Origin of the sequence: Cyclobacterium roseum, assembly GCF_010119225.1 — a bacterium.
Classification (GTDB): Bacteria; Bacteroidota; Bacteroidia; order Cytophagales; family Cyclobacteriaceae; genus Cyclobacterium; species Cyclobacterium roseum.
In genome coordinates, this window is record NZ_WNKF01000020.1 from 1 (window position 1) to 57,671 (window position 57,671).

Sequence of the window (57,671 nt, forward strand, 5' to 3'; positions counted from 1 at the left end):
CAGGCTTTTAAGCGGAATGGACAGCCTGTCCCGTATTTACGGGAGGACTCGAACCCGCGACCTTCCCGACGCGTCGGGACAATCTACCCAGCTGAGATTGGGTTAGGAAAGGGGTAAAACCAAAAAAGCCCGGGAAACCCCAGGCTTTTAAGCGGAATGGACGGGACTCGAACCCGCGACCTCCTGCGTGACAGGCAGGCATTCTAACCAGCTGAACTACCACTCCAATATTTTTTCTATAATTCGAACCGGCGACCTTCCCGACGAGTCGGGACATTCTAACCAGCTGAACTATTTCAATCTTTTACGAAATCGTCTGAGCAGGCTTTAGTCCCGATGCTAATCGGGATCGGCTATCATTTATAGATGATTTCAATGAACAAGCACTATATTTTTTCTTGTCTTGTTTTTTTCTTCTCTTTTGAAGTGATGCAAAGGTAGGAGAATGTTTTTTTTCACACAAGGGCAGGAAGAAAAAAAAATCCAGGTTAGTTTTATTGGTTTCATTCTCAATGAGATTGATTTAAGTCATGGTCTAAAACCGACTCCTTAAATTTGAATGGATTGAAAAAAAATGCCTATTGAATGCCGGTACCAAGCCGTTTAAACTTAATTATGAACCCTCAATACCCAGTTTTCGTTTTCGAAATCTTCATAAATTAAAGTTTATGGTTACCTTTCTAATTGTTACTTGCTGTTTTGGTAAATCATCCGATGAAAATGAAAGAATCAGAATTACACCAGGAAATACCTTTTTTTAAAAACCTTCAGGAATATTTGCGAGAGTTTGTCTATGGTGGAATAGACGGTGCCGTCACTACCTTTGCTGTGGTAGCCGGTGCCGTTGGGGCCAACCTGGACCCCATGGTTATCATTATACTTGGTTTCGCCAACTTGTTTGCGGATGGACTTTCCATGTCCATTGGAGCCTATCTTTCTTCTAAGTCTGAAAAGGAAAACTATGATAAACACAAAAACATAGAATACTGGGAGGTGGATAATTTACCCAAAAAGGAGCGGGAGGAAATCGAAGAAATCTACCAGGAAAAAGGTTTTGAGGGTGAATTGCTTCAGCAGGTGGTGGATGTCATCGTCTCTGATAGGGATCGATGGGTTAATGAAATGATGAAAGACGAACTCAACATGATGGAAGAAACCAAAAGTCCTTTTAAAATTGGATTGGCAACGTTGATTTCGTTTATTTTGATCGGATTTATTCCCCTTACCGTATACGTGTGGGATTATTTTTTTACCACCGCCTTCGACGTGTTTTTCTGGACTTGCCTACTCACCGGAATGGCCTTTTTATTTGTAGGAGCCCTGAAAAGTTGGGTAAACCAAACGGGGCTTTTTAGAAGTGTTGTTGAGACACTTGCATTGGGTTTTGTGGCGGCTTTGGTAGCCTTCTATGTGGGGGATTTACTGGAAGCATTTCTGGTAAAATAAAAAAAGGAGCCGATGGTTCGCAAAGACTCCTGGTATGGGTTTATAGTAACTGACTACAGCTATATTGTTTGGCAAATTGCCTTACTGAGTAAGTATTAAAATACTAATAATTCTTTAAACTTAACAAATTCAAACCGAAGGACAAGGGGCAAGCGTACTTATCTGTAATAAAAAAGTGAAATAGATATTTTATTTTGATAATCGACTTAAGGCAGAATAAAAATTTACATTTAAGGCGGTAAAACTTCTATTTAAGTGTATTTTAAACAATTAAAAAAGCTGTTTTGGCTTATCACTAATTGCTTATTGATCTCTTTTAGATCGGTAGATGCCTTATTCGGCTTATGAAATAGCGGTTGCTAATATTTCGTTCGTCTTATTCTAAGGAAATTATTGCACGCTTTGCAGGTACTATGTGCCAACTGCATTTATTCAGCTAATACTTTGGTATTTCCCTGTAAAATGATTAAAATTAATTTGAAATTTCTCTGAACTGCTTCAAATTGTTGGCTTTCTTCAAGTCTTTCTAAAGAAAGCGACCATTGGTGGACCTTTTAGTGAAGTTGATTAACAAATACCGTTAAACCTAAAATAGAAACCTATGAAAAACCTAGTCAAATTTGAGTGGAAGAGGGTGCCGTTTTGGTCTCTTTCAGCAAAAGTAGGGGCGATTGTGATGTTGTGTTTTATCAGCAGCACCCTTTTTGCCCAGCAACGTACGGTCACTGGGACCGTCACCTCCGCTGATACGGGAGAAACCCTTCCAGGAGTGAACATTCTTATTAAAGGAAGCTCGGTAGGAACGGCCACCGATATTGATGGAAATTACAGCATTCAGGTGCCCTCGGCCGATGCGGTATTATCGTTTTCTTTTATCGGGTTTGAAGTGAAAGAGGTTCGCGTTGGTAATAACAGCACTATAGATGCAGCAATGGAGCCCGAAATGTCAGCGCTGACTGAAGTCGTGGTGGTGGGTTATGGTACTCAGGAGAGGGCCAAAGTTACCGGCGCGATTTCTTCTGTGAGTAGTGAACAGATTCGCGCACTTCCGGTTCCGAACCTGGCTTCAGCCATTCAGGGCAGGGCTGCTGGTGTAAGTGTAACCAACGCTGGTGCCCCGGGAACCAGCCCCATTGTTCGAGTAAGAGGAATAGGTACCGTGGGCAACAACGATCCTCTCTATGTCATCGATGGCGTGCCAGCAGGAGGTTTGAACCAGATAAATCCGGCCGATATCGAATCGATCGAAGTGCTTAAAGACGCTTCCGCTGCAGCCATTTATGGATCCCGAGCTGCCAATGGAGTCGTTCTGGTGACGACAAAGAAAGGGGCACAGGGAGCACCAAAAGTGTCCGTAGATTCCTATTTCGGAACACAAACTGCCTGGAAGCAACTGGATTTGCTCAACAGAGAGCAGTATCTTGATTTTGGAAGTGATTTGCTGCTCAATGGAGGGGAGCCCATCCCGCAGCGTTTCGGCAATCTTGGTGAATTTGCCAATGTGGACACCGATTGGCAATCCGAAATGTTCCGATCGGCTCCCATTCAGGATCATAACGTGGCCATCAGAGGAGGAACCGAAAGCGTGCTGTACAATGTCTCTGTCGGCTACTTTAAGCAGGAAGGAATCATGCGGGGAACGGGCTTTGAAAGGGTATCTTTCAGGAGCAATACCGACTTTAAAATCAATGACCGGATCAGTATCGGTCAGACGCTTACCCTCGCATACTCCGATCGGGACAATGAACCCTTTTCTGGCGGGAGGAGTCAAATAGAACATATCGTTAAACAAGTACCGTACATACCTGTTCGTGATGCCAGCCGGTTGGGTGGGTTTCGCTCCCCGGACCGGGTAGATGGATCAGATCCTGAAAATCCCGTTCTAAATGCCGAATTGAGAACCAACAGACAACAGGATTTTAAAATTTTAGGAACGGGATATATCGATGTGGATATTTACGATGGACTATCCTACAAATTTTTGGTGGGGCTGGATATCGGTCTGGGAACCCAGGATCAATATACCCCCAGATTTGATGCAGGGGATTTTAATTTTCAGCCTTTTGCATCCATTCAGCAAAACCGGTCCACTTTCGTTTCGCCGCTGATAAGTAACCAGCTTTCTTACAATAAGACGTTTGGAGATCATACCATAGATGCGCTAGCCGTATTGGAGCAGCAAACCTTTAAGCAGACCGGGCTTCAGGGATTAGGACAAAACGAGTTGACCAATGATGTTCGGGTCTTGCAGGGGGTGCAAAATCAAACCACCAGCAGTAACGAGACGGAATATGCATTGATCAGCTATGTAGGACGGATAAATTATGATTATGCCCAAAAATACCTGATCAGTGCTTCGGTGCGAAGAGATGGTGGATCCAGATTTGGTCCGGCAAATAAATGGGGAACGTTTCCGTCCCTTTCATTGGGCTGGAGAATAAGTGAAGAGACGTTTATGCAGGCCGTTCCAGCGATCAGCGATCTGAAATTGAGAGCGAGTTATGGAGAAACTGGTAATGACCGTATCGGTGATTACGTATATCAGGGAACCATCAATAGTGATTTCTTTTATAATTTTAATGGTGCCCTTCAGGGAGGAAGTACTATCTCCTCATTGGCCAATGCCGATTTGAGATGGGAGACTACCATTATGCGAAATATTGGTTTGGATCTGGGGCTGTTTAATGATCGGTTCAGCCTCTCCGCTGAATGGTTTGACAACACGACAGAAGGAATGATCCTGGGCGTACCCATTCCTCCATCCCTTGGCTACGACGGCGCACCGGTGGCAAATGTGGGGAATGTATCCAACAAAGGCCTTGAATTTACGGCTGGTTACCGGAAGTATTCCGGAGCATTTCAATTTTCTCTGGATGGGAATATTGGGTTTGTCAATAATGAATTAACCTCTCTGGGAACAGGTAACACTATCTTTGGACCCGGATTTCAGGGAGATCAAATGACGTTCACTGAGGAAGGAGAGCCGATCGCCTATTTTTATGGCTGGCAGACGGATGGCATTTTTCAGGAAGGAGACGATACCAGTATGCAGTCCAATGCTTCTCCCGGCGATATCCGATTCGTAGATGTCAATGGAGACGGAACCATCTCCGATGCGGATAGAACCTTTCTGGGCCATTACTTACCTGACTTTACCTATGGACTAAACGCTTCCGCAAACTATAAAAATTTCGATCTGAACATCTTCATGCAGGGAGTTCAGGGAAATGAAATATTCAATCTGCTGCGTTTCCATACAGAAGGAATGACCCGGTTATTTAATGCAGGAACGCAGGTATTGGACCGGTGGACTCCGGAAATGCCAAATACAGATATTCCCCGGGCGGTTTCGGGAGATCCCAACCGAAATGCACGCGCCAGCTCCAGATGGATAGAGGATGGGTCTTATTTCAGAATCAAAAACCTGTCGTTGGGTTACACCATTCCCGCCGGAGCATTGGAGTCCTTTAGCAGAGGCTCGATATCATCCATCAGGGTGTACCTATCAAGCCAGAATTTGCTTACGCTAACCAATTACTCGGGGTATGACCCCGAAATAGCCGTTCGGACCGGGGTCGATTCCACCTTGGGAACCGGTATTGATTACGGTCAGTTCCCAGCTGCGCGGACCCTTATGGCAGGATTACAACTTACCTTTTAAATTACCGGGATAAAAGATACAAACCTATGAAAACGAAATATATAAGTATGATTATGATGCTCTTTGTAGGAATCGTTTCCTGCGACGAGGATAAATTGGATCCGGTAAACCCCAATCAATTGGGTATTGAAACGTTTTACCGAACAGGTCCTCAGTTAGAGGCTGCGGTTAATTCAGTATACGCCGGTCTTCAGGCTAATAATTTATACAATCGGGAATATTTTTTCCTTCAGGACCTGCTGTCTGATGATTGCGATACGGGCGGTCCCCAACTGGAAGCACCACGGGCACAGGTACTCAACCACGTTTTTGATGCATCCAACCCGGTAATTACGGCTAACTGGAGAGGATGGTTTCGAGTAGTACACCGGGCCAATCTGGTGTTGGAAAATGCCGAGAACACGGTAGAAGAAATAACGGATGACCTGAGGAGCAGAATCCTCGGAGAAGCGTATTTTCTCCGCGCCTTGGCTAATTTTGAACTGGTCAGTTTATGGGGCCCTGTCCCCTTGATGACTGCCTCTGCTTCTTCACCAGATGGACTGCCAAGGGCTTCTGAAGAAGAAGTATATCAGGTTATCTTCACGGATTTGCAGGAGGCCGTTAACCGACTTCCGCTGAAAAGCCAGTATTCAGGAGAGAATTTGGGGAGGGCTACCAAAGGTGCTGCGCAAGCATTGGCTGCCAAAGCCCATCTTTTTCGAGGTGATTTCCCAGCGGCGAGGCCATTTTTGGAAGCGGTCATCAACTCAGGAGAATATGAATTGGTGGATCGCTATTTAGATAATTTCGAAGCGGAGACCGAAAATAATTCCGAATCTGTTTGGGAAGTGCAATTTTCCGAAGAATTCGGAAATGCTGGTGGTTGGAATGCTGATGGAAGTAATATTGCCGAAGTGACGTTCCGTGGGCAGGAGTACGGTCCCACCGCCTGGAGAAATGTTATCCCTTCTATCAGCCTGGTAGAAGCTTATGAGACGGTAGAAAACGGGGCAGAGAAAGACGATCCCAGAGGGGAATATACCTTTTATAGAATTGGAGATACCTACAATAATGGTCAGAGCGTATTGACGGAAGACAAAGTTCAGGGTTCCACAGACCGACCCAGCTGGAAGAAATACCAGGCCATCTACAAAAGGGAAAATGAAGATACCAACTCGGGGATTAACTTTCGGGTAATCCGCTATGCAGATGTGCTTTTGATGATGGCAGAGGTGGAAAACGAAACCTCCGGACCTGCGGCAGCCTTGCCCTACATCAATCAGGTGAGAGCCAGAGCAGACGTGGGCATGCCTCCTTATCCCACCGCTCAGTTTCCAACTGGATCCCAGGAAGAAATGCGGTTGGCCATCATGCATGAAAGAAGGGTAGAGCTAGCGGGCGAGCAGGTTAGAAATCGGGATATCCGAAGATGGAGAAGGCAAGGCGTGTTGCCCTCCGAACCAATCCCAGAGTTTCAATCCAGAAATGACGTTCTGCCAATTCCATTGGTAGAAATTGATAACAACTCTGCCCTGTCTAACTCTGATCAGAACTCCGGTTATTGATTGGGCTTTATGCCAACTAAATGGTAAAGCCGCTGCAGATTTGTAGCGGCTTTTTTATGGGGTATTTTTTCCCTTTAGTTTAATCACATTATAGTAAGGTCACCTATCAATTCCCAAGGAACAAGCTCTTATTCGAATCCGAATCCTTTAGGTTTTCAATAATAATAACCCGGCGAAACCCGGGGATTATTTGGAAACTTCATCACAAATTTGATATCTGGCTTGATTGCCTGTACATTTTTTCCGGAAAAGCCCCGAATCAGGTACAAAGCCGTTCAAACGAACCAAATTGTACTAAATTAAAACCGAACTCAGTTAACGAATTTACCCGTTTTCAGAAATACAGATAGCATTAGTTTGCCTTAGGCATAAGACCTGTTTTTTGTAGAAATGCCTCGGTTTCTTCAAGGGTTTGAAGGTAGATTTCTTTGTTGCGCACATTAAAAAACCCATGCCCTTCACCCTCATAAAGGATCAATTCGCAATAGCTCCCCACTTTTTTCATGACCATGGTATAATATTGAGCGGTGACTACAGGGATCAAATGATCGTTGGTTCCGAGAAAAAAGAGGGTGGGCGGGGCTCCTTCAGCAAGGTTATGAAGGGGGGAAAAATCTTGGTATTGCGCGCCTATTCTTTCGTACCCGTATCCACCAGGTCCGTTATCAATAACCGGGTTGAAAAGCACCAGTGCTGCCGGTTGGGTACTGATTTCGGAATTTTCTTTTCCGTTAAATCTGGAAATCAGCGCCGTTGCTGCCGCCAAATGACCTCCCGCAGATCCTCCGGATGCAATTATTTTACTGCTGTCGATAGCTAGTCGTTCTGCATGTAGTTTGAGGTACCGGATCGCTGATTTGGCATCTTCCAGGGCATCAAAGGGGCTGGTTTGTTGCCTGCCGCGAACCCGGTAGTCCACCAGCACGGTGATCAGCCCTTTCTGAACGAAATGTTCGGCATGGGGCCGGAATTGTTCGATGCTACCCTGATTCCAACCTCCTCCGAAAAAGAAAACCATAGCAGGTTTGGGCGAATCGTTGCCGTCCGGAGAATAGATTTCGAGTGCTAGACTATCCTTGCCAGCGACCTTATACACTTCCCGTAGGGAAGTTTGGGCATACGCAAAATACACCATTGCCGGACCGATCAACAAGGGGAATAAAAGGAAGAAGGTTTTTTTGTTCATGTGAGGATAGTGTTATACGTTGTTCCCTGGGTTTTTATTATAGAAATTGGGGAATTATTGGTTAAAATCCAACTTTGTATTTCAGAATTATTGCATCTTCTTTGTCCGTTAACGTTTCAATACTTTTAAGGAGTTTTTCTTCGTATTTCCCGAAATAGCTGATATCCAACGCTCTTTTCCAATCATCCTGCTGCATTACCTGGTAAAAATAGCCATCTTTGGAATAACTTTTATTCCGAATTCCCAATAGTGCTTTTGTGATTTTTTTCTTACGAGTATCCGCTTGTATGAATACATCGTAGAAAGGAAATGTGGAAAGATTCTCGCGATTGAAATGGGGACTTTTTTCAATACCATATGCCAATAATTTTAGGACTTCCTCGCTGATGTCAATGTGCCCCGTATTAAAAGCGTAGTTTTGAGAAAGCAGGATTTTTTCCATAAATGCCTCTCCATTGAGCTCAAAATCATCTGGATTAATGGGGGCCTGCTTTTAAAATTTCCGGACTTACCTGTGATTCAAATTGTTTGAAATTTTTCACAAATAGGTTTACCAGCTTCAATTTCGTCTTATCAAATTTACTTTTATCCTCCCAGGTGTTTTCAGGCACCAGTATTTCAGCAGGGACTCCGGGGCAGGACAGGGGTATTTCCAGTCCAAACTCTTTTTCTTTATGAACGGCTACCTCATTAAAATCACCATGGTGAATGGCATCCAGGATGGCGCGGGTGTATTTGAGTTTGATTCGCGCCCCCAGCCCGTAATCACCCCCACTCCAGCCTGTATTTACCAACCAGGCATTCACCTTGTGCGTTTTCATTTTCTGGGCCAGGAGTTCGGCGTAGGTATTAGGGTGCCACATCATAAATGCGGCCCCAAAGCAGGCACTAAAGGTAGCTTGTGGCTCTTTTACTCCCATCTCTGTACCCGCCACCTTTGCCGTATAACCGGAGATAAAGTGGTAACTGGCCTGTTCGGGGCTGAGTTTGCTCACTGGCGGCAGCACCCCGAAGGCATCGCAGGTAAGGAATATAATGTTTTTAGGATGCCCGGCCATGCATGGAATCTGGGTATTGGCAATAAAATCAATGGGATAGGATGCCCGGGTATTTTGGGTAATGGAGGTGTCGCTGTAATCTACTTCGCGGGTGAGGGGGTCGAAAACCACGTTTTCCAAAACAGTGCCATAGCGAATAGCGGCAAAAATATCCGGTTCGTTTTCTGCGCTCAAATCAATTGCCTTCGCATAGCAGCCACCTTCGATATTAAAAACCCCTTCCTGATGCCAGCAGTGTTCATCATCCCCGATAAGTTTTCTTTTTGGATCTGCACTTAGGGTGGTTTTGCCGGTGCCGGATAATCCAAACAGCAGCGACACATCGCCCTGATCCCCCACATTAGCCGAGCAGTGCATGGGTAACACGTCCTGCATGGGCATCAGGTAGTTCATAATGGAGAAAATTCCTTTTTTCATTTCCCCGGCATACTCTGTTCCCAGAATGACGACTTCCTTTCTTTCCAGACTAATTCCGATGCTGGTTTTGGAGGTCATGTTGGTAGTAAAGTGGTTGGCAGGGAAACTACCGGCGTTAAAGATGGTATAATCCGGTTCCCCGAAGGTTTTTAATTCTTCTTCGGTGGGCATGATGAGCATGTTCTGCATAAACAAGGCATGGTAGGCCCGGGTGCAGATGATTCGGATTTTTAACCGGTATTTCGGATCCCATCCGGCAAAGGCATCGACTACATAAAGATGATCCCGGGTATTGAAGTAATCAATGGCCCTTTCTCTATTTACCAGAAAAGTATGCTCGTCCATTTCAAAATTCACAGGACCCCAATCAATGTTTTTTTCGGAGGCAGGCTGCCGTACAATGCGTTTATCTTTTGGACTTCGGCCTGTTTTCTTGCCTGAGTAAACCATCAAAGCACCCTTATTAGAGATGGCGGACCCTTTTTCCAGACGCAATGCCGATTCGTACAGAATCGCACGTTCGCTATTTCTAAAAGTCTCGGTTAATTCTATACCGTAGGTCCTTAAATCAAAATCCATAAATTGTTTTGGTTTCTTTTTATTTAAATTCGAAAATACAAATTGATCCATGAATTTTCAAAATTTGCTTCAAATAAAAAACCTGATGATCATCAGGTTTTATTAAAAACGGAACCGTTTTAGTTACATTTTTCCTCGCAGCATCTGATTCCAATAGAGATAAGGCAGCCCGTATTTTTTGAGCAGCCACATCGGATAGAGCTCTTTGCTAGTATCAAATATCTTGCTTAAAAGCGGGTCGCTGTCACGGACATTGTCGTATTTAAATTCGGCCAACACCATTTTTCCATAGCCCGTAACCAGCGGACAACTGGAATAACCCTCGTAGAGCTTCTCACCGATCTTATTGTGTTTGATCAATTGAATCAGGTTATTGGCGACGACCGGAGCCTGCTTTCGGATAGCCGCTCCGGTTTTGGCCGTAGGTAGTGCAGCCACATCTCCCAGAGCAAAAATTTCCGGATAGTCCAGGTGTTGCAAGGTATTGATATCTACTTTTACCCAGCCCTTTGAGGGGCCTTCCTGATGGGCAATTGGGGATTCCTGGATAAATTTGGGCGCTTCTTGTGGAGGCGCCAGGTGCAACATATCGTAGGGCATGACGATTTCTGTTTCCCCCACAATCTCCTCATTGATGCTGCTATCTTCTGTTCCAATACAGCTATTAATACCGGACTGGGAATACTTAAAATGGACTTTTTTGTTTTTGGAATCGATTTTTACAGGCGTATAAAACGGTTTGAAAAAGATATCTCGCTCCTGTATGATTTTGTTTAGGGTGTCGGCAAAATCCTTCACCCCAAAAATCACCGACCCGGGTGTGGCAAAGATGACGTTGGACTTTTTACGAAGTCCCTGCTTCCTTAGGTAATCCTCGGCCAGGTACATGATTTTTTGAGGTGCTCCTCCACATTTTATGGGAGTGGCAGGCTGGGTAAATACGGCATTGCCTCCCTTGAAGTTTTGCAAAACCTCCCAGGTATATTCCGGATCTACGTAATTTGAACAGACGCCGTCTTTTCCCAGGCTTTCTCTTAATCCTTCTATTCCATCCAGATTCATGACCAGTCCCGGAGCGACCACCAGGTAATCGTAGGTAAACTGTCCGGAGGATTTGGTACCGACCGTTTTTGTCTCGGGATCTATCGATGTGGCGGCATCCTTTATCCAATCCACTCCTTCAGGAATGTACTCCGCTTCTTCCCGGATGGTCTTCTGCATATCAAAAGTGCCAGCACCTACCAAGGTCCAGGCAGGTTGGTAATAATGCTTGTCGGAGGGTTCGATGATTGCGATCTGTAGGTCCTTCTCTGCTCTTTTTAGCCTGGCAGCCACCATGATTCCTGCCGTGCCTCCGCCTACAATTAAAATTTTATATTTCTTCATTAGTTTTTTTGGTTAATTGTTGCCCCAAAGAAGGAAGAAATAAGGAATTATAATGTAATAAAGATCACAAAGGAAAAAAGTAGTTGTAGCTTTCCTCCCTGGAAAAATTTACCACCAAGCAATTAATTATTAGAGTATGTAGATCCATTTAAAACAGATATCAGGGGATCCATTTGATATGCTTGAAGTTGGGTTTTCTTTTTTCGAGGAAAGCGTCGCGCCCTTCTTTGGCTTCCTCTGTCATATAGGCCAGACGAGTAGCCTCGCCCGCAAAGACCTGTTGGCCCACCATGCCGTCGTCGGTGAGGTTAAATGCGAATTTCAACATTTTGATAGAGGTAGGGGATTTTGCCAGAATCTCCTGGGCCCATTCATAGGCCGTATCCTCCAATGCCTCATGAGGAATGACCGCATTGACCATACCCATCTCATAGGCTTCCTGAGCGGTGTAGCTTCTACCCAAAAAGAAGATTTCCCGAGCTCTTTTCTGTCCCACCATTTTGGCCAGGTAGGCAGAGCCATATCCGCCGTCAAAACTGGTCACGTCTGCATCGGTTTGCTTAAAAAGGGCATGTTCTTTACTGGCCAGGGTAAGGTCACATATCACGTGCAAACTGTGGCCTCCTCCTACAGCCCAGCCAGGTACCACTGCTATTACGACCTTTGGCATAAACCGGATCAGGCGCTGTACTTCCAGAATATTTAGTCGGTGCATTCCGTCTTCGCCAACATATCCCTGTTTTCCCCGGGCCTTTTGATCTCCGCCACTACAGAAGGAATACACGCCGTCTTTGGGGGAAGGGCCTTCTGCAGATAGTAAAACCACGCCAATGCTGGTGTCTTCCCGGGCATCAAGAAAGGCATCGTAAAGATCACTGGTCGTTTGAGGGCGAAACGCATTTCGTACCTCCGGTCGGTTAAATGCTATCCGGGCTACTCCTTCACATTTTCTATACGTAATGTCCTTGTATTCTTTTACAGTGGTCCAATGAATCATTATACAGATGTTTTTTGTCTGCAAGATAACAGCCAAATGTCACATTTCAGAAATTATTCCAGGTAGATTCTCGACCATGGGTGGATTTTTTAGTTATTTTACAAAAAAGCACTGATGATCATTTTTGGAAACAAAACCTATACTCCCGAGGAGATCAATGCCGGCAAAAAAGGTAACTTGGAACCTGAGTTTGTGACTGCTTTTGAATTTTGCCGGCAATGGCTGAATGGAACGTCCTGCTTTGATCTGCAAACTTCGGGATCCACAGGTGACCCAAAGACGGTACGGGTACATCGCAAGCAAATGCTGGCAAGCGCTCAAGCTACCAGACGTTTTTTTGGCCTAAAAAAAGGGAGCCGAATGCTTTGCTGCCTGGATACAGGCAAAATTGCCGGAAAAATGATGTTGATTCGGGCATTGGAGTGGGAAGGCATACTAGTGGTTGTTCACCCAAAACAAAACCCTCTTGAAAATTTGCTGGATTACCATTTTGATTTTGCTGCGATGGTCCCCTTGCAGGTGGAAGCCTGCTACGGTCATGCGGATAGCCGAAAAGCCCTAAATCAGATCGAAGTGTTGATCGTTGGGGGAGCTCCGGTAAGTCCCGTACTTAGAGAAAAAATGAGGCAAATAAAGGGTAGGGTGTACCAAACTTACGGAATGACGGAGACGGTTTCGCATTTTGCCCTGGCGGATATGAAAGCCGATGGACCATTGGAATACCGGGCGCTTCCACAGGTAACGTTGAAGGTGGATAAGGCACAGAAGCTTTGTATTCAATCTCCCATGAGTGGCGAAGGCTGGGTCGTTACCAATGACCTGGTGGAAATGACATCTAGTCGCACCTTTATATGGAAGGGGAGGGCTGATTTTGTAATCAACTCCGGAGGAATAAAATTGTATCCGGAGTCGATTTTAGAGAAAATTAGCCCCCTACTTCAGGAGGTTTTTCCTAACAGAAATTCATTTCTTACCGGAATAGAGGACCCAAAACTCGGACAAGCACTTACCCTGGTCATTGAAGGTGATGAGGATACAGAAAGCGCAAGTCACCTGTTGAAAGCAGCAAAACGGCTGTTACCCCGCTATCAAGACCCAAAATCCGTCCTTTTTATACCCCACTTTTTGTTTACATCTACTGGAAAAATAGATCAATTACGTACCTTAGCATCATGGGAAAGGGATTGATTTGTTTGATTTTTGCATTCGGCATTCTAATGAATAGTGACGGAAAAAAAATGGCGCTTCAAATTACAGTCCTTATCCCAGGGGAAACAGACGGATTGGTTCAGTTATTGGTTTTTGACTCCCCTTCCGGTTTTCCGGATCGTCCCGCCAAGGCCATTCGATCCACGTCAGAACGGATAAAATCTGGGAAGGCGGCATTTCGTTTTGAGGGGTTAAAGGAGGGTTTTTATGCCTTATCTGCCTTTCATGATGCCGACGAAGACGGCAAGATGCGAAAGTCACTTTTCGGCATTCCCAAGGATGCGTATGGCTTTTCCAATGATGCGCGCGAACCCTTTTCCGCCCCGACATTCAAAGACGCTTCTTTTTACCTTCCGGAGACAGGAACTACGGTTGAATTTTCCCTTAAATGATTATGAATAAGTCCCTTCAAATTTCAGTTGCTTCTATTGGTCTGTTGGCAGCCCTCCTGTACATGCTTCATTTTTTCGGTGTGATTTATCACCCCTATATCCCCGCTATTAGTGGAGGCACCGTCATCGCTTCGTATTTGTTCGGGGTGTATGCCAGAAAGAAGCAGGAAAAGGAATAGAAAAGGGACGACAGGTCAGGAGCTAAAAATTGCTGCTGGAATCCTCTTTTATGACGTTTATCATATTCTTCATTGATCGAAGTAAGGAATAATACCCTTTCTGTTTCCTAACTTTAAATCATCAATCAATGCAAACCCTTCAACGAAACGGATATGAAAAAGCTATTGGTTCCCACGGATTTCTCGGCTTATGCCGACGCTGCTCTTGAGTTTGCCACCCAACTGGCCAAAAAGCAGGAAGCTGAAATTTTACTTCTGAATGTAGTTCTGACACCCGTAAACTGGACAAAATTGACCAAAGAGCAGGAAGCGCTCTATCCGGATACGATGGAAGTTATCCACAGGGCAAAAAAAGAATTGGCCGCTAGACTGGCTAAGGTGGAACAAGCGGGCGTAAGGGCCAGTAAATCGATTCATTTTAGCGATGGAAAAGAACGGCTTATTTCGTATTTATCCTCTGAAAAAATCGACCTGGTGGTGATGGGCTCGCATGGTAAGTATGGTTTTAAAGCACATGTTTTGGGTTCTAATACCTACACTGTCCTGAGGAAGGCTGGCATACCGGTTTTTGTGGTAAAACCTGCTAAAGCCCCCTTTAGGTTTAAAAAAGTGGTATTGGCAACTGATTTCAAGGAAGCCTCAGGAAAGGCCTTCCAGACACTTGGAGATACCATTCGTTTTTTGGGAGCTACTCCCGAGGTATTATTTGTAAATACACCGGCTAATTTTATGGAAGATGCTCAAATAAAGCAATTAGGCGAAGAATTTTTAAAAAAGTTCGCCTACTATGCCCATGACATTCATATTTACAGCGCATACAATGTAGAGCGAGGAATCATACAATTTGCACAGGCTGCGGAGCTTGATGCCGTGGCAGTGATTACCCATGGGAAAACGGACTTGCAGCAGTTGTTTTCACCTTCGGTTACCGAAAATCTGGTTACTTACTTGGATAAGCCTGTACTCAGCTTAAATGTAACAGCACTAGAATAATGAAAAGAGCCCCGTAAATTTTTAGGGGCTCTTTTCATAAAGGAACAGAATCGACTCGATTAGCCAAAAAACTGCTTTAGCGATTCAATTTTTTTGTCCAGGGAGGCTTCTGTAGCCCGGTAGGCTTCCCGGTTGGGCAGTTTTTCGTTTACGGAAATATAGTATTTAATCTTTGGTTCTGTACCGGATGGACGTGCAGAAATTTTGCTTCCATCTTCCAGAAAAAACTGTATGACATTTGATTTTTCGAGGTCCAGCGGACGTTCCTTACCCGCTTTCATGTCGTATATTTTACTTTCCTGAACATCGACTATTTTAGCTACTTTGAGGCCATTAATGGAGGTAGGTTTGTTGGTTCGAAAACCTTTCATCAATTCCTGAATTTGCTCCGCACCATCCTTCCCCTTTTTGGTAATGGAGATCAGAGATTCCTTATAAAAACCATATTTGACGTAAATCTCGGACAAAACATCGATCAGACTCATTCCTTTTTGCCGGTAATAGGCTACGATTTCTGCCACCATGGCGCAGGCGGAGACACCATCTTTATCCCGAACAAAATCTCCGATCAGGAAACCATAACTCTCTTCGCCTCCGGCAATGAATTCTTTTTCCCCCTCGTTGGCCAGAATTACGGATGCGATGTTTTTAAACCCGGTTAACACATCGTAATAATCCACGTCAAAATCCCTGCTAATGACCCCCAGTAAATCTGTGGTAACAATGGTACTTACGGTAAATTGCTTGCCGGTAAGCCGGCCTTGTTCCCGATAAAGATTCAGGAGGTAATAGATGATAATGGCTCCGGTTTGGTTGCCATTTAATAGTTCAAAGTCACCTTTTTCGTTGGGTATGACAGCAGCATATCGGTCACCATCCGGGTCGCAAGCCAGCACCAATTCGGCTTTAACCTCCCTGGCCAGTTGGATGGAAAGATTCAGTGCCTCCGCCTCTTCCGGATTGGGGTATTTTACAGTTGGAAAGGTGCCATCGGGCTCAATTTGTTCTTTGACTACATGTATGTTTTCAAAGCCAAATACCTTCAGCGCTGCCGGGACCATCTTGCCGGAAGCCCCGTGGATTGGGGAAAAGACAATGGTCATGTCTTTTTCAACAATGTTATTTTGAGGGGATAAACTGAGCTTCTTTACTTCATTCAGGTAAATTAAATCAAAATCCTCTTCGATATATTCTATGAGCTGGTCATTTTTGTCCCAGTTGACATCGTCTATGGATTTTATTTTCAGGACCTCGGTAATGATGTTCTTATCATGGGGAGCCACCACTTGTCCCCCGTCATCCCAGTACACTTTGTAACCATTGTATTCTTTAGGATTATGGGATGCGGTGACCATCACCCCACTTTTGCAGCCATAGTGTCGAATGGCGAAGGAAAGCATGGGGGTGGGGCGCATGTCCCGGAAATAGCGAACGCCTATTCCATTTGCCGTGAGTACATTGGCCGTCGTTTCGGCAAACAAGGTGTTATTGATGCGGGAATCATGGGTAATGGCAACCCGGATCTCCTCACTAGGAAAGTTATTTTTAAGGTAATTGGCCAATCCCTGTGTTGCCATTCCGATGGTATACACGTTTATGCGATTGGATCCAATGCCCATTACTCCTCTCAGTCCTCCCGTACCGAATTCCAGGTCCCGGTAAAAAGAGTCAATCAACTCGGTAGGATCATCCGAATCTAGCAATGTTTGTATTTCTGCTTTACTCTGGGCATCCAGTTTGCTATTAAGCCAGGATTGGGCCTTACTGATGATGGCTGCATCTGTCATGGGTAAAAAAAGTTTTTTTGGTTTATAATTGAATGCCAAAATATAAGCATTAATATGGATTTCCGCCTACTTTGATTCCTGAATTTTGAATGGGAGTGGGCAGAAGATGGGGCTTTTCCAATTTTTAAATGCCCTTGTTGGAATATGTGCCCATATTCTCTACCTTCATATTTTCAAACACGCAAAACAGCTTTTAGCCTTTATGGATTTTGATAAACTTGACAAAGAACTTTCTGCAATCGTAGAGTTACGCATTCGTTTGAGTAGTATCACTTATGCAGATCCGGATTATGATGAAATCGAAGAAGAACTTCACGATCTGGAGGACACGCTAAATGAGCAATATGGTGATGAACTGGAGAGTAAGTTAGAAGAGATCTATGCTACCCTGGCTTCTGATAATGACGTATTGCTGCCCTCGGCCTATCTGGCTAATAAATACATACCCATGCAGCCCGATGCCAGGGGAGTGGTCACTTATGATGTACAGGGGCCGGAAGGGGTGCCGGTCGAATCCGAGCAGTTTGACGGGCAGGATGTGAGAATCGCCCTGGTGCCTAATCCCGCCCGTTTCGTTATGGTAATCAATGGGCGTCCCCTCAAAGACCTTTGGCGGTCAAGATAGGGGAGGGCTCAAAAGCAGGCCATTTGACGTTTTGTTGAGGGTTTAACAATTGTATATATAGATACTCCTAATTAAATGCTTGCTACTGTCCGGATTTTTATTCTTTGGGTTTTTCTAATTCCGATTTTTTCCGGATGTCAGAGCTTTCTTACTAATCGGAAAGGCATGGAAGCTTCAGCGGCTGCTACCAACGAAGTACTGGAAGCAGCGGCAATTCAAAATTCAGCTTCGTTTAATGTCGGTATTTTTTATATGCCTTCCTGGAATGTATCCGGAAATGAAAAACAAGATGTGGATAGTTTTTGGTCCTGTATACAGGGCAGGGAGAATTGTAGGTTTCTGACTGACAAAAGTGCCTGGGGTCCGCGTGGGAGAATTTACAATTCCAGTTTTCCCTATGAAGGCCCCTACCTGGATAAAAAACCCATAGAAGCACTGAAGGGGTTTTACAAGAGAGATGACCCGGAAGTTGCTCGAAAACAGTTGGATTACATGTATGATTATGGCATTGATTTTTTTGCCTATAATTGGTTTTTTGGCAGGCATTATTATTACCACAAAGACTTTGCTCCTCAGGCCAGGGTGTATTACCCGGATAAGTGGCCGACGGACCAGTCACGGGATGGCAGGGTAGCGGTGCCAGGTGTGGAAGAATGGAATGACCCACTGGAGGTTTTATTAGAGGAGAATGCCAAAAGACCTAAAAATAAGCAACTGAAATTTGCCTTAAACTGGTGTGACGACAGTGAGCACCGATGGACCCAGTGGCTACGCATGGCCTCTCCTCAAAACATCAATTCGCGCATCAATTATCCGGGAGAAACCCCTGATAAGGAACTGTACCTGAGAGTTCACGATAAAATCACCCTGCTTTGGATAGATAAGTATTTTCATCGGGATGATTACCTGAAGGACGAAACCGGAAGGCCTGTCGTCTACTTTTATTTTCCCCATGACACGGAAGCCCGGGCAAGTTATTACGGCATTGGATTGGATGATTTAATCGAAAGGTCCCAAGATTTGGTGAAAGAAGCGGGATTTTCCGGAGTGAAATTTATTGCCGTGACCTCCGGAGCCATGACCACTTCCCAAAAAGCCTACGCCATGCCGACCTCCTGGAAGCCACTGGATCCAAAGCAACCCTGGCTGGGAGGGGAATATGCAGATCGCTTGCTTTTTCAGGATTATGTTCCGCGATTAAAAGCGTTGGGATTTGATGGGATGACGGCATATATGTATCATGATTTTTACGATCAGGATAATACAAGTTATGCGGATATGCGGAAAACCTATCAGGGACACTGGGGCAAATGGTCCAATTATTTTAAAAATGACAGCGAATTTGACTATCAGGTGCCGGTAGCAATGGGTTGGGACCGTAGACCGGCGGGAGGAACCTGGCCACAGCGAACCGGCTTTCCAAGTGAGCCTTCAAAGGACAGGGTTATATCAGATAAATCATCCTTTAAGGCCAAACTTACAGCTGCTAAAAAGGTGCTGGATGCAAATCGGGCAACAAACGGAAATACCTTGATGGTTTGCTGCTGGAATGAATACCTGGAGGGCAATCATATCGAACCAACGGTGGGACATGGGTTTGATTACCTGGAGGCGATTAGGGAGCTTTTTTAATTTACCTAAGGGGAGTACTCCCCAAGTCTGAAGGATGCTTTTTATTATAATGCTTACTTGAATCCCAGGCGGTTCCTGATTTTATTTAATAAAACCATAGCGGCAGAGCGGGCCTTCTTTTCTCCTGCTTCTAGCCTGGCCTCCAGTTCGCGAGGGTGGCTCATGTAATAATTAAACGTCTCTCTTTCTTTTTGGTATTTATCCAGAATCAAGCCCATGAGTTCTTTTTTTGCATGGCCGTATCCAAAATTCCCTCCAAGGTAGCTTTTTCTTAACGTTTCAATCCGAGGTTTTTCAGCGATCAAGCTATATAAGGCAAATACATTACAGGTGTCCGGATTTTTAGGTTCTTCCAGTGGCGTGCTATCTGTAACGATGGTATTGATGTTTTTTTTCAGTTGTTTCTCGGGTAAAAAAATATCGATGTAGTTATGGTAGGATTTACTCATCTTTTGCCCGTCCGTACCTGGAATTGTTTTCACTTCTTCCGAGATTTTTGCTTCGGGTATGGTTAAGAGGTCTTCCCCAATCCGATGGTTGAAGGTGTTGGCTATATCTCTTGAAATTTCCAGGTGTTGGAGTTGATCTTTTCCTACCGGTACCAGATCCGCCTCGTAAAGCAAAATATCTGCTGCCATCAGAACCGGATAGGTAAATAGCCCCGCATTTACATCTGCCAGCCTGTCCGATTTGTCTTTGAAGCTATGGGCATTTGCTAACATGGGAAAGGGAGTAAAACAGCTCAGGTACCAGGTGAGTTCGGTAACTTCCGGGATACGGGATTGGCGGTAAAAGACCGTCTTTTCGATATCCAAACCAAACGCCAACCAAGCCGCAGCCACTGCATTTACATTTTCGATACGTTCTGCGGCATCTTTGATGGTGGTCAGGGAATGAAAATCCGCAATAAATATAAAAGATTCGTTATTGTCTTTATTGATGAGGTCTATAGCCGGCTGGATGGCGCCTAACACGTTACCCAAATGAGGTTTTCCCGAACTCTGAATTCCTGTCAATACTCTTGCCATTGCTGTATTTTTGACGCAAATTAAGCAATTAAAGGAATAATATGTGGAAATTTGACGTTATTTGCAGGTATGAAGAGGACAATATTTTTATTGGGTATGTGCGGTTTTTTGTTTTCTTGTTCTGAGGATGTTAATAGTCAGGACGTTGCAGGAACTGGTCTGGCTTGGGAAGAAAACCTCCAATCGCTGGGTGCGGTGCTGGCGGAAAACGGTGAGGCGACCGCAAGTTTTTATTTTGTAAACAAGACCGATTCCTCGGCCTACATCAAGTCGGTGGAAACGGACTGTGGCTGTACTGTGGCGCAATATTCCAATGATACCCTTGCTCCCGGCAAGGTAGGATTGGTGAAAATCAACTATGATCCGCAATCCCGCGGTGGATCCTTCTCAAAAATGATCCTGGTTCGTACCAACGTGGATCCGCAAGGGGATTCCTTGTTCTTGGAAGGGGTTAATGTGCCTTATCCGCAAAATCCGGAAAACCACTATGAGGTTCGAAAAAATGGGCTTGGCTTCGTGTTTAAGGTAAATAATCTAGGCACCTTATTCACTGATGAGCCTAAAACGAAATACTTGGATTTTTTTAATTTCAATGATTTTCCGATTCAGCTAAATCAGATTCAAGAGCATCTTCCCGAATACATAGAGGCGCAAATGCATCCGAATATGGTGCAGGGTAACACCAGAGGAGTGCTGGCCATTACCTTCGATACCGCTAAAAAGAATGAGCTGGGCTTTATGGAAGAAGAATTTCGACTTGCTTTCCTTTCATCCGAGCGCTTCGAACTTCCCATCAGGCTGATGGCGACCGTACACGAGCACTTCGATCCGGTTCCGGTGGATCAGGTAGATCAGGTACCCAAATTAGACATTAGCGAGAGGGAGGTAGACTTGGGGAAAATCAGTTCCGGGAATACCCTATCTAAAGCGATTTCCCTACAGAATACAGGTTCCCAACCTCTAAATATCAGAAAGGTGGTATCCAATTGCGATTGCCTACGCTTTGAAATACCGGCCTACGACTTGAAAGCCGGAGCTGAAATCGAATTGAAGTTCACATTTGATCCGAAGGGAAGAAGAGGAATTGATCATAAGACCCTAACGTTTTTTAGCAATGATCCCTTGAACCCTACCCAAACGGTTGTCATAAAAAGCCGGATTGACTAAAAATTGGTTTGGTTTGCGGGTATCTGAAAAGGGTCAGATGGCCTGATCAATGGAAGTCTTGGGCTAATTTGGTGGTCAAATTTGTTATTTTGCAGATAATAGCAGAATTTTAACTCCCCGGAACCAAATCTTTTTTGGTTCCTCGCCAAGAATAATCAAAAGAAGCGTTACCGCCATACCTGCATGGAACAAGAGTATCCCAAAAAAGAAATCATAGAAAAAATTAAACTGCTGGAAGAGAAATTTCGATCTTCCGGTCAGGATTTATCTTCTTACCTGGAGGGGTTGCTTCACGCCGACTACCTAAACTACTGGGACTATATCAATCTGGATACCTTGCTTACCTTACAGCAGCCCCGTACCTCTTTCAGGGATGAAAAGATCTTTATTGTGTACCATCAGATTACGGAGTTGTACTTCAATCTCATTCTTTGGGAATTGGAACAAATGGCAGCAGAAAAAGAAATTAGCCTCTCTTTTTTCAAGGCCAGGCTGAAACGCGTGATCATGTATTTCGATTTGTTGATCGCTTCCTTTGCCGTGATGTGGAAGGGTATGGAGCGCGAGCAGTTTATGAAATTTCGCATGTCGCTGTTACCGGCCAGTGGATTTCAAAGTGCCCAATACCGGATGATCGAAATCATGTGTACCGACATCCAGAATTTAGTGTACCTGGAGGCCAGGGAGGATTACAAGGACATCAACCTGACCAGTATTGATTCGCTTTTCGATATTCTGTATTGGCAATACGGTGCCAAGGAACTGGCTACCGGAGAAAAGACACTAACACTCAAATCGTTTGAACAAAAATACGGTCCCACACTCAAAGAGCTTATAGGCAAATTCAGGAAAAATAACCTTTGGAAAAAATACCTTTACCTATCTGAAAAGGATGAAGCCCTCACCGATCTAATGCGGGAACTGGATGAAAAGGCGAATGTTTACTGGCCCTTGGCGCATTATAAATCAGCGGTTAAATACCTCCAAAAAGATCCTATGGATATAGCCGCTACGGGTGGAACCAATTGGCAGAAATTTCTTCCTCCCCGATTTCAAAAGGTAATTTTTTATCCCGAACTATGGACGGACTCGGAAATGGATAACTGGGGGAAAAATTGGGTGGAAAAAGAGTTGTTGGGTGGTGTTTCCGGCTAAGTAATGAGAAAGGAACTAACGCTGGTACTCAGCCCGGAGGAAGCCTATCAGGACGCGGTTTTTCGTCAGGTAGTAGCCAAAGAAGCGGGTTTTGCTGATGATACGGAAGGGCTCATCATACGCCCCCTCCGAAGGTCCATTGATGCCAGAAGCCGAAGGGTGAAAATCAATGTGACGGTGGAAGTCTTTTCCGGAGAAAAGCCCCCTCCGATAATAGAAGCAGGAAAAACGTATCCCAATGTGCGAAACGCCGATCCGGTCGTGATCGTGGGAGCAGGACCGGCTGGCTTATTTGCAGCGTTGAGAGCCATTGAGCTGGGGGTGAAGCCCATCATTCTGGAACGGGGAAAAGATGTGCGTTCCCGAAGGCGGGATCTTGCCGCCCTGAACAAGCATCATTTGGTGGACCCCGATTCCAACTATTGTTTTGGAGAAGGAGGCGCAGGGACTTATTCAGATGGTAAGTTATACACCCGTTCAAAAAAGAGGGGGGATATCCGCAGAATCATGGAGATCCTCGTTTCCCATGGCGCCAAAGAAGAAATTCTCGTAGATGCCCACCCCCATATTGGTACCAATAAATTGCCTGCACTGGTGGTAAATCTTCGGCAAAGTATTCTGGATGCCGGAGGGGAAATTTATTTTGAGACCAAGGTATCGGATTTGATTCTGGAAAGGGATACCATTCGGGGAGTCCTTACCGCGGGCGGAGAAAAGGTTTTAGGCATAGGAGTCATTCTCGCCACCGGGCATTCCGCCCGAGACATTTTTCACCTGTTGGCAAAGCGGCAGGTATTTATTGAACCAAAGCCTTTTGCTTTGGGAGTAAGAGTGGAGCACGATCAAAATCTGATTGATAAAATTCAATACCATTGTCCGGTGGATAGGGGAAGTTTTTTACCCCCTGCGTCCTACAGCCTTGTCCAACAAACGATGTTGGAAGGAAAGCAGCGAGGGGTGTTCTCATTCTGCATGTGTCCCGGGGGATTTATTGTGCCGGCGGCAACCTCACCCGGTGAGATAGTAGTCAATGGAATGAGTCCCAGCCGTAGAGACGGGAAATTTGCGAACTCGGGTATGGTGGTAGCGGTAGAACTGGAGGATCTGGACGGGTACCATCAGCACGGACCGCTGGCAGCAATGGTTTTTCAGCAGGAAGTGGAGCAGGCTGCATGGGTCGCTGCCGGGAAAACGCAGGCGGCTCCGGCTCAGCGAATGGAAGATTTTGTGAGAAGTAAGGAAAGTAAGCAACTGTTGGCCAGCTCCTACCAGCCGGGTCTCCAAAGTACGGACATGCATGCGCTTCTACCGGCCTTCGTCAGCAAAAGGTTGAAAATGGCTTTACCATTAATGGATCAGCGGATGAAAGGGTATTTTACCAATGAAGCCCAGTTGATTGGGATTGAAAGCAGAACCTCTTCTCCGGTCAGGATTCCGCGGGATAAGCAGCTCTTAGAGCATCCCCAAATTCACCGCCTTTACCCTTGTGGTGAAGGTGCTGGCTACGCAGGAGGCATCGTCTCGGCAGCAATGGATGGCGAACGATGTGCGGAAATGCTTGTGGCCAAATACCACCGAACCAGATTGGCCTGAATGTTGGGGTAAAAATAAGGTATGGAAGAAAATAAAAAGACAGTTATTCTCGGTGCCAGTCCGAATACCTCCCGGTATGCCTATGCGGCGGCCAGAATGCTTAGGGAAAACGAGGTTCCTTTTGTGCCTGTCGGTATCAAAAAAGGGCAGGTACTAGGTGAAGAAATTCTAAATCTTCGGGAAAAGCCTAAAATAGAGGGTGTTCACACACTGACCTTGTATATCGGCCCCCAAAATCAACCAGAATGGTACGACTACCTGATTTCCCTCCAACCGGAACGAATCATTTTTAATCCGGGAACAGAAAATCCGGAATTCTATGCCCTGGCGAAAAGCCAAGGGATCGAAGTATTGAATGCCTGTAATTTGGTAATGTTGAGCACGGGCCAATTTTAATCCTTATCGGATTCAAGGAATCGATTCATATACCAGACATGTGGGGCGGAAATAAGGGAGATTAAAACAAAAAACACGAAGATGATTTCCTCTACTTCGCTGCTTTTATAAAGGAAGGCGATTATCAATGCCATCCCTGCCAGGCTTAGCGTGGTAAACGGTATCATCCTGGAGATAAAACTTTTAAGTTTGTTTTTTCCAAAGTGTTTTTTCAAAGCTTGGAATTCTTCGCTCATACTGGGAAGGGCGTGCCAAAATCCAAAGTAGATTATAAAAGCCATCAGAAGGGGCAATTGGTAAAGTAATAGCCCCAGGCCCACCATTTCTACCGGAAAAAACAGCCATTTTCCTGACCTGTTCCGAAAAAACAGGAAGTTGCTTATCAGAAAACTTCCAGAGATGATATACCAACCAATGGATTTAAACGCCGCAATCGTTGCTATTTCCTCAAGGATTTTGCCCGTCTCATCGAAACTACCCCACAAGATCACACTTAGGTAAAAAAGACCGGTAAAAAAGTAGGTAGCTTTTTTATGGTACGTTAAGGGGGTTTGGATAAAATGACTTTGCCCAAAATGATACGCAGACATGATAATAAAAGCAATTAATGCCGGTATGGGTAAAAGAATCCAAAGCGATAGATAAGCGAAAATGATCGCCAGGTATTTAAGGATGAAACGGATTAGGTTCTCTCTATTGATCCTGGGATTAGCAAGCAGATGATCCAAAGATCCATGGGGAATGCCCACCGTCACTAATACTAAGCCGATAAGAATCCATTCAAACGTCTCGTTTCCTTGAAAGAAAACCAGGTATGCCAAAGCAATAAAAACCCCCAGTACCTTACCGCTATTTTCAATGTTTCTCAAAACGAAGTAGGGATTTAATAAAAATGGAAAATTTTAATCTGGAAAGAAGCTTGAGTTCATGAATAAAACTGGTTTCTTCATTTAGAAATCGCAATATTTCGGGTCCGGAATTTTTTTCAAAAAGGTTGAAAAAAACTCGAGGGAGCTCATGGGGCCATTTTTTTGCAATGTTAAGAATGATATTATCGTAAAACGAGAATCTTTTTTTCCTATTAAATATCAGGCTTGCTTGATCGGGTTTACTTTCAAGTGCTCTAACGATGGATGCACAGTGTTTTTGGATGGTATGAAAGGTGTAGCCGGTACTCGGTTTACTGCACCCCGCCAACGTTCCCAAATGGGTGATGTTTGGATGCTTGATTTTACTGAAAGCATAGGTGGTCATCGGAATACTTCCCGCTTCCTTGAAGGAAATTTCAATAGGTTCTTGACCCAATCGTTGTGAAATATAGCGTTGTAAAGCAAATTCCATCTTTTGAGCATCCAAATGCTCCGTTGTAAACACCGTGTACTCTATCAAAGCTTCCGTTGGTGAAAAGGGTAACAAATAAAAAAAATCGGTGTCACCATTCGAATTGCCTAAAAAGTTCATCAACACAGCAGTGTCCGTTTCAAAGCAGGTGTTCTGGGTTTTCACTCGCCAACCCAGGAAAACCTGCCTGAGGATTCTGTTTTTTTCAGGTAATAGGGGACCATTAGGGATGCTATTAAAGATTTTTTGGCCGAAGTAGGTTCCATTTCCCAGGGTATTGACTGACACACTGGTAGCGTTATTGTTTTCAATGGAAGAAACCGAATCCACAACGAAATGCACGTTGGGAAACAAGCCGATTCGTTGTTTGATTTCCGAATAAAAGTCAGAAGATTTAATGTGAAAATAGTTGAGCGAACCGAGTTGTTTTTTCAACGTTTTTTTTCCGATACTGATGCTGATGTTCTGCCAGGATACAATCGGGGAATTCTTTGGGTGAATGGAAAGCGGCTTTTCTGCCCAATAGCACCAGGTACGGTCGTTGGTGTTTTTATTGGAACTGTCAATTATCAGAATCCGACTATTTTTGAATTGACTGTCCAGTAGGTGATAGACGAAACTCATTCCGGCACAGCCAAATCCTGTAATAATAAAATCGTAGGTTGAATTGGGAGTGCTCATGGGTACGGACCTTAGGGTAGCTTATTTCAAGCTTATAAGACAAAAACAAACTGCCCCAGTAGAATAGGGCAGTTTGTAATATTTTAGGCAGCTACTGCTTTTCTGTTTTTCGCCGTTTCAGCGATGGCTACGGAGTAGATCACCAAACCGAAACCGATTTTGTTAATGGCATCGGCCAGGTTGTAAAACAAATCAATGCTACTTACTTCAAAAGCTCCTGATAATAAGTTTCCTGGTAATACCATGTACCCAATTGGATAAATCGACCATCCCAAGGTGATGAAAATCTTCAAAAGAAACATCGCCTTACTTAAGGCAGGGCTTTGAGAAGTTTTAGCCAACTTCGCCACATCTCCTGCAAATACTTCATAGACGATATACAAATACCCCAGCGTGGAAAGGATGCCCCACATAACGTTATTCTCAATTCCTGAAGTTTCCCCGATAAATCCTGTCACCAGCATGATTAAAGAAGCGACGATTAATTTGAACAAGGTACCTCCCTTAGCTCCGAAAGGCTTGGTAAGTAAATAAAACTCCACACACATCAAAGGGACTGTCAAGGTCCAATCTACGTAGCGGAATGCCGTGGGGCTTTGTCCCGTTTCCAGGTAAAAGTCCCTCATGTAATAATAGTGGACGGCAGCAATACCCGTGATGAGTGCTGATACCAAAAGAGATGTTTTCCACTTTCCATCCACAGATCCTCTTTCGACAATAAAAAAGATTGCAGAAGCAAACATGGCCATGTAGCCAATAAAGAAGGTGATGGCTACCGGGTCGCTGTTAATGATCTTTTCCAAACCGACCAAATCAGCAGTTAATACAGAGTTCATAACGTTTTTTTAAGGTGAAATTTAAATAAAATAAATCCAACAAAATTCTAATGTGGACAACTTTGACAGAATAAAGTTTGTTTAAATTTTAATTAGATAACCTAAACAAATGCATGTAAAATACTGAAAAATAGTAGTGAACTGTTGAAAATAGTCAAGGGTTTTACAGGGCCTGGCTACGTTCCTGTCCGGTATTTTGAAATAAAATTTTTTGATGGGCATTAATGGATTATGGGGCTTGTATTTAGTTTAAAGCTCAATTTACTTCTTCAAAAAGCTGGGTGCTATCGATTTTTTTTCGTAATATTGCAGGTTGATTATTGAATGAAAAAACTGCTTTTTAATTTAAAAAAAGGGCATTTGTAATAGGTTATGAGCGAAAAAAAAGAAGGAAATCGGAACGATTATTCGGCCCAAAATATTCAGGTTTTAGAAGGGTTGGAAGCGGTCAGGAAGAGGCCTGCCATGTACATCGGAGACATTGGGGTGAAGGGTCTTCATCATTTGATTTGGGAGGTAGTAGATAATTCCATAGATGAAGCCCTCGCCGGTCATTGCGATTCCATTTTCGTGACCATCGAGGAGGACAATTCGGTTACGGTTAAAGATAACGGAAGAGGAATCCCAACCGAGGTTCATACTAAAGAAAATCGCTCAGCCCTGGAAGTGGTAATGACGGTCCTTCATGCCGGAGGGAAATTTGACAAAGATACTTACAAAGTTTCCGGGGGACTACACGGAGTAGGCGTTTCTTGCGTGAATGCGCTTTCGTCTTCACTGAAAGCCACCGTCCATAGGGAAGGAAAAATATTTGAGCAGGAATACATTCGGGGAGTACCCCAATTCCCGGTACGTGAAATTGGAACTACTGAAAGCAGGGGCACACACATTCATTTTAAGCCGGATCACGAGATTTTTCAAGTCCTTGATTTCAAGTACGATACCATTGCAACGCGCCTGAGGGAAATGTCGTTTTTGAATGCGGGAATCCGTATTTATTTAAACGACCTGAGAGAAAAAGACGAAGAGGGGAATTATCGTTCAGACGAGTTTTTTTCCGAGGGAGGTCTGGTTGAATTTGTGGAATACCTGGATGAAAACAAGCAAAAAATCATCGAGTCGCCGATTTACATTGAGACCGAAAAGAACGGAGTTCCGGTACAAGTGGCGATGGGATATAACAATTCATACACCGAAAATGTGGTGTCCTATGTGAATACCATCAATACTTATGAGGGGGGCACCCATGTGTCCGGCTTCAGACGTGCCTTGACACGAACCCTAAAAAGCTATGCCGATAAATCAGGTATGCTAGACAAGGTGAAGTTAGAAATTTCCGGAGACGATTTCAGGGAAGGCCTCACGGCAGTTATATCTGTGAAAGTGGCGGAGCCTCAGTTTGAAGGGCAGACCAAAACAAAGTTGGGAAACTCAGATGTTACCGGGGCGGTAGATGGTGCTGTTTCCGAAACCCTTCAATTTTGGTTGGAAGAGCACCCGAAGGAAGCTAAGATTATTGTTGGAAAAGTCGTTCTTGCGGCCCAGGCACGGCATGCTGCCAAAAAAGCCCGGGAAATGGTCCAACGGAAAAATGTACTTGGTGGAGGAGGGTTGCCGGGTAAGCTGGCGGATTGCGCTAATTCGGATCCCACGGTTTGTGAACTCTACCTGGTGGAGGGCGACTCAGCCGGTGGTTCTGCCAAACAAGGTAGGGACCGGGACTTTCAGGCCATTTTACCATTAAAAGGAAAGATTTTGAACGTGGAGAAAGCCCACGAACATAAGATTTACGATAATGAGGAGATAAAAAATATCCTGACAGCACTGGGAGTTAAATTTGGGACCGTCAATGATGAAAAAGAGTTGGACTTGTCCCATCTGCGGTATCATAAGATCATCATTATGACGGATGCCGATATTGATGGCTCGCATATCCGGACCCTGATACTAACCTTGTTTTTCAGATACATGCGAAACTTAATTGAAAATGGTTATGTGTACATTGCCCTTCCTCCTTTGTATTTGCTAAAAAGAGGAAAGGAAGAAAAGTATTGCTGGACGGAAGATGAGCGGAAACGGGTCACTCAGGAATTAGCTCCGGACGGCAAGATAGATAGTGTGGGGATCCAGCGATACAAGGGTTTGGGAGAAATGAATCCGGAGCAGCTATGGACCACCACTATGGATCCGGAGACACGAACGCTGAAGCAGGTGACCATTGATTCGGCTGCAGAGGCGGACCATTTGTTTAGCATGCTGATGGGAGATGAAGTAGCTCCAAGGAGAGACTTTATAGAGAAAAATGCGAAATACGCTAAGATTGATACCTAATCCGTTTCGGAATGCGTTCTGTCAATAAAAAAGAGGGCGTTGTGCCCTTTTTTTTATTCTTCGATTTATTTAGTATCATTGGCCTACTTTTTCCCTTATAAAAATCAACTAATTATGAAGCTTATCCAACATGATAAAATAGAAGAAACCATCAACAACAGTGAACTTATCAGCCGTGACTTGAGCTGGCTTAAGTTCAACGAAAGGGTTTTTGATCAGATAAAGAAGGATAAACGCAATATTTTTGAGAAATTTAAATTTCTGGCCATAGCCGCATCCAATCTGGATGAGTTTTTTATGATTCGGGTGGGATCTTTGTATAACTACCTGGATTACGATAAGGTACGGATTGATTACTCGGGCTTGAGAGAGGATGATTTCAAAAAGAAATTAATGATTGAGTCCCAGCAGTTTCACAAACGGCTGCAGCGGCATTTTGTAAAGGAACTCCTGTTTAAAACGCAGGAAGCGGGTTTTATTTTAAGCAATGTTCGTAATTTACAGGAAGAGGAGCAAAAAACCATTAAAGAGTACTTCTACAAAGCGGTATACCCCATGCTAACCCCCATGGTATTTGACGGGTACCATACTTTTCCCATACTGATGAACAAGTTGCTAATTTTTGGGGTGGTGACGATTGGGCCTGGGGAGAAAAAAGACAATAAGAAGCTTTCATTCGTTCAGATACCTTCCAATATTCCTCGTTTCTTCGAACTGGAAAGAGAGGACATGATGATTTATGTTCCGATAGAAGAAATGATTCGGGAGCATATCGTTTCCTTGTTTAGAAATGTAACCATCGAATCCATAAACTTATTTCGAATTACACGAAATGGTGATTTTACGTTGGAGGAGAGTGAGGACATGGACAGCAATTTTTTGGAAGAAGTAAAACGAAAGCTAAACGAACGAAAGACCGGACGTGTCGTCCGTATAGAGATAGAAGAAGGTTACAGTAAGTGGATGGTCAATTTGCTTAAACAGCGATGGACGCTAAACGACGATAGTATTTTCAAAATTGAGAGAAAGAGCCTGATGGATTTTTCAGGACTATGGCAAATCATTGGTAACAAACGATTTAAAGATAAGATACCAGCTACACCCCGGCCTGTCCCGCCGCTATCCTACCCCGAAGCCGCTTCCGAGGATATTTTTCAGGTTTTGAAACACAAAGACGTGCTGCTACACCACCCCTACAATGACATGGAACCCATCTTGGAGTTGTTGGATAAGGCGGCGGACGATCCCCATGTGATGGCCATAAAAATGACTATTTACCGTCTTGCCAAAAACTCACGTATCGTGGGCGCATTGCTTAAAGCAGTAGAAAATGGAAAACATGTCTCTGTTCTTTTTGAGGTCAAAGCGAGATTTGATGAAGAGAATAACATTCGGGAAGCAAAGAAAATGCAAAAAGCAGGCTGCTTTGTCATATATGGGGTGAGTAATTTTAAGACGCATACCAAATTAATGCTCATCGTCAAAAAGGAAGAAAACAGGGTGACCCGGTACGTTCACGTGGGATCTGGTAACTACAATGAAGAAACCAGCCGGATATATACAGACATTGGTTTGTTGACCACCAATGAAACACTAGCCAATGACGTTTCCGAATTTTTTAACGTTATCACGGGCCATTCAGCTCCGACCAACTATCAAAACCTGATCACCTCGCCCAGAGACATGCGGAGCAAATTGATAGAATTTATCCGAATAGAGGCCGAAAATGCCAGTAAAGGCTTGCCCTCCGGTATATTTATCAAAATCAATTCCTTGGAGGATTCTGAGTTTATTTTTGCTTTATATAAGGCTTCTCAGGCCGGTGTACCGATTAAATTGATTGTACGTGGCATTTGCTGCCTGCGACCGGGAAGGAAGGGCTTGAGTGAAAATATTGAAGTGATCTCCATTGTGGGGGATTTTCTGGAGCACTCCCGGATTTATCATTTTCATAACAATGAAGACTATCGGACCTACGTGGGTAGTGCCGATGCCATGGTAAGAAGCTTTGATAAGCGGCTAGAATCCCTATTCAAGGTGGAAAATGAATTTCTACAAAAACAACTGATGAATATCTTGCGGTATAATCTATGGGATAATGAAAATGCCTACGTCATGCAGGAAAATGGTCAGTACATCAGTAAGAAACCTGACGAAGGAGAGGAGCCGTTTAATATTCATCAGAAATTTTTCGAATTAATGCCGGACATGATTGAAGAAGTCCGGCTAATTGAGGGATAGGGGGGCATTACCTGTAGGGGAAATTGGTATTTTCGGTTCCATAGTTTTTCTCAAACAGGTCCAGAAGCATACCGTCTTTCAATCCCAGGTCAGGCACCTTGATCTTTTGAATTTTGGCGGCATCCAATGCAATTAGATAGATCTTTGTTGCTGGAATAATCACGTCTGCCCGGTCCTCATTCAGGTGAAGCAGGTTTATTCTTTCTTCACTACTAAGGCTTTCCAGCAGATGCAAAACCTCTCTTATTTTTTGAATTTCCAGCAAACTTCCCCGCTTCTGAAGACGGGCCAATTCGAAAATTTTATTTATGTTTCCACCTGTTCCGATTCCGGTGACGGTTTTTTCCAGCGAAAGATGGTTGGTAATGAAGCTTCTAATTTGACGCAGAGCGGACTCGGGAAGCGCCTTATCCAAGGTTCGGACAGATCCGATTTTAAACGATTTTGAGCTGACTTTCAGGCCTTTCTTATAAACATTCAATTCTGTGCTTCCTCCTCCTACATCTATATGGAGGTATGTTTTATGGTCGATATGATTTCCCAATGATTTATTTATCAGGGCTGCTTCGGTATTTCCATCAATAATCCTGATTTTTAGGCCCAGGTCATTTCGAACTTCTTTAACGATTTCTTTTCCATTTTCTGATTCCCGCATGGCAGATGTGGCACAAGCCATGTAATCATCCACTCCATAGAGGTTGATCAGGATCTGAAATGCTTTCATCAGTTCTTTAAACCTGATTTTGTTTTCCTGAGAAATTTCTTTTTTCAAAAACACGTCCCTTCCCAGGCGTAGGGGAAACCGGAGGTATTCCAGTTTTTTAAAGGTATACTTCCCACGAAAATAATGGACTTGCGTCACTTGTAGGCGAACGGCGTTCGACCCAATATCTATAGCTGCTAATTTCACTTGATCATGATAATCTCCTCAGAAAAAGAACTGGTTACAAAAAGGAGTTATTTGGTCGGTTGGATGATCGCCGAGCAAACAACTCCTGCTACATTACCTAATCAGATAATGAAGTATAATGTTGGGTAATGAATGGGATGCCTATTTTTTTCTGCCTACTGCCAGCAAAACAAATCCTGCGATGACAGCGATTCCTCCAGCATAAGGGGGCCAGTTGAGTGATTCCTCACTTTCAGCATTGACTTCCAGCGGACCGGCATCAATCACCGTTTCTTCCGTGGTGTAGGAAATCCCGGTAACTAAAAACATACCGATACCCGCAATAATTAGAATAATTCCTAAGATTTTCATGATTTTAAAAGTTTGGTTCTATCCATTGCGCTACAAATAGCTTACCAATTTTATGTATCACCCAAAAGCTACTTTAGAAAATCACATTTTTTCATATCTTCCCTTATTTAATTTCCTTTTTAATCTAAAGAAGTTTATAAATCCCAGGATTAGTAACACCAAACTTATCAGGAAGGAAAAATACCCCAGCTCTTTCACATTTTCCAGATCGTTTACCTTAATCAGGGCGGTTCCGCTGACGATAAAATACAAGCTCGTTCGGATATAGGACAAAAGCGTTCGGTCATTTGCCAATTTGGTACGCTGTCTGGCCAAAAAATCCCGGACTATAAGTGTTTCTTCTGTTATTTTTTCCATAGACTTGCGGACTAATAATGATGCAAAGCACAAATTTAAAGGTATAACTTTGAAACAATTGTACAAATTGTCACTTTAAACTTTTAAACCAAATAAATTTTCAATGAAAACCTATTTACTTATTTTAGTCGCTACATTATTATCGTGCCGTTTAGTAGTCGCTCAAGTGGCAGAAGCTCCTCCGGCCGAAAAAGACACCACCTATTGGCAATCTGAATTTAGTGCCGGATTGAATTTTAATCAAGCAGGCTTTAGTAGTAACTGGAAGGCGGGAGGTGTCAATTCCGTGGCTTTTGGAAGCTTGGTTGCAGGAAAGGCATCGTATGGAAAAGAAAAATTCTCTTGGGATAATGAATTGGAATTACTGTTTGGAATCGTCCGTAATGAAGGAGAGGATACGCGAAAGTCCAATGACCGGGTCTTTCTGGATTCAAAATTAGGCTACCAAATGTCTGACAGGTGGTCGGCTTACTTTTCGGCTAATTATCTTACCCAATTTGCCGAGGGTTATACATTTAACGACGATGGTACCAAATCGTTGATTTCAAAATTTATGGCTCCGGGGTTTCTGACCTCCTCTCTGGGAATGGAATACCAACCCAATGAAACCTTTTTTTTGCGAATAGGACCGCTTTCGCCCCGATTTACATTTGTCACGGATCAAGGAATTATCGCTAATGTGCCGTCGAATTACGGCGTACCAGCGGGGGAGACGGTTAGAATCGAATGGTTGGCCATGCAGGTTTTTGCCAGCCTGGATAAGGATTTGGCTGAAAATCTGAATCTTAAAACCCGTTACGCACTATTTGCCAATTACGAAACGCTGGCATTCGATTCCATTGACCACCGATTGGATCTGACCCTGACCGCTAAGATCACCGACATCATCAATGTCACCCTTACCGGTATTGCCCTGTACGATTTGGATCAGGATCCCGGGGTGCAGGTTAGCCAGGCATTGGCATTGGGCATTCTCTACAAAGTGGGGGGTAAAAAATAAATTATTGTTTACTTTTTTTCCAGGAAATTTTGATTTCAATCAGTTATTATTAATTTTGTTTGTATTATGGTAGTTAAATAATAGTTGGTTTAGTTTTCAAAATAAAAAGCAGGAGAGGTTCTCCTGCTTTTTTGTTTTCATAATATTTTTTCCAGTAAAGGGTTTTTTAGATAACTTGCAGGGGTTTCTTTTGAGGGATTTGATGAAAAACGACCGACAGCAGCTAAACGCATTATCAGAAAAAATAGCAGGCTTCCTGACATTTATCCGCGACCGATTTGATCTTCATGAAGGCAAAGAAGATGAAATTGAGACGATTGAATACATACGGAAAAATGTGGAATTTCGAGGGGCTAACCTTTGGATCCTTATTTTTGCGATTTTGGTGGCTTCTGTAGGTCTGAATGTCAACTCCACGGCCGTGATTATAGGGGCCATGCTGATATCACCCTTGATGGGCCCCATCATGGGGATCGGTATGGCGGCAGGTATCAATGATTTTGAATTGATAAAGAAATCCATGAAGAATCTGGGGATTGCGATTGTGATCAGTATCATGACCTCTACGCTTTATTTTTCATTTACCCCGCTAAACGATGCCCAGTCTGAACTACTTGCCAGAACAGAGCCCACCATTTGGGATGTTCTGATCGCGCTGTTTGGCGGATTGGCTGGGATTATCGCCGGCTCTAGAAAAGAAAAAAGCAATGCCATTCCGGGAGTGGCCATCGCCACGGCCTTGATGCCGCCCTTGTGTACAGCGGGGTATGGCCTGGCTACCTGGAATATCTATTATTTTCTAGGTGCTTTCTATCTGTTTTTTATCAATTCTGTATTTATTAGCCTGTCGACCTACCTTATCGTCCGGTTTATGGGCTTTCCTAAAAAGGAGTTTATTGACAGCAAGCGGGAAAGGCGGGTACGCAATTACATTAGTATTTTTATTATGATTACCATTGTTCCCAGCATTTACCTGGCATATAATATCGTCAAAAGAACGCTCTGGGAAAAGTCGGCCAAAGAGTTTGTTCAGGCGGAATTTGATTTCCCAAGCACGCAAATTATCACCAGTAGTTTCCAGTATGAACCGGACAGTAGTGTCATTGAGCTGGCATTGGTAGGTAAGCGAATCGAGGAGGAAGAAATAGCCATGATCCAAAAAAAGACGGCAACATTTAAATTGGATAACACTTATCTGCTAGTCAAGCAAAGCGGCGATACCGGAATGGACCTCAACATGCTGCGCTCGGATGTGCTAAAAGACCTCTACGAGCGAAATGAAGCCATGATACAAGGGAAGGACCAAAAAATCGCTTTTTTAGAACGTGAGGTAGCAAAATATGCGGCCTCTACCGGTATGGTGGCTGACTTGGCGCGAGAAGCCAAAATTCATCATGAAAACCTTGTCGCCTTTTCTGTAAACCGATCGGTGATAGCTAATCTTACCGAAAACAGGCAGGACACGGTGTTAATAGCCGTTGCCACCTTCTCTAAAATTCCTGAAGAGAAAGAAACAGAACGCCTCTGGTCCTGGTTAAAAATTCGGACCAAAGCAGACTCTATATCCCTCATACTGGATTGATTCCCTGGGAGCAGCCGTAGGAAGTACCCACGGGAAGGAGCTTGGGGCAAACTCCGAAGGACGGCTCCAATTGGGCCGGGTGTTTTTCCAGGTTTTCCGAATAGTACGTTTTGGTCATCGGTACGAACGAATGGGTGAAACTGGAGAAGGACCGAAGTCAAACGGTGATAAAATCAAAAAAGCTATGAAACAATGTCTCATAGCTTTAGTCAATTAACAATAAACCCAAAATAACCTGCTGTAGGAGAAGGAGTCGAACCTCCACGGGGCAGTTAGGCAAAATACGAGCTCGCTATTTGCTTTTTTCTGGATTCCCCACCCCCGAGACAGGAGGGCATGTCTGCCAATTTCATCATCCTACATTGTAAAAAAGACCTTTTGTCTTTGTCTTATAATTCAAAGGTAATACATGGGGTTATAAATTGAAAATAATTTAATAATTATTTTAAAAAAATACATTATTGTTAAAAATTTAGCTCATAAATTTAAATATCATTAAACAGAAACGAAATAGGACGGGTCTCTTTGAGGAATTGTAAATGCTGTTTTTTCCTTAACTTAGGCTCTAATGCTGAAAATGTCTATGGGAGAGCCAATAAAAACGTATGAAATGCCGAAAATCACCAATCAGCGAGCATTTCAGATTTACGAAGTTCAGGGAAAGACGATTCGGAATAGTACCTACCCTCATGAAACAGACCGACCTCACCGACATAAATACTATGAAATATGTGTCTTTATCACCGGGGCAGGGAAACATGAGATAGACTTTGAGTCTCACCCCATTCATTCCAATAGCGTGCATTTTCTTTCTCCTGGCCAAATCCACCTGATAAGCCGTGAAAACGACTACCATGGGTATTTAATGGTGTTTTCAAGGGATTTTTACGGCTTAGAAGCCGGACAGGATGATATCCTATTTGCATTGCCATTTTTCAATAATCCCACCCTGGTTCCAATCCTTAATCTTTCTCAGGATGATTTTGGGGAGCTCTTGCACCTGATCCGGTCGATAAGAAAAGAGTATTTACATTGGGATGGTTTCACTTCTGAGATTCTTCGTCATTTTTTGCAAATATTTCTGATTAAATGCAAACAATATTATCTGCGGTACTTCGCCGATAAAAATAAGACATTGGATCCGCATTTTGCATTCGTCCAACAATTCAATGCGCTCGTTGAACAACAATTTCGACAGGTACATCAGGTGCAAGATTATGCCGCCATGATGGCCCTGTCGCCCTCGGTTTTAAATAAACATGTAAAAAACATTACAGGGTTTACGGCTGGCGAAGTGATTCTCGACCGGCTAATGCTTCAGGCAAAGCGGTACCTGATTTATACCGATCTCTCCAATAAGGAAATCGCATACCAGTTGAATTATCAGGACCCATCCTATTTTAGTCGGATTTTTAAAAGGAAAACAGGAAAATCCCCGTCGGACTTCAGAAAGTCTGAGAACGAAAAGTACCAGCTTTAAATTAAAAAATGCCTTTATAATGACGATAAATAAAGATAGTTTTAAGCTTTAAAATAAAAAGTGCAAGGTTTCACGATTGAATTCCGATTAATATTTTGAATTAGACAGCTGGATGAATTTATCCCAAACAAATTTAAACCCATTAAAAAAATGATAGCAATAGATTCTGAAATTCAAGCTCAAGACTTAAAAAAGAGACTGGAGCGCTTTTGGCAACTTTCTGCCGAAAAAATCAAAGCGATTGAAAAAGAATACCCCCAAAACCAGGGTTCACCGGTATTTACGGTAAATGGTAAATATACCACCCGGGGCTGGACAGAATGGACACAGGGCTTTCAATTCGGCTCTTCCATCTTGCAGTTTGATGCTACCGGGGAAATGGATTTTTTGGAAAAGGGTAAAATGAAGACGCTGCAACTGATGGCTCCTCATATCAGTCATACCGGTGTCCATGACCATGGATTCAATAATGTAAGTACCTATGGCAACCTGCTGCGGTTAATGATGGAGGAAAAAATACCCTACAACGAGTGGGAGAAAAATTTTTATGAATTAGCCCTGAAAATTTCTGGGGCAGTACAAGCCAGCCGATGGACTCCTATTAAGGATGGAGGATTCATTCACTCCTTTAACGGACCGCATTCACTTTTTGTAGATACCATCCGAACCGTCCGGATATTGATGCTTAGCTATAGTCTGGGGCATGTGCTGCAGGAAGAAAACGATAAGAAAGTAAATTTACTTGTCAGAGGACTACAACATGCCAAGGCCACGGCAGACTATTCGGTGTATTATGGAGAAGGTAGGGACCGGTACGATGTATGGGGTCGCACGGCTCACGAAAGTGTCTTCAATACGCGAGATGGCAATTACCGCTGCCCCAATACCCAGCAGGGATATACGGGGTTTTCTACCTGGACCAGGGGATTGGCTTGGGCTATGTGCGGTTTCGCCGAAGAATTGGAATACATAGACAACTTGTCAGATGAATCCTTAAAGGCATATGGTTCACCGGTGGAGATTGAAGCCTTTTTGCTAAAAGCGGCCACAGCTAGTTGTGATTTCTATATTGATCATACGCCAATAGACGGGGTACCCTATTGGGATACCGGAGCACCAAACCTGCATAAATTGGGAGACTACCTATCCAAACCTGCTGATCCCTACAATGCGTATGAGCCGGTGGACAGCACGGCTGCAGCGATAGGTGCCCAGGGATTGCTGCGACTGGGTCATTACTTGCAACGAAAGGGGCAAACTGAGAAAGCCAAAAAATACTGGCAGGCAGGACTTACCGTCCTCCGCACCTTGCTGGAAGAGCCTTACTTAAGTACGGACAAAAGTCACCAAGGCATTTTGTTGCATTCCATTTATCACCAGCCCAATGGTTGGGACAATGTGCCGAAAGGACAGAAAATTGCCTGCAATGAATCCAGCATGTGGGGAGATTATCACGCAAGGGAACTAGCCTTGTATGTTCAGCGAATCATTGATAAGGATCCTTATTATACGTTCTTTAATTGTCTATCATGAGTACACAACCCATCAAAGATTTAAGCAGGCTTTGCGTTCATACCATCACTACCAAACACTGGAGTCTGGAGGAAGCGGCGGAGAATTATGAAATGGCAGGCGTCAAAGGGATTTCTGTATGGAGGCAATATTTAGGTGGCCGGGATATCGAAGCGGCTGGCGACCGGCTCCGAAGTCATGGGCTGGAAATTGTTTCCCTGGTTAGGGGAGGATTCTTTCCTTCCATTTCCACAAAAGACCGGGAGCTGGCCATCCAGGATAACCTCAAAGCAATTGACGAAGCGGCTGCGCTAGGGGCTCCCATGATCGTTTTGGTTTGTGGGGCCGACCCGGGACAATCGTTGGAAACCTCCAGAGAGCAGATCCGGGAGGGCATTGAAAAAGTATTGCCTCATGCCATGCAAAATGGAGTCAAATTAGCGATCGAACCATTGCATCCGATGTATGCAGACACCCGGTCGGCGGTTAATACCCTGCGTCAGGCCAATGAAATGGCGGAGGCGATCGGTTCGGACCATGTCGGTGTGGCAGCGGACGTGTACCATTTGTGGTGGGATCCCGATCTTAAAGAAGAACTGCTCCGTTGTGGCAGCCAGCGAAACCTTTTCGCTTTTCATATTTGTGACTGGATGAGTCCGACGGTAGATTTTCTCAATGATCGCGGATTGATGGGCGAGGGTTGTATCGATATCCCTACGATTCGCGGATGGGCTGAAGAGGCCGGTTTTTCTGGATTTAATGAAGTGGAAATCTTTTCGGACCGTCACTGGGCCCGAGACCAAAAGGAGTTTTTAAACGATATTGTAAAAAGTTATTATCATTGCTAGTAAAATAGGAATACATATGGAACATAAAGTAGGAATCATCATGAATGGTGTCACGGGTAGAATGGGCACCAACCAGCATTTGATGCGTAGCATCGTGGAAATCATCGAACAAGGCGGTGTCAAACTTGCGAACGGGGATACCATTATGCCCGATCCGGTGCTGGTGGGAAGAAACGAGGGCAAGTTGCAGGCGCTCAGCAAAAGGTCCGGCGTGAAAAAGTATACCACCGACCTGGATGCGGTCATGCAGGACTCGCAGTACAGTATTTATTTTGATGCCCAGACCACCGGCAGAAGGGCGGATGCTGTCAAACAGGCTGTGAAAGCCGGGAAGCACATCTACTGTGAAAAGCCGGTAGCGGTGGATACCGACACCGCGCTGGAGCTTTATGAAATTTGCAATAAAGCCGGGGTGAAAAACGGAGTCGTTCAGGATAAATTGTGGCTGCCCGGCCTCCGGAAGTTGAAGCGTTTGATTGAGAATGATTTCTTTGGAGAGATTCTTTCGGTGAGAGGGGAGTTTGGATACTGGGTCTTTGAAGGACACACGGTACCTGCCCAACGACCATCCTGGAACTACCGGAAAGAAGACGATGGCGGTATCATCGTGGACATGCTTTGCCACTGGCGCTACGTATTGGACAATATATTTGGGAAGGTAAAAGCCGTATCCTGTACCGGGGCCACGCATATTAAGGAACGGGTAGACGAACAGGGTAAAGCCTATACCTGTACGGCGGATGATGCTGCTTACGCCACCTTTGAATTAGAAGGAGACATCATCGCCCATTTTAACTCCTCCTGGACGGTACGTGTCAGGAGAGATGATTTGTTGACAGTCCAGGTGGATGGCACCAAGGGATCGGCCGTAGCCGGGCTAAGGGAGTGCTACATTCAACATTATGGCAACACGCCCAAGCCGGTTTGGAATCCGGATATCGTGCAGCCAATTGACTTTTATGAAGGTTGGTCGAAGGTACCTGAGCAAGAGCCCATGGACAACGCTTTCAAAGTGCAGTGGGAGTTGTTTTTAAAACACGTCGTTGCTGATGAGCCCTTTCCCTGGGATATGAAAGCAGGTGCCAGGGGAGTTCAATTGGCTGAGAAAGGCCTGGAAAGCTGGGCTAAAAGAGCCTGGGTTGATATTCCTGAACTTTAAGATTAGATGACTATGAAAAATGTAGCACTGGTTACCGGAGGATCAAGAGGCATCGGTCTGGGAATTGCCAGGTGCCTGGCGAAAGAAGGATATGATCTGGCGATCAACGGTATGCGAAAAGAGGAAGATACCGCAGACAGCCTGAATGAACTAAGGGAGCTGGGGGCAGAAGTGCTGTATTGCAGAGGAGATGTAGGGAGTGCTTCCGACAGGCAGGGAATTATGGATTCCATAGAAACTCATTTTGGAAGGCTGCATGTGTTGGTAAACAACGCCGGAGTGGCTCCTAAAGAGCGAAAGGATATTCTGGAGGCTTCTGAAGAAAGCTTTGACTATGTCTTGAAAACGAATTTGCATTCTGCCTATTTCCTTTCGCAGTTAGCGGCGAATCGGATGATTGCTCAGAAAAAGGAGAATCCCGATTTTAAAGGTTCCATCATAAACGTATCGTCCATTTCTGCCACGGTGGCCTCCGTTAACCGGGGAGAATATTGTATCGCAAAGGCCGGTATGAGTATGGCTACTCAGCTCTTTGCGGTGCGCCTTGGAGAATTCAATATTCCCGTATTTGAAGTCCGACCTGGAATCATCGCGACGGATATGACCTCCGGTGTACAGGAAAAGTACGACAAACTTCTTGCGGAAGGGCTATGTGTGCAGGCCAGGTGGGGCTTGCCAGAGGATGTGGGACTGGCTGTGGCTGCCCTGGCCAAAGGGGATTTTCCCTATTCCACCGGCCAGGTGATCATGGTTGATGGCGGCTTGACCATCCCCAGATTATAAAAACCGGGCAATTGGCGGCGGTTTGATTGCTGCCAATTGCCTGTTTTAATAAATTTTCGTACTATTTCAGTCAACAATTGTATATTGTCAATTAAAAGACCTAAACCCAATTCAAATGGAAAAAAAGAGACTCTATTGGAGAATATGTTGCATCGCTGCGATTTTCCTGTGCATCCTTACCTTTACGCCTTTGGTCATACCGCAGGGAATTGCCACGCCTGAATTAGCGGGCGTACCCTACAGTTTATGGACCAGTTTTATTATCACGGTACTTTTGGTTGTCCTCACCTACATCGGAACGCGGGTACATCCAGGTATGCAAAATGAGGAGGAGGACGTATGATATTCTGGGTATGGGTATTTGGCCTCATCTATGCAGGCCTTTTGGTTTTCGCGTCTTTAAAATCCTACAAGAAAAACAGGTCCTCCGAAGAGTTTATGATGGCGGGGTCTAATATTGGACTGACCCTTGGTGTGCTGACCTTTGCGGCGGCACTTTTCAGTACCTTTACTTTTTTAGGCATGCCGGATTTTTTCCGGATCAATGGGGTAGGGGCCTGGATATTTCTGGCCGTATCCGATGGTGCCATGGTATTTTTGCTCTTATGGTTCGGCTACCATATCCGGAATAAGGTCAAAGGCATGGAGTTCAGAGGGGTTTCAGGCCTGATCACCAGGTGCTATGAAAACAAGCTTGCCGGATACGTATTCTTTCTCAGCGCGTTTTTATTTCTGATACCGTATGTGGGCATACAGATACAAGGCATTGCGATCTTTATGGATGCGGCTTTTCCGGGGTCTTTTCCAGCCTGGGGTTGGTCAGCCGGTATTGTTTTGATCATGTTGGTATACAGTGAAATCGGCGGTCTGAAAGCAATCATTTTCAGCGATGCCATTCAGGGATTGCTCTTATTGGCCGTTATCTGGATTATTGGCTGGGCTTGTCTCAATCATTTTGGCGGGATTGGCCCCATGTTCGATAAAATTGGCACCGTACAGGAAGACCTGTTGTCCACGCCAGGACCTCAAGGGCTGTTGACACCTCAATTTTTGATTGCTTCTCTGATAGCCATTTTGATGATTCCCGTTACGCAGCCACAATTTACGACGCGGATAGTGGTGATGAAAAGCATGAAGACCATGCAGCTTATGGCGGTGTCGCTGGGTGCCTTTGCCATTCTGGTTATTTTACCGACTATTTTCATAGGAATGTACGGTGCGGATTTGTACTCGGAGTATGGAAGAGACGAATTCTTCGCCAATGCCTTTCTTTATGACCAACCGGATGCCGTCGCGGCCCTCGCCATCATCGGTTTGATTGCCGCCGGGTTGTCCACCACCAATGCGCAAATATTTGCGTTGGGTTCGGAATTAAGAGGCTTGCTGCGTGGAAATGAAAGTAGCATCATGCGGAATACGAAGATTGGCATTTTCGTTTTTTCCGTCATCGCTTTCTTTTTTTCCATTATCGTTTTTGACCAATTAGTGTTACTGGCCAGGGTAAGTTTTGCCGGGACCGGTATTATGGGACCTATGATTATCCTGGGGATCCTTAGTGATCGAAAAGTCTCTCCGGCCATTATTTACCTTTCGCTTGTAGGATTAATAGTTTTCCTAAGTTCGCTGGCTGGTTTTATTCCTGATATGTATTTTGGCTTGAGATTGGACTTGTTACTGTTTATAATACTGGGTCTGGTGGCCGTTATCAGTCATCTTACCGGTAAGAAACTGCAATTGATTTCTCCCGAAAAAGACCAATAAGTTGATATTGAAGTAAAGCGGATGCAAACTGGATTTATTCAAATAGTTAATGGTAATGTAATCACTCCATTTGCCATACACTATCATGCCTCTGTCCTGGTAAAAGACGGGCGTATTGAGGGTGTTTTTCCCGATAACCGTTCGCTTCTGGAAGTAGAAACGATTGATGCCCGGGGGAGATTCGTTTCTCCCGGGTTTATTGACTTGCACGTGCATGGAGGGGGAGGGCATGATTTTATGGACGGCGATCTGGAAGGGTTTTTAGAAATTGCCCGCATGCATGGCAGGCATGGGACCACGTCTATGGTACCTACTTCACTTACCAGCACCCGGGAGCAGTTATTGGCATTGCTTAGCACCTATGAGAAGGCAACGCATGCAAATGACCGGGGGGCAGTGTTTTTAGGCATGCACCTGGAGGGTCCCTACTTTGCCATGAACCAGCGGGGTGCCCAGGATCCGCGATACATTCGGGATCCCGATCCGGAGGAGTACGAGGAAATTTTAAATTATTCCCATCTTATTGCCCGATGGAGTGCCGCTCCGGAAAGAAAAGGAGCCTTGGAATTTGGGAGAAGGCTGCGGGAAAAAGGCGTTTTAGCTGCCATGGCCCATACGGATGCCGTATACGAGGAAGTCCTTGCCGCCGTCGAAGCAGGATACACCCTTTCAACGCATTTGTACTCTGGTATGTCTGGAGTTACGCGGAAAAATGCCTTTCGATATGCCGGGGTGATTGAAAGCAGCTTGCTTTTGGACGCGCTGGACGTAGAAATTATCGCAGACGGAATCCACTTGCCTGCTCCCTTGTTAAAACTTATTTACAAAATAAAAGGTCCTGATAAGATTGCTTTGATTACCGATGCCATGCGGGGTGCAGGGATGCCGGAAGGTGAAAGCATGCTCGGTCACAAAGAAGACGGATTGAAAGTGATCATTGAAGACGATGTGGCCAAGTTGCCGGATCGAAGTTCCTTTGCCGGAAGTGTGGCCACCGCGGACCGATTGGTCCGGACCATGCTTCGACAGGCAGATGTATCGATGTTGGAAGCGGTGAAAATGATAAGCCAAACGCCCGCCCGCATTATGGGGATTGAAAATAAAAAAGGCGCCATTCAGGAAGGAATGGACGCCGATTTGCTATTGTTTGATTCCAATATCATGGTAAGTATGACCATGGTGGAGGGAAAAGTTATCCATCACACAGAAACGGAAGCGATTAGTCAATAGCGACCCATTTTTCGTATTGATCTGACTCAAATATGGCCTGAAGCACACGGGTGTTTGCCCGGGCATTTTCCAGGGAAACGGGAACCGCTGTGTTTTCCAGAATGGCACGGGAAAAGTCATCCGCCTGAGCCGTATATTGATTGCTGGCAGGTAACACAATTCGCTCAGGATTGGGGTTCAGAATATTGCCATCGTGGATAAACAATTCATTGCCCTGGTCTGCAGGTGCATTGAAGGGTATCCGGACCTCCATTATTTTTTCCTCGCCATAGAAAAGCATGCGCTGGTAGGGCGTAAGCTGGGTGCTGACGGTGAAAGTCATCTGAATTTCATGGTAATCGATCAGTACGGATCCGAGTTTATCTGTTCTGAATTGGGGATCGTATTCCAGCATGGATACCAGCCTTCCGGGCTCCTTTTCCAAAACGAAACGGGAAGTAAATACCGGGTAACAGCCAATATCCCAGATGCCTCCGCCGCCTTTTTCCTGGATGTTACGGATATTATCCTCCTGGACGTTGAAATAGCTAAAAAACCCGTGAACGGCCTTTAGTCTTCCGAGATACCCTTTTCGTACTAATTCCCTTGCTTTAATCCATTGCGGATTGGAGGCGACCATAAACGCTTCCCCTACTTTTACGCCTTGTTTATCCCGGGCGCTGATGAGTTCATCGATTTCTTCTGCATCCAGGGCCAGGGGCTTTTCACAAAGAACGTGCTTGCCGGCATTGATGCATTGGAGGGTGTAGGGTACGTGGAGGTCATTGGGAAGCGGGTTGTATATGACATCAATATCGGGATCCTGGATCAATTCCTCATAGGATCCGTAAATTTTGGGAATTCCCAGCTCATTGGCCACGGACCTGGCTCTTTCCGGGTCTCTGGATGCCAGTCCGTAAATTTCGTAAAGATCACTGTTTTGCATGGCAGGAATCACTTTTTCCCGGGCTATTTTCGCAGCGCCTAAGACGCCCCATTTAAGTTTTTTCATGGAGATGGTTAAATTGGTGAAAAAAACTGCCGTCAACTTTTGGCGGCAGGAAATTCTTGGAAAAAGCAATTTAAGAGTAATGTCGACCAAACCAAACCCGCATGGCCCTAATCAATGTATAATCATTATAAATTAGAACGAAAGCGGAACACCGTGACCTGAATGAGTTTAAGAATATAATTTGAAATATATAAAATAACAGAATTTTATTCCTTTGGAATTAGACTTACATATTATTAACCATATAAAATGATTTTTTTATTTTTATGGGGTTACCGACTGTATTTTTCTGTATGAAAGTTAATAGTTGTCAATTACTTAATTTTTATTTATAATGCAATCGATTGCGCAAAAAGCAATAGCACCGAGCTGGAAGGCTCTTAAAACAAACCTTAACCAATTATTAGCCATGGAAAATAAATTTTCAAGAAGGTCTTTTCTGCATGCCGTAAGTTTGCTGGCAGCCGGCACAGCGGTGAGCACGCCCCTAACGGGCTTTGGGATGAAAAGAAAACTTAGAGTAGCGCTGGTGGGTACCGGAGTAAGAGGGACATCGTTTTGGGGGAGAAGACTGGTTGAGCAATACTCCGATATTTTGGAATTTGTAGGGCTGAGTGATATCAATCCCGGAAGGTTGGATTATGCACTGGAATACATGAAAGTGAATTGCCCCACATTTGTTGACTTTGACGAGATGATGGCCAGCACCAAGCCGGACTTGCTGATCGTGACGACCATGGATTCAACGCACCATGAATTTATAATCAAGGGACTGGAGGCCGGAAGCGATGTGCTTACTGAAAAGCCGCTCACCACCGACGAAAACAAATGCCAGCAAATCCTTGAGGCGGAAGAGAAGTCCAATAAAAACCTGATTGTAGGTTTCAATTACCGATGGAGTCCTTACATCACCAAAATCAAAGAACTGCTGCAAAATAAGGAAATCGGGGAAGTTACCTCGATCGATTTTCATTGGTATCTCAACATACACCACGGTGCTTCCTATTTTCGCCGATGGCATGGGGTGACTGAAAATGGCGGGTCGCTTTGGGTGCATAAGGCGACACATCATTTTGATCTTCTCAACTGGTGGCTGGATTCAGACCCTTCCGAAGTATTTGCTTACGGGGACCTGGAGCATTACGGTAGCAACGGTCCTTTTAGGGGTAAAAACTGTCGCGCTTGTCCCCACAAAGACGATTGCACGTATTATTGGGATATCACCAAAAGCCCAAGGGATATGAAATTGTATGCGGAAAACGAGCACCACGATGGTTATTTCCGGGATGGTTGCGTCTATCGGCATGAAATAGATATCTATGATAAAATGTCTGCCAATATCAAATATGCCAACAATGCCGTGGTGAACTATTCACTGACTACCTACAGTCCCTACGAAGGGTGGAAGATCGCTTTTAACGGGCAGAAGGGTAGAATCGATGCCTGGTTGGATATACCGTTTATGAGTAACGAAACCATGGACCAGGAAGCGCTGCATGCGGCCGAAATGAATCAGAATGCCGGTGAAGACATGCACCGGGAGCCGCTGGTATTACATAAAAACTGGGAAAAGCCCCAGATTATTCAAGTGGTAAGTGAACGCGGTGGCCACGGGGGTGGAGATAAAAGACTCCATGACAAAATCTTCAAAAACCCGGAAGCGGCAGACCCCTACAAACATGCTGCAGGAATAAGAGATGGTGTCATGTCCGTACTTATTGGTGTGGCAGCCCGAAACAGTATTAATAGCAAGGGCCCCGTTAAGATAGCCGACCTTACCAGTATCAAGCCAAGTCCAAATCGGGCTTAAAACATTAATTTTTCCCCTCCATGCTGGCCGTATTGGCCTATGGAGGGGTTTTTTGTATTTTTCACGAAAATCATCCGATTAATCAATCAAGTTTACGAGTATGAAAATTGAACACATTGCATTAAACGTACAGCACCCACAAGCCGTTTCCGATTGGTATGAGAAAAACCTTGGCTTGACGGTGGTTAAAAAAATGGCCAACGCCCCTTTCATGACCTTTTTGGCCGATGATAGTGGCAAGGTGATGATCGAACTGTATCAAAATGCCAAGGCTCCTGTCTTGGAATATGCCAAGTTAGACCCATTGATGCTTCATCTGGCATTTGTGTCGGAAAACCCGGAGGAGGAAAAAAAGCGCCTGGTAGCAGCAGGTGCGGAACTTGTGAGTGATGACACCTTAGAGGACGGAACCCGCTTGCTAATGCTCCGAGACCCCTGGGGCCTTTCCATTCAGTTTTGTAAAAGGGCCAAACCCATGCTAAAATAAAATTAGTCAGGTTTAGTCAACTGGAAATTTCGGGTGATATTGAATCCAAAATGGATATCGCCCTTAAAAAAATCTCCCGTAGTGGACGGAAGGAATCCGGTTTCTGTCATTTGCTGGCTATTGGTCAGGTGTAGCTGAAAAACATGGCCCCCGGTCTCGATATCCACACCAAAAGAAAGGGGATTGGTGCTGCCGTTATTCTCGTTGGTAAAACGATGGTAATATTCCATGGTTACGTGAATGCTTCGGGTAACCCTATAGCTTGCGCCAGCTCCAAGAGCGAAAAGACCATTTTCTCCACTTCTTTCGCTAACGAGGTTTTGATGAACGTAGGTAGGCATCAACTGGATGGCAGCCAATTGATTCAATTTGCTCGCTAAAAGCATTTGATGGGAATAGCGTAACCTTCGTTCCAGGTTCATGGGTAACTCCGGTCTGCGTAGCGTATTGACGGATGTATTCGAGACCCAGACAATGGAGATCGGAAGGTTTGTTTTAGACTGACCCTGGCGGTGAATGCCGATTTTGACGAATCCGTCATATAGTTTGTTAAACGAATTTCTTCCTATCCCCAGCGTAAGCCAATCCTCCAATGAATAGTCCAGGCCCAACCTCATGTTTGCCTGGTCCATACCGAAAAATTGATAGGCTCCGGTATTGACTCTTCCAAACCGATGTGAAATCAGGAATTCCAGGTTTCCTTTTCTTCGGGTTTCCACTGTGTGACCATTGATTAGCCTAACTGCTTTGAACGTAGAGGTAGGGCTTTTCCAATCGGAATCGGCTTTACTTTCTGACTTCAGTTGATCCAATAGATTCTCCTGGGCTCCTGCTGGAAGGACAAAATTGGATAATAGAAAGAAAAGGAGTAGGGCTTTGCGCGTCATTTTTTTATTTCTTCAAATACAAAATTGGCAGTTACTTCTACCTCCTCTGCGATATTGTAAAAGAGAACGGATGGAATCTGAATAGCATGGTCTTCCAGCTTTACCGGGAACACTGCTTCCATTTTAATCTGGTCATCGTCGATCAGGAGCGTGCCCGAAATGTCGTAATTGACAGTGACACCATGAATCGTCAGTTTTCCTTCAGCGTGAGCATCCTGAGATCCGGTTTCGGATTGGCTGTAGCCGGTTAGTTTTCCGTCGAATGTAGCTTCAGGATACGTATCGGATTCCATGAATTTTTCGTTGAAGTGTTCCTGCATCAGCGATTTTGGAAAGCGGAAAGCTTTTATAGGGACAAGGAAAGCAAGACTTCCTGTTTGCGTGTTGAACAAGCCTGTTACCGCATTGTTTTCTGCTTTAATGTCCTCTACAGGGGCACTGCTAAAGAATACTACCTCTCCTGTTTCCGTTTTATAATCCTGCGCCCTGGCCGTGGCCAGGGTAAGCAGGCAAATGATTGTTAAAATTATATTTTTCATAGAAGGTTAATTGTCCAGAGCACCTTGATCTACCCAACAAAAGATGCTTTCCTTTTGAGATTCGCTAAGTTGTTTTCCGGATCCCTCCGGCGGCATGTAATCACTTTGGGTAAAGTTTTTGATCTGCTCTGCGTGTTGAAGAATATTTTCTTTGAGTGTTAGGTTTACGCGATTGGTTCCTGACACATGGCATCCTGAAATGGCACAGTTTTGATTGATAATCGGAATGATGTCATTTGAAAGGGATACCGATTCGACGCACCGTTCCTCCTGGTCATCAGGTTCTATATCCTCCTCATTTTCACTCGTACAGGCTAGAAAAGAACACGAAAGAATTACCAGGAAACCCGGTAAAAGGTAGTTTTTAATAGTCATCATTGGTGGTATCATTAGGGTTAGAATCATTGTTTGCCTGGCTATTACTGCCAATATCGCCACGAGCAATTAGCGTCGACATGGAGGTAGCACTTAGGTGCACGTTAACATGACCGTCGAAATTCAACAGCCCCTCATAATCAATTGGTGTACCGTCACCCATTTGGGTGACCACCGTTTCGCTAACGCCTGTTGCACCTGCGACGTCATTTAATCCAATGGCAATTCCTCCTCCATCACTGGCCGCATTGCGATGAACATGGGCAGGATGAGCATCTCCCGCTGTTGTTCCCTCCAATTCAATGCGGATCAGGGTACTCGTCTCACTTTCTTTGGTGAACGTAACGGTCCCCTGAATGGAAGGATCCGACACCGAATTTAATGTATACGCTTTCTGAATAACCCGAGGACTTTCATCCTCCTTCTCACATGCCATTGCAAATAGCGCAATAACGAATAACAGGATTATGTTTGCTTGTACCGTTTTCATAATTTCTATTGTTTAAAATTTTAAGATTTGATTTGATGGGTAATAGTTGATGCCGAAGAAAATGCCCATGCTTTTTAAGTCGAGGTTGCCCGCTCCAATACCCACCAGCGGCATCCGGATATAAGGCTCGGCTTGTATGGTGAATTTTTCGCCTATTTTCCGCTCGTAGCCCAATCCCATATTCCACACCCCGAAGACATGTTGGTTGCTATTGTTGATTTCCATTTCCTCGGTGTAGTGATTTCCACTATAGTTTTCATAGACCAGCGAATATTTCTCTTTCAACATGAAATAAGAGGACAAACCTGAGCTGATAAACCAGCGGTCTTTTGATCCGCTGATGGGATAAAATCTAAGGTTTACCGGGATTTCAATAAGCCGGCAATCTCCAATTAGCGCCTGATGAGCCGAGTCGTAACCCTCCCAGTACCCCGGTCCTTCACGATACTTTTTCTGACCATGAACAGCTCCAATGGAGAAGCTCCAGCGGTTGCTAATGAAATACTCCAGTCTGAATCCGATGCTTTTGCCGGACGAGGGAAAATGGTCAAAATGAATCGCACTGATATCTGGAGCAACCATGATCCCAAGGGCGATCTGATTCTGTAGTGTCGAAGAGGGGATCCGATCAGACTGAATCAGGGAGCTTTCCTGGATGCCTGTGTTTCGTTCTACAGGTAAAATGCGGTTAAAATCCTGGAAAAGGCTCCATTTTGAATCAGAACCCCATTTTAGATGAGGCATTCGAGATCGCTCGTTTGCCAGGTCTTCCTGCGGGAGAGCAGTCGACGGTGGGGGTTGGTTTAGGTGTATTGTAGCGGTATCCATCGCCCTTACAGGCTCGTTCACAGGAGAAGTAATGGAGGGATTTTTTCTAGCTGGGATTTGTACTTCCATTTCATCAAACGAATCTAATTTCGTTAGCATGGAGGAGGGTCCAGGATGAAAGGCGTCTTTATCTCCAAATGGAAACAGACTATCTGACGCCGTCATCCAGACAGTGAAAATAAGGCCGATTAATATAAAGGACCCAAGCAAGAACCATTTAAATCCATTGACGGGCTGGGCTGCCTGGTCTGTCGTTAATTTCTTTTCAAACCTTTCCCAATCCTGAGGATCGTAGGGAACTTCAGGCTCTGAGGATAATTTTTTAAAGAAATCATCCAGCTCTTTATCACTCATTTTTGATACCTGCTTCTTCATGATTTCTAACAGTTAACATGGCCCTCAACTTTAGTCTTGCCCGGTGGAGGTTGGATTTTGAAGTGCCTACGGAAATGCCTAGCAATTCCGAAATTTCCCGATGATCGTATCCTTCAATCGCATATAAATTAAATACCGTTCTATACTGCATCGGTAGCACTTGTATTAGTTGGATCATTTCCATGTATTTCAGATCATCGGTGGCGTTTTTGCCAAGATCTGGGATTTCCGAAACATTCTCCAGACCTATATTTTGGGAATGGTTTTGATTTTTTTTGTAGTAATTGATGGCTCCGTTTATCAATATTCTTCTAAACCAAAGTGTAAAAGGACGCTTGGGATCATACCGGTCAAAGTAATGGAATACTTTCAGGTAGCCGTCGTGAAGTATTTCCACACTTTCTTCCCTGTTTGCGGCATACCGGAGACAAATGCTCATTCCGTAGCTGTAAAACTGCTTATACAGCTCTTCCTGACTCTTTCGGTCTGCTTTGGAAATTCCGTTTATAAGCTTATTTGACAAGTATTTTTCCACATTCGCTGGGGTTGTCGGGTTGGTATTCGTCTATACACCAAGGAGAATTAAATGGTTGCGTGACGAAAAAAAGTAATTTACATAATAGTAAAGGCTACACACTACATTTCAATCCAAATAACATTTTGATGGTAGTGTGTAAAGCCGTGTTTCCTGTAATGTGTATCCGCAATAGCGGACTGGGTAAAGATTTGCCATCGTCAATTTCAACGCACTGTAAAGCAATCAGGGTGCAGGGTTCCTGGAGGGGACCTTTGGTCAGATTTCATTCCGAATTTCCATATGATTACTTTATATTGAAATTATTAACAGCATTTCGAAAAAAATCAGGACCTTAAAAGAAACAAATGAGCCCTTTACATGGATTCCGTATCACCTGCTTCCTATTTGTTGGCACACTAAGTATCTCTCTTTTTGGACAGCGGCAAATGGAGTACCTCGACCGTGGATTGGTCGCCCTCAAAGACGGAAATGGGGGTGTTTTTCTGAGCTGGCGCTTGTTGGGAGACGAATCCGTAGATACTGGGTTTGACCTGTACAGGGAATACGAAGGGAAACCTGCCAAAAAAATCAACGATGTCCCCTTAAATCAGACCACCAACTTTTACGATCCGGAAGCCGATCTAAGCCAACATCCCCGGTATTCGGTTAGTAATGCAAGTGAAGGCCCTAGCAAACCAACACCGGTTTGGGAACAGGAATTTTGGGAAGTTCCCCTGCAAACGCCGGACGGCTACCGGCCAAATGATACTTCCGTCGGCGATCTGACCGGTGATGGCCGGTATGAATTGGTGGTGCACATGACCGGCAGATCCAAAGACAATTCCCAGAATGGGGTTACCGATCCACCTATACTACAGGCCTATACCCTCGAAGGAAAGCGGTTGTGGGAGATCAATTTGGGAATAAATATTCGGGAGGGAGCTCATTACACCCAATTTATGGTATACGATCTGGATGGGGATGGAATTGCTGAAATAGCCTGTAAAACGGCTGATGGCAGTAAGGACGGATTAGGAACGGTAATAGGAAATGCTAGCAAAGATTGGAGAAATGAAGAGGGGAAAATTCTGGACGGCCCGGAATATTTGACGGTTTTCTCCGGGCAGACGGGACAGGCCTTGTCCACTGTAGCCTACATCCCAGGTAGAGGAGATTTATGCGGATGGGGAGGTGAAGGAGGAAACGGCGGCAATGATTGTAACGGAAACCGGGTGGACCGCTTTCTGGCGGGCATTGCCTATTTGGACGGTAGAAAACCCTCGTTGCTAATGGCCCGGGGGTATTACGGCAGATCAGTGGTTGCTGCCTGGGATTTTGATGGGGAAACCCTTCAATCGCGGTGGGTGTTTGATTCGGAGGGACGAGAAAATCCCTATTCTGGCCAGGGAAATCACAGTCTAAGCATCAATGATATTGATGGAGATGGGAAGGATGAAATTGTCTACGGGGCGATGACCATTGACGATGATGGTAGGGGTATTTACAGCACGGGTCTTAGGCATGGCGATGCCCTGCACGTCAGCCGTTTCCACCCGGACTACCCGGATCAACTGGTTTGGGGAATTCATGAAAACGAAACCAAGGAGACCGGATTTGGGGCAGCACTTTTCAATGCCAGAACCGGGCAGATTCTTTGGGGTGCCGCTGAGGGAACAGACGTAGGAAGGGGGCTGGCGGCCGATATTGATCCCCGGCATGAGGGTGCTGAATTTTGGTGGAACGGAGCCGAAGGATTGTACAATTTTCAGGGAGAAGAAATTGGGAAAAAACCGAATAGCATCAATTTTGTCCTTTGGTGGGATGGGGACTTACTCAGGGAGTTGCTGGATAAAAATCGCATTGATAAATGGGATTACAAGGAGGAGAAGCTTCGTAATTTACTGACGGCGACGGGATCTGAATCCAATAACGGCTCCAAGGCGACCCCTGCGCTTTCCGCTGATTTGTTTGGAGATTGGCGGGAGGAAGTGATCTTTAGAACGGAGGATAACCAGTCATTGAGAATTTATACCACTACGGAAGCTACCTCGCACCGGTTTACGACGCTGATGCACAACCCCCAATACCGTCTCAGTATCGCCTGGCAAAACGTAGGATACAACCAACCTCCTCACACGGATTTTTATTTAGGAGTGGGAATGGAGACCCCTAAACTACCTGACATGGAAATCGTAAAGAAAAGGGAATAAATTTTTTACGTTTTTCAGGACACTTTTTCTGAACCGTACGTATAGAGTAAAAAGCCAAACGATTTAACGATGAAAAGTAAATGGTTGTTTTTGCCTGATGTTTTTCTGGTTTTGTTGGTATGCCTGACTTGTGAGCGGCATGAGATACCGCATTCGGGGGAGAGGAGCCATTCTCACCTTGCGAATGAGCCTGTTCAACACTCCTGGGAAAACCGCAGGATCTTACAAGAAGATGAAAAACAAAAACACTTGAGAGAATTTATTCAGGCTGCCAATAGTTCCACCGGCAGTTTGATGAGGCAATACATTAAAGAGTAAGTTGGTGATTTTTTAATTATTCTTTTTGGAAAAGGTAGGTGCTCATGCGCTTACCTTTTTTTATTTGCTCCGCATTCAACATAAAATGGTGTTTGGGTGACCGGCAAGCCGCTTTGCTGTGTCAGGAAGACTAGAGCTGATTCGGTTGTTGTGCCGAAAATAGCATAAAATGGACCGTCGGTAAGGGTAAGGTTTGAATTCAGACGATTTTTAATTACTTTGTTTCGGATATTGACGCTGTTGGCAATACTTGTATGCGCACCCAAAAAAAGTACATTACCTATACCTTCTCCGTGCTATTTCTGCTAGGCCTTTTGGTTTGGATATTGCGCGTGGTCCCCTTTGAAAACAAGCACCGAATCGTTCCAGCCATTGTGTTGGGAGAACGGGTTGATTACAACCGTGACATCCGCCCCATAGTCAACAATAAATGCATCGCCTGCCACGGAGGCGTAAAAAAATCAGGGGGATTCAGCCTGCTTTTCGAAGAGGAAGCCCTGGCGGTCAACGAATCCGGAGAGCGAGCCATCGTACCCGGAAATGTCTGGAAAAGTGAACTTATCAACCGAATCAACCATGCGGATCCGGAATACCGGATGCCTTTGGAGGAAGAACCGCTTTCCGAAGCGGAAATTGAGTTAATGACCAGATGGATCAATCAGGGTGCGGTCTGGGATGACCATTGGGCCTACAAACCACCACTGTCACAGGAAGTACCGGACAGGGATAACTCCTGGATATTCAACGATATCGATCGATTTGTCATGCAGACGCTGGAGGAGAAGGAATTACAACCCAACCCCTTATCGGACCGGTATTCGCTGATTCGAAGGCTTAGCTTTGATACCCGGGGTTTGCCTCCCGATTTGGATGAGGTTCAGGCTTATTTGGCCGACAGTTCTGAAAATGCCTATGAAAAATGGGTGGATCAATTCTTGGATTCCCCTGCCTACGGAGAAAGATGGGCGGCCATGTGGATGGATTTGGCCAGGTATGCAGACTCCAAGGGATACGAGGCAGATCGGCCCCGAAAGATCTGGAAATACCGGGATTGGCTGATCCAGGCATTTAACGATAACATGCCTTACGACCAGTTTGTCACCGAACAGCTTGCAGGAGACTTATTACCCAATCCTACCGACGAAAACTACATTGCTACCGCCTTTCACCGGAATACCATGAACAACGACGAAGGGGGCACCGATAATGAGGAATTCCGTGTGGCGGCGGTGCTGGACAGGGTAAATACAACCTGGACGGTATTGCAGGGAACAACGATGGAATGCGTGCAGTGTCACAGCCATCCTTATGATCCGATTCGACACGAAGATTACTACCGTAGCCTGGCATTTTTTAATCAGACTGCGGATGCCGATATTCCCAGTGAGGCTCCGGTCCTGATCGATTTTAAGTCGGAAGAAGACCAGGAAAAGTTAAAAAGAATTCAAACCTGGGTCAGTGAAGAAGGAAGTCAACAACAGGAACAGCATCCGGATTACTTTACCCGGCTGATCCGTTTGGGAGAAGCGAAGATCCATCCCCATTATTTTGAACAAATGGACAAGGGCATTCCCGTGAAAGGTACGGCCACCTTTAAAGTGGAGCCTGATATTTATTCGAGGACCCGGAATTTACCCTTTGTTGGCGAGGACCGGATCCTGTTTAAGGTTAGAGCCCAAAAAGGGAAAGGGAAAATTAGCTTTCGGCTGGACAGCCTGAAAGGAAGGGAAATTGGATCCTGGAATGTGCAGCCTAAAACCAAAACTCGGTTTAACGAAGAAACAAAAGAGGATGAAACGTATTCGGTGATGGAGGTGGTATCCATCCCGGTAAAACCAACGCAGGGAACGCATGATTTATACCTGGCCTATGAAGGAGTGGATGGAGAGGAACTCACCTGTACCTTCGAATGGGTCATGCTGCACCATGCACTTCCGGGGGAGGAACAGGCCGGATACGAGGAAGTAGCACAAGCCTTTCAGGAACTTTATAATTCGGAAGCAGAAAAAGAAACCACCCCTGTGATGGTTTCCCTTCCGAACCGGTACCAGCGTGAAAGCCGGATATTTGAAAAAGGAAGCTGGATGGTACCAGGTGAGCTAGTTTCTCCGGGCCTGCCTGCCATTTGGAATCCCTTTGAAGGAAACTATGATCCGGACCGCCTTGGGTTTAGCCAGTGGCTTTTTAGCCCGGAAAATCCGCTAACGGCACGGGTAATGGTCAATAGACTCTGGGAACAATTGTTCGGTAGGGGTTTGGTCTCTTCGATGGAGGATTTTGGTTCGCAAGGATATGCCCCTACCCATCCTGAATTATTGGATTGGCTGGCTTTGCGGTTTTCCCAAGACCTGGACTGGGATATCAAAAAACTACTCAAGGAAATACTAATGTCTGCCACCTACCGTCAATCCTCCCATTTTAAAGATCCAAAGGAAGACCCGGATCCCTTAAACGAGTGGCTGGCGAGAGGGCCCCGACTTAGGTTGACCGCCGAGCAGATTAGGGATCAGGCACTGGCCGTATCCGGACTGTTGAGCGAAAAAATGGGGGGACCCAGCGTGATGCCCGAACAGCCCGACGGCATCTGGCAGGTGGTATATAGTGGCGACGAGTGGCTCACCAGCAAAGGGGAAGACAAGCACCGAAGGGCCCTGTATACCTTTTGGAGGCGAACCAGTCCTTACCCTTCCATTATTGCCTTTGATGCGCCAAGCCGGGAATTTTGCCTGCCCAAACGCATTGATACCAATACACCGCTTCAGGCCCTGGTAACCTTAAATGATCCGGTTTACCTGGAGGCTGCCATCGCATTAGGGCGAAAAGTGCTAGAGAATTACTCTGAGGACGAGGAGCGACTTGCCTTGTTGTATAGTCTGGCCATGAGGAGAGGGATCGACCCCGATAAATTGGGAGATTTGCGTAGGTTGCTTCGCCAAACCGAAACCTATTTTGAAACCCAGCCCGATGCCATTTGCCAGTTGGTAGGAGAGGAGAATAAAGCATTGGCA

At 44.8% G+C, this 57,671-nt stretch carries 50 protein-coding genes, 1 tRNA gene and 1 pseudogene (1 of these 52 running past the window's edge); 31 read left to right on the forward strand and 21 right to left on the reverse strand.

Annotation, left to right across the window (positions count from 1 at the left end; translation table 11 throughout):
- Nucleotides 1-152: 152 nt before the first annotated feature.
- Nucleotides 153-226: transfer RNA gene (locus tag GJQ68_RS20165), tRNA-Asp, on the reverse strand.
- A gap of 494 nt (nt 227-720) precedes the next feature.
- Here GJQ68_RS20165 and GJQ68_RS20170 point away from each other — a divergent pair.
- From GJQ68_RS20170 to GJQ68_RS23750, 4 genes and pseudogenes are all read left to right on the forward strand, one after another.
- A complete protein-coding gene (locus GJQ68_RS20170) occupies nt 721-1,446 on the forward strand; it encodes a VIT1/CCC1 transporter family protein (RefSeq protein WP_394351332.1) in 726 nt (241 codons plus the stop codon).
- A 601-nt stretch (nt 1,447-2,047) separates the two neighbouring features.
- Nucleotides 2,048-5,107 (forward strand): SusC/RagA family TonB-linked outer membrane protein, encoded by a 3,060-nt coding sequence (locus GJQ68_RS20175; RefSeq protein ID WP_162419078.1) that lies wholly within the window; start codon nt 2,048-2,050, stop codon nt 5,105-5,107.
- Between the two features lie 26 nt (nt 5,108-5,133).
- Complete coding sequence (locus GJQ68_RS20180; protein WP_162419079.1) at nt 5,134-6,654, forward strand: RagB/SusD family nutrient uptake outer membrane protein; 1,521 nt, start codon at nt 5,134-5,136, stop codon at nt 6,652-6,654.
- Between the two features lie 189 nt (nt 6,655-6,843).
- Nucleotides 6,844-6,957, forward strand: a pseudogene (locus GJQ68_RS23750) (IS982 family transposase); the annotation flags it as partial.
- A gap of 49 nt (nt 6,958-7,006) precedes the next feature.
- Here the strand turns inward: GJQ68_RS23750 and GJQ68_RS20185 are convergent.
- The 5 genes from GJQ68_RS20185 to GJQ68_RS20205 form a co-directional block, all read right to left on the reverse strand.
- On the reverse strand, nt 7,007-7,840 hold the full coding sequence (locus GJQ68_RS20185; RefSeq protein ID WP_162419080.1) for an alpha/beta hydrolase: 834 nt from the start codon (nt 7,838-7,840) through the stop codon (nt 7,007-7,009).
- A gap of 61 nt (nt 7,841-7,901) precedes the next feature.
- Complete coding sequence (locus GJQ68_RS20190) at nt 7,902-8,282, reverse strand: hypothetical protein (protein WP_162419081.1); 381 nt, start codon at nt 8,280-8,282, stop codon at nt 7,902-7,904.
- Between the two features lie 34 nt (nt 8,283-8,316).
- Entirely contained in the window at nt 8,317-9,894 is a 1,578-nt protein-coding gene (gene pckA, locus GJQ68_RS20195; protein WP_162419082.1) for a phosphoenolpyruvate carboxykinase (ATP), read from the reverse strand.
- Nucleotides 9,895-10,017: 123 nt separating this feature from the next.
- Complete coding sequence (locus tag GJQ68_RS20200; RefSeq protein ID WP_162419083.1) at nt 10,018-11,280, reverse strand: NAD(P)/FAD-dependent oxidoreductase; 1,263 nt, start codon at nt 11,278-11,280, stop codon at nt 10,018-10,020.
- Between the two features lie 160 nt (nt 11,281-11,440).
- Complete coding sequence (locus GJQ68_RS20205; RefSeq protein ID WP_202927984.1) at nt 11,441-12,277, reverse strand: 1,4-dihydroxy-2-naphthoyl-CoA synthase; 837 nt, start codon at nt 12,275-12,277, stop codon at nt 11,441-11,443.
- Between the two features lie 114 nt (nt 12,278-12,391).
- On the opposite strand from GJQ68_RS20205, the gene GJQ68_RS20210 reads away from it, so the two are divergent.
- From GJQ68_RS20210 to GJQ68_RS20225, 4 genes are all read left to right on the forward strand, one after another.
- Nucleotides 12,392-13,465, forward strand: coding sequence for an AMP-binding protein (locus GJQ68_RS20210; RefSeq protein WP_162419084.1), 1,074 nt, complete (start codon nt 12,392-12,394; stop codon nt 13,463-13,465).
- Between the two features lie 50 nt (nt 13,466-13,515).
- Nucleotides 13,516-13,878 (forward strand): DUF2141 domain-containing protein, encoded by a 363-nt coding sequence (locus GJQ68_RS20215; protein ID WP_162419085.1) that lies wholly within the window; start codon nt 13,516-13,518, stop codon nt 13,876-13,878.
- Between the two features lie 2 nt (nt 13,879-13,880).
- Entirely contained in the window at nt 13,881-14,057 is a 177-nt protein-coding gene (locus GJQ68_RS20220; RefSeq protein WP_162419086.1) for a hypothetical protein, read from the forward strand.
- 153 nt (nt 14,058-14,210) lie between these two features.
- Nucleotides 14,211-15,050, forward strand: coding sequence for a universal stress protein (locus GJQ68_RS20225; protein ID WP_162419087.1), 840 nt, complete (start codon nt 14,211-14,213; stop codon nt 15,048-15,050).
- Between the two features lie 59 nt (nt 15,051-15,109).
- Here the strand turns inward: GJQ68_RS20225 and GJQ68_RS20230 are convergent, their stop codons facing one another.
- A complete protein-coding gene (locus GJQ68_RS20230; RefSeq protein ID WP_162419088.1) occupies nt 15,110-16,837 on the reverse strand; it encodes a phospho-sugar mutase in 1,728 nt (575 codons plus the stop codon).
- Nucleotides 16,838-17,039: 202 nt separating this feature from the next.
- Here GJQ68_RS20230 and GJQ68_RS20235 point away from each other — a divergent pair, with 202 nt between their 5' ends.
- Together GJQ68_RS20235 and GJQ68_RS20240 are read left to right on the forward strand one after the other, a co-directional pair.
- A complete protein-coding gene (locus GJQ68_RS20235) occupies nt 17,040-17,462 on the forward strand; it encodes a hypothetical protein (RefSeq protein ID WP_162419089.1) in 423 nt (140 codons plus the stop codon).
- Between the two features lie 165 nt (nt 17,463-17,627).
- The gene (locus GJQ68_RS20240; protein WP_235941818.1) at nt 17,628-19,094 is read left to right on the forward strand and encodes a glycoside hydrolase family 99-like domain-containing protein; all 1,467 of its coding nucleotides are present in this window, start codon (nt 17,628-17,630) and stop codon (nt 19,092-19,094) included.
- 53 nt (nt 19,095-19,147) lie between these two features.
- Here GJQ68_RS20240 and trpS read toward each other — a convergent pair whose 3' ends face one another.
- Entirely contained in the window at nt 19,148-20,122 is a 975-nt protein-coding gene (gene trpS / locus GJQ68_RS20245) for a tryptophan--tRNA ligase (RefSeq protein WP_162419091.1), read from the reverse strand.
- Nucleotides 20,123-20,191: 69 nt separating this feature from the next.
- Here trpS and GJQ68_RS20250 point away from each other — a divergent pair, with 69 nt between their 5' ends.
- The 4 genes from GJQ68_RS20250 (at nt 20,192) to GJQ68_RS20265 (ending at nt 24,433) form a co-directional block, all read left to right on the forward strand.
- On the forward strand, nt 20,192-21,289 hold the full coding sequence (locus GJQ68_RS20250; protein WP_162419092.1) for a DUF1573 domain-containing protein: 1,098 nt from the start codon (nt 20,192-20,194) through the stop codon (nt 21,287-21,289).
- A gap of 183 nt (nt 21,290-21,472) precedes the next feature.
- Nucleotides 21,473-22,444 (forward strand): tryptophan 2,3-dioxygenase family protein, encoded by a 972-nt coding sequence (locus GJQ68_RS20255; protein WP_162340400.1) that lies wholly within the window; start codon nt 21,473-21,475, stop codon nt 22,442-22,444.
- A gap of 3 nt (nt 22,445-22,447) precedes the next feature.
- The gene (locus tag GJQ68_RS20260; protein ID WP_162419093.1) at nt 22,448-24,037 is read left to right on the forward strand and encodes an NAD(P)/FAD-dependent oxidoreductase; all 1,590 of its coding nucleotides are present in this window, start codon (nt 22,448-22,450) and stop codon (nt 24,035-24,037) included.
- Between the two features lie 21 nt (nt 24,038-24,058).
- Nucleotides 24,059-24,433, forward strand: coding sequence for a CoA-binding protein (locus tag GJQ68_RS20265; RefSeq protein WP_162419094.1), 375 nt, complete (start codon nt 24,059-24,061; stop codon nt 24,431-24,433).
- Here GJQ68_RS20265 and GJQ68_RS20270 read toward each other — a convergent pair.
- The 3 genes from GJQ68_RS20270 to GJQ68_RS20280 form a co-directional block, all read right to left on the reverse strand.
- Nucleotides 24,430-25,302 (reverse strand): Brp/Blh family beta-carotene 15,15'-dioxygenase, encoded by an 873-nt coding sequence (locus GJQ68_RS20270; protein ID WP_162419095.1) that lies wholly within the window; start codon nt 25,300-25,302, stop codon nt 24,430-24,432. The two genes, GJQ68_RS20265 and GJQ68_RS20270, sit on opposite strands and share 4 nt — an antisense overlap.
- Entirely contained in the window at nt 25,289-26,455 is a 1,167-nt protein-coding gene (locus GJQ68_RS20275; RefSeq protein WP_162419096.1) for a lycopene cyclase family protein, read from the reverse strand. Before GJQ68_RS20275 ends, GJQ68_RS20270 begins: the two co-directional genes overlap by 14 nt.
- An 83-nt stretch (nt 26,456-26,538) precedes the next feature.
- Nucleotides 26,539-27,291 (reverse strand): bacteriorhodopsin, encoded by a 753-nt coding sequence (locus tag GJQ68_RS20280; protein WP_162419097.1) that lies wholly within the window; start codon nt 27,289-27,291, stop codon nt 26,539-26,541.
- Nucleotides 27,292-27,663: 372 nt separating this feature from the next.
- Between GJQ68_RS20280 and gyrB the strand changes: the two genes are divergently transcribed.
- Nucleotides 27,664-29,622: a DNA topoisomerase (ATP-hydrolyzing) subunit B gene (gene gyrB / locus GJQ68_RS20285; RefSeq protein WP_162419098.1), complete on the forward strand. Its 1,959-nt coding sequence runs from the start codon at nt 27,664-27,666 to the stop codon at nt 29,620-29,622.
- Nucleotides 29,623-29,736: 114 nt separating this feature from the next.
- Nucleotides 29,737-31,863 (forward strand): polyphosphate kinase 1, encoded by a 2,127-nt coding sequence (gene ppk1, locus GJQ68_RS20290; protein WP_162419099.1) that lies wholly within the window; start codon nt 29,737-29,739, stop codon nt 31,861-31,863.
- Between the two features lie 7 nt (nt 31,864-31,870).
- Here ppk1 and GJQ68_RS20295 read toward each other — a convergent pair whose 3' ends face one another.
- The 3 genes from GJQ68_RS20295 to GJQ68_RS20305 form a co-directional block, all read right to left on the reverse strand.
- On the reverse strand, nt 31,871-32,773 hold the full coding sequence (locus GJQ68_RS20295) for a Ppx/GppA phosphatase family protein (protein WP_162419100.1): 903 nt from the start codon (nt 32,771-32,773) through the stop codon (nt 31,871-31,873).
- A gap of 141 nt (nt 32,774-32,914) precedes the next feature.
- A complete protein-coding gene (locus tag GJQ68_RS20300; protein WP_162340409.1) occupies nt 32,915-33,124 on the reverse strand; it encodes a hypothetical protein in 210 nt (69 codons plus the stop codon).
- Between the two features lie 81 nt (nt 33,125-33,205).
- The gene (locus GJQ68_RS20305; protein ID WP_162419101.1) at nt 33,206-33,481 is read right to left on the reverse strand and encodes a DUF202 domain-containing protein; all 276 of its coding nucleotides are present in this window, start codon (nt 33,479-33,481) and stop codon (nt 33,206-33,208) included.
- A 103-nt stretch (nt 33,482-33,584) separates the two neighbouring features.
- On the opposite strand from GJQ68_RS20305, the gene GJQ68_RS20310 reads away from it, so the two are divergent.
- The 10 genes from GJQ68_RS20310 to nagA all read left to right on the forward strand — a co-directional run bounded on the left by GJQ68_RS20310 (nt 33,585) and on the right by nagA (nt 44,836).
- Nucleotides 33,585-34,481: a DUF3078 domain-containing protein gene (locus GJQ68_RS20310; protein WP_162419102.1), complete on the forward strand. Its 897-nt coding sequence runs from the start codon at nt 33,585-33,587 to the stop codon at nt 34,479-34,481.
- Between the two features lie 202 nt (nt 34,482-34,683).
- Nucleotides 34,684-36,063, forward strand: a complete 1,380-nt coding sequence (locus tag GJQ68_RS20315; protein WP_162419103.1) for a TIGR00341 family protein — start codon at nt 34,684-34,686, stop codon at nt 36,061-36,063.
- A gap of 568 nt (nt 36,064-36,631) precedes the next feature.
- Nucleotides 36,632-37,543 (forward strand): helix-turn-helix domain-containing protein, encoded by a 912-nt coding sequence (locus tag GJQ68_RS20320; RefSeq protein ID WP_235941819.1) that lies wholly within the window; start codon nt 36,632-36,634, stop codon nt 37,541-37,543.
- A 150-nt stretch (nt 37,544-37,693) separates the two neighbouring features.
- The gene (locus GJQ68_RS20325) at nt 37,694-39,076 is read left to right on the forward strand and encodes a glycoside hydrolase family 88 protein (RefSeq protein ID WP_162419104.1); all 1,383 of its coding nucleotides are present in this window, start codon (nt 37,694-37,696) and stop codon (nt 39,074-39,076) included.
- Nucleotides 39,073-39,903: a sugar phosphate isomerase/epimerase family protein gene (locus tag GJQ68_RS20330; protein ID WP_162419105.1), complete on the forward strand. Its 831-nt coding sequence runs from the start codon at nt 39,073-39,075 to the stop codon at nt 39,901-39,903. Before GJQ68_RS20325 ends, GJQ68_RS20330 begins: the two co-directional genes overlap by 4 nt.
- Before the next feature lie 16 nt (nt 39,904-39,919).
- Nucleotides 39,920-41,062 carry a Gfo/Idh/MocA family protein gene (locus tag GJQ68_RS20335; protein ID WP_162419106.1) on the forward strand — a complete coding sequence of 381 codons (1,143 nt, stop codon included), beginning with the start codon at nt 39,920-39,922 and terminating at the stop codon, nt 41,060-41,062.
- A gap of 12 nt (nt 41,063-41,074) precedes the next feature.
- Nucleotides 41,075-41,845 (forward strand): 3-ketoacyl-ACP reductase, encoded by a 771-nt coding sequence (locus GJQ68_RS20340; protein WP_162419107.1) that lies wholly within the window; start codon nt 41,075-41,077, stop codon nt 41,843-41,845.
- 115 nt (nt 41,846-41,960) lie between these two features.
- Nucleotides 41,961-42,188, forward strand: a complete 228-nt coding sequence (locus tag GJQ68_RS20345) for a hypothetical protein (protein ID WP_162419108.1) — start codon at nt 41,961-41,963, stop codon at nt 42,186-42,188.
- The gene (locus GJQ68_RS20350) at nt 42,185-43,606 is read left to right on the forward strand and encodes a sodium:solute symporter family protein (RefSeq protein ID WP_162419109.1); all 1,422 of its coding nucleotides are present in this window, start codon (nt 42,185-42,187) and stop codon (nt 43,604-43,606) included. The genes GJQ68_RS20345 and GJQ68_RS20350 overlap by 4 nt, the downstream gene beginning before the upstream one ends.
- Before the next feature lie 21 nt (nt 43,607-43,627).
- Nucleotides 43,628-44,836 (forward strand): N-acetylglucosamine-6-phosphate deacetylase, encoded by a 1,209-nt coding sequence (gene nagA / locus GJQ68_RS20355; RefSeq protein ID WP_162419110.1) that lies wholly within the window; start codon nt 43,628-43,630, stop codon nt 44,834-44,836.
- Here nagA and GJQ68_RS20360 read toward each other — a convergent pair.
- Nucleotides 44,826-45,827: a Gfo/Idh/MocA family protein gene (locus GJQ68_RS20360; RefSeq protein ID WP_162419111.1), complete on the reverse strand. Its 1,002-nt coding sequence runs from the start codon at nt 45,825-45,827 to the stop codon at nt 44,826-44,828. The genes nagA and GJQ68_RS20360 overlap by 11 nt on opposite strands.
- Before the next feature lie 409 nt (nt 45,828-46,236).
- On the opposite strand from GJQ68_RS20360, the gene GJQ68_RS20365 reads away from it, so the two are divergent.
- A complete protein-coding gene (locus GJQ68_RS20365) occupies nt 46,237-47,637 on the forward strand; it encodes a Gfo/Idh/MocA family oxidoreductase (RefSeq protein ID WP_162419112.1) in 1,401 nt (466 codons plus the stop codon).
- A gap of 100 nt (nt 47,638-47,737) precedes the next feature.
- Nucleotides 47,738-48,124 carry a VOC family protein gene (locus GJQ68_RS20370; protein ID WP_162419113.1) on the forward strand — a complete coding sequence of 129 codons (387 nt, stop codon included), beginning with the start codon at nt 47,738-47,740 and terminating at the stop codon, nt 48,122-48,124.
- A 2-nt stretch (nt 48,125-48,126) separates the two neighbouring features.
- Here GJQ68_RS20370 and GJQ68_RS20375 read toward each other — a convergent pair whose 3' ends face one another.
- From GJQ68_RS20375 to GJQ68_RS20400, 6 genes are read right to left on the reverse strand one after another with little or no spacing between them, the layout of a single operon-like run.
- A complete protein-coding gene (locus GJQ68_RS20375; protein WP_162419114.1) occupies nt 48,127-49,011 on the reverse strand; it encodes a DUF5777 family beta-barrel protein in 885 nt (294 codons plus the stop codon).
- Nucleotides 49,008-49,550 carry a YceI family protein gene (locus tag GJQ68_RS20380; protein ID WP_162419115.1) on the reverse strand — a complete coding sequence of 181 codons (543 nt, stop codon included), beginning with the start codon at nt 49,548-49,550 and terminating at the stop codon, nt 49,008-49,010. The genes GJQ68_RS20375 and GJQ68_RS20380 overlap by 4 nt, the downstream gene beginning before the upstream one ends.
- A 6-nt stretch (nt 49,551-49,556) precedes the next feature.
- Complete coding sequence (locus GJQ68_RS20385; RefSeq protein WP_235941820.1) at nt 49,557-49,928, reverse strand: 2-polyprenyl-6-methoxyphenol hydroxylase; 372 nt, start codon at nt 49,926-49,928, stop codon at nt 49,557-49,559.
- Nucleotides 49,915-50,415: a CHRD domain-containing protein gene (locus GJQ68_RS20390; protein ID WP_162419116.1), complete on the reverse strand. Its 501-nt coding sequence runs from the start codon at nt 50,413-50,415 to the stop codon at nt 49,915-49,917. The genes GJQ68_RS20385 and GJQ68_RS20390 overlap by 14 nt, the downstream gene beginning before the upstream one ends.
- A gap of 12 nt (nt 50,416-50,427) precedes the next feature.
- Entirely contained in the window at nt 50,428-51,618 is a 1,191-nt protein-coding gene (locus tag GJQ68_RS20395; RefSeq protein ID WP_162419117.1) for a porin family protein, read from the reverse strand.
- Nucleotides 51,590-52,153, reverse strand: coding sequence for an RNA polymerase sigma factor (locus tag GJQ68_RS20400; RefSeq protein WP_162419118.1), 564 nt, complete (start codon nt 52,151-52,153; stop codon nt 51,590-51,592). Before GJQ68_RS20400 ends, GJQ68_RS20395 begins: the two co-directional genes overlap by 29 nt.
- A 347-nt stretch (nt 52,154-52,500) precedes the next feature.
- Here GJQ68_RS20400 and GJQ68_RS20405 point away from each other — a divergent pair, with 347 nt between their 5' ends.
- The 3 genes from GJQ68_RS20405 to GJQ68_RS20415 form a co-directional block, all read left to right on the forward strand.
- Complete coding sequence (locus GJQ68_RS20405; protein ID WP_202927985.1) at nt 52,501-54,345, forward strand: rhamnogalacturonan lyase; 1,845 nt, start codon at nt 52,501-52,503, stop codon at nt 54,343-54,345.
- Nucleotides 54,346-54,414: 69 nt separating this feature from the next.
- On the forward strand, nt 54,415-54,663 hold the full coding sequence (locus GJQ68_RS20410) for a hypothetical protein (protein WP_162419119.1): 249 nt from the start codon (nt 54,415-54,417) through the stop codon (nt 54,661-54,663).
- 254 nt (nt 54,664-54,917) lie between these two features.
- Nucleotides 54,918-57,671: the 5' portion of a DUF1553 domain-containing protein gene (locus GJQ68_RS20415; RefSeq protein ID WP_162419120.1), read on the forward strand. Its footprint extends 60 nt past the window's final position; only the first 2,754 of its 2,814 coding nucleotides appear in the window; it begins with the start codon at nt 54,918-54,920; its stop codon lies off the right edge, out of view.

Bases quoted from the DNA above. Each gene is read 5' to 3' on its own strand.
- GJQ68_RS20170 (WP_394351332.1), top strand. From the start codon at position 721: ATGAAAGAATCAGAATTACACCAGGAAATACCTTTTTTTAAAAACCTT.
- GJQ68_RS20175 (WP_162419078.1), top strand. From the start codon at position 2,048: ATGAAAAACCTAGTCAAATTTGAGTGGAAGAGGGTGCCGTTTTGGTCT.
- GJQ68_RS20180 (WP_162419079.1), top strand. From the start codon at position 5,134: ATGAAAACGAAATATATAAGTATGATTATGATGCTCTTTGTAGGAATC.
- GJQ68_RS20185 (WP_162419080.1), bottom strand. From the start codon at position 7,840: ATGAACAAAAAAACCTTCTTCCTTTTATTCCCCTTGTTGATCGGTCCG.
- GJQ68_RS20190 (WP_162419081.1), bottom strand. From the start codon at position 8,282: ATGGAAAAAATCCTGCTTTCTCAAAACTACGCTTTTAATACGGGGCAC.
- pckA (WP_162419082.1), bottom strand. From the start codon at position 9,894: ATGGATTTTGATTTAAGGACCTACGGTATAGAATTAACCGAGACTTTT.
- GJQ68_RS20200 (WP_162419083.1), bottom strand. From the start codon at position 11,280: ATGAAGAAATATAAAATTTTAATTGTAGGCGGAGGCACGGCAGGAATC.
- GJQ68_RS20205 (WP_202927984.1), bottom strand. From the start codon at position 12,277: ATGATTCATTGGACCACTGTAAAAGAATACAAGGACATTACGTATAGA.
- GJQ68_RS20210 (WP_162419084.1), top strand. From the start codon at position 12,392: ATGATCATTTTTGGAAACAAAACCTATACTCCCGAGGAGATCAATGCC.
- GJQ68_RS20215 (WP_162419085.1), top strand. From the start codon at position 13,516: ATGGCGCTTCAAATTACAGTCCTTATCCCAGGGGAAACAGACGGATTG.
- GJQ68_RS20220 (WP_162419086.1), top strand. From the start codon at position 13,881: ATGAATAAGTCCCTTCAAATTTCAGTTGCTTCTATTGGTCTGTTGGCA.
- GJQ68_RS20225 (WP_162419087.1), top strand. From the start codon at position 14,211: ATGAAAAAGCTATTGGTTCCCACGGATTTCTCGGCTTATGCCGACGCT.
- GJQ68_RS20230 (WP_162419088.1), bottom strand. From the start codon at position 16,837: ATGACAGATGCAGCCATCATCAGTAAGGCCCAATCCTGGCTTAATAGC.
- GJQ68_RS20235 (WP_162419089.1), top strand. From the start codon at position 17,040: ATGGATTTTGATAAACTTGACAAAGAACTTTCTGCAATCGTAGAGTTA.
- GJQ68_RS20240 (WP_235941818.1), top strand. From the start codon at position 17,628: ATGGAAGCTTCAGCGGCTGCTACCAACGAAGTACTGGAAGCAGCGGCA.
- trpS (WP_162419091.1), bottom strand. From the start codon at position 20,122: ATGGCAAGAGTATTGACAGGAATTCAGAGTTCGGGAAAACCTCATTTG.
- GJQ68_RS20250 (WP_162419092.1), top strand. From the start codon at position 20,192: ATGAAGAGGACAATATTTTTATTGGGTATGTGCGGTTTTTTGTTTTCT.
- GJQ68_RS20255 (WP_162340400.1), top strand. From the start codon at position 21,473: ATGGAACAAGAGTATCCCAAAAAAGAAATCATAGAAAAAATTAAACTG.
- GJQ68_RS20260 (WP_162419093.1), top strand. From the start codon at position 22,448: ATGAGAAAGGAACTAACGCTGGTACTCAGCCCGGAGGAAGCCTATCAG.
- GJQ68_RS20265 (WP_162419094.1), top strand. From the start codon at position 24,059: ATGGAAGAAAATAAAAAGACAGTTATTCTCGGTGCCAGTCCGAATACC.
- GJQ68_RS20275 (WP_162419096.1), bottom strand. From the start codon at position 26,455: ATGAGCACTCCCAATTCAACCTACGATTTTATTATTACAGGATTTGGC.
- GJQ68_RS20280 (WP_162419097.1), bottom strand. From the start codon at position 27,291: ATGAACTCTGTATTAACTGCTGATTTGGTCGGTTTGGAAAAGATCATT.
- gyrB (WP_162419098.1), top strand. From the start codon at position 27,664: ATGAGCGAAAAAAAAGAAGGAAATCGGAACGATTATTCGGCCCAAAAT.
- ppk1 (WP_162419099.1), top strand. From the start codon at position 29,737: ATGAAGCTTATCCAACATGATAAAATAGAAGAAACCATCAACAACAGT.
- GJQ68_RS20300 (WP_162340409.1), bottom strand. From the start codon at position 33,124: ATGAAAATCTTAGGAATTATTCTAATTATTGCGGGTATCGGTATGTTT.
- GJQ68_RS20305 (WP_162419101.1), bottom strand. From the start codon at position 33,481: ATGGAAAAAATAACAGAAGAAACACTTATAGTCCGGGATTTTTTGGCC.
- GJQ68_RS20310 (WP_162419102.1), top strand. From the start codon at position 33,585: ATGAAAACCTATTTACTTATTTTAGTCGCTACATTATTATCGTGCCGT.
- GJQ68_RS20315 (WP_162419103.1), top strand. From the start codon at position 34,684: ATGAAAAACGACCGACAGCAGCTAAACGCATTATCAGAAAAAATAGCA.
- GJQ68_RS20320 (WP_235941819.1), top strand. From the start codon at position 36,632: ATGCTGAAAATGTCTATGGGAGAGCCAATAAAAACGTATGAAATGCCG.
- GJQ68_RS20325 (WP_162419104.1), top strand. From the start codon at position 37,694: ATGATAGCAATAGATTCTGAAATTCAAGCTCAAGACTTAAAAAAGAGA.
- GJQ68_RS20330 (WP_162419105.1), top strand. From the start codon at position 39,073: ATGAGTACACAACCCATCAAAGATTTAAGCAGGCTTTGCGTTCATACC.
- GJQ68_RS20335 (WP_162419106.1), top strand. From the start codon at position 39,920: ATGGAACATAAAGTAGGAATCATCATGAATGGTGTCACGGGTAGAATG.
- GJQ68_RS20340 (WP_162419107.1), top strand. From the start codon at position 41,075: ATGAAAAATGTAGCACTGGTTACCGGAGGATCAAGAGGCATCGGTCTG.
- GJQ68_RS20345 (WP_162419108.1), top strand. From the start codon at position 41,961: ATGGAAAAAAAGAGACTCTATTGGAGAATATGTTGCATCGCTGCGATT.
- GJQ68_RS20350 (WP_162419109.1), top strand. From the start codon at position 42,185: ATGATATTCTGGGTATGGGTATTTGGCCTCATCTATGCAGGCCTTTTG.
- nagA (WP_162419110.1), top strand. From the start codon at position 43,628: ATGCAAACTGGATTTATTCAAATAGTTAATGGTAATGTAATCACTCCA.
- GJQ68_RS20360 (WP_162419111.1), bottom strand. From the start codon at position 45,827: ATGAAAAAACTTAAATGGGGCGTCTTAGGCGCTGCGAAAATAGCCCGG.
- GJQ68_RS20365 (WP_162419112.1), top strand. From the start codon at position 46,237: ATGGAAAATAAATTTTCAAGAAGGTCTTTTCTGCATGCCGTAAGTTTG.
- GJQ68_RS20370 (WP_162419113.1), top strand. From the start codon at position 47,738: ATGAAAATTGAACACATTGCATTAAACGTACAGCACCCACAAGCCGTT.
- GJQ68_RS20375 (WP_162419114.1), bottom strand. From the start codon at position 49,011: ATGACGCGCAAAGCCCTACTCCTTTTCTTTCTATTATCCAATTTTGTC.
- GJQ68_RS20380 (WP_162419115.1), bottom strand. From the start codon at position 49,550: ATGAAAAATATAATTTTAACAATCATTTGCCTGCTTACCCTGGCCACG.
- GJQ68_RS20385 (WP_235941820.1), bottom strand. From the start codon at position 49,928: ATGATGACTATTAAAAACTACCTTTTACCGGGTTTCCTGGTAATTCTT.
- GJQ68_RS20390 (WP_162419116.1), bottom strand. From the start codon at position 50,415: ATGAAAACGGTACAAGCAAACATAATCCTGTTATTCGTTATTGCGCTA.
- GJQ68_RS20395 (WP_162419117.1), bottom strand. From the start codon at position 51,618: ATGAAGAAGCAGGTATCAAAAATGAGTGATAAAGAGCTGGATGATTTC.
- GJQ68_RS20405 (WP_202927985.1), top strand. From the start codon at position 52,501: ATGAGCCCTTTACATGGATTCCGTATCACCTGCTTCCTATTTGTTGGC.
- GJQ68_RS20410 (WP_162419119.1), top strand. From the start codon at position 54,415: ATGAAAAGTAAATGGTTGTTTTTGCCTGATGTTTTTCTGGTTTTGTTG.